The 56055-nt window shown below is 62.2% G+C and carries 53 protein-coding genes and 2 pseudogenes; 23 read left to right on the plus strand and 32 right to left on the minus strand.

Annotated features, from left to right (window positions below):
• Nucleotides 1–180: pseudogene (locus ABRA89_RS13970) on the plus strand (IS30 family transposase); the annotation flags it as partial.
• Nucleotides 181–227: 47 nt separating this feature from the next.
• On the opposite strand, the gene ABRA89_RS13975 reads toward ABRA89_RS13970, so the two are convergent.
• The 3 genes from ABRA89_RS13975 to ABRA89_RS13985 all read right to left on the minus strand — a co-directional run bounded on the left by ABRA89_RS13975 (nucleotide 228) and on the right by ABRA89_RS13985 (nucleotide 3103).
• On the minus strand, nucleotides 228–1529 hold the full coding sequence (locus ABRA89_RS13975) for a TRAP transporter large permease (RefSeq protein ID WP_349942114.1): 1302 nt from the start codon (nucleotides 1527–1529) through the stop codon (nucleotides 228–230).
• A 3-nt stretch (nucleotides 1530–1532) separates the two neighbouring features.
• Nucleotides 1533–2063 (minus strand): TRAP transporter small permease, encoded by a 531-nt coding sequence (locus ABRA89_RS13980; protein ID WP_349942115.1) that lies wholly within the window; start codon nucleotides 2061–2063, stop codon nucleotides 1533–1535.
• Nucleotides 2064–2128: 65 nt separating this feature from the next.
• A complete protein-coding gene (locus ABRA89_RS13985; protein WP_349942116.1) occupies nucleotides 2129–3103 on the minus strand; it encodes a TRAP transporter substrate-binding protein in 975 nt (324 codons plus the stop codon).
• Between the two features lie 137 nt (nucleotides 3104–3240).
• On the opposite strand from ABRA89_RS13985, the gene ABRA89_RS13990 reads away from it, so the two are divergent.
• Nucleotides 3241–3693: a hypothetical protein gene (locus ABRA89_RS13990; protein ID WP_349942117.1), complete on the plus strand. Its 453-nt coding sequence runs from the start codon at nucleotides 3241–3243 to the stop codon at nucleotides 3691–3693.
• A gap of 16 nt (nucleotides 3694–3709) precedes the next feature.
• Here the strand turns inward: ABRA89_RS13990 and ABRA89_RS13995 are convergent, their stop codons facing one another.
• Nucleotides 3710–4561, minus strand: coding sequence for a DUF1206 domain-containing protein (locus tag ABRA89_RS13995; RefSeq protein WP_349942118.1), 852 nt, complete (start codon nucleotides 4559–4561; stop codon nucleotides 3710–3712).
• Nucleotides 4562–4843: 282 nt separating this feature from the next.
• Here ABRA89_RS13995 and mnmE point away from each other — a divergent pair, with 282 nt between their 5' ends.
• Both mnmE and ABRA89_RS14005 read left to right on the plus strand, forming a co-directional pair.
• Entirely contained in the window at nucleotides 4844–6271 is a 1428-nt protein-coding gene (gene mnmE, locus ABRA89_RS14000) for a tRNA uridine-5-carboxymethylaminomethyl(34) synthesis GTPase MnmE (RefSeq protein WP_463671300.1), read from the plus strand.
• 88 nt (nucleotides 6272–6359) lie between these two features.
• Nucleotides 6360–7772: an MFS transporter gene (locus ABRA89_RS14005; protein ID WP_349942119.1), complete on the plus strand. Its 1413-nt coding sequence runs from the start codon at nucleotides 6360–6362 to the stop codon at nucleotides 7770–7772.
• Between the two features lie 9 nt (nucleotides 7773–7781).
• Here ABRA89_RS14005 and smpB read toward each other — a convergent pair whose 3' ends face one another.
• From smpB to ABRA89_RS14030, 5 genes are all read right to left on the minus strand, one after another.
• Nucleotides 7782–8255, minus strand: a complete 474-nt coding sequence (gene smpB / locus ABRA89_RS14010; protein WP_349942120.1) for an SsrA-binding protein SmpB — start codon at nucleotides 8253–8255, stop codon at nucleotides 7782–7784.
• A gap of 82 nt (nucleotides 8256–8337) precedes the next feature.
• Nucleotides 8338–9219 (minus strand): 4-hydroxy-tetrahydrodipicolinate synthase, encoded by an 882-nt coding sequence (gene dapA, locus ABRA89_RS14015; RefSeq protein WP_349942121.1) that lies wholly within the window; start codon nucleotides 9217–9219, stop codon nucleotides 8338–8340.
• 177 nt (nucleotides 9220–9396) lie between these two features.
• Nucleotides 9397–10785 carry an ethanolamine permease gene (gene eat / locus ABRA89_RS14020; protein ID WP_349942122.1) on the minus strand — a complete coding sequence of 463 codons (1389 nt, stop codon included), beginning with the start codon at nucleotides 10783–10785 and terminating at the stop codon, nucleotides 9397–9399.
• 67 nt (nucleotides 10786–10852) lie between these two features.
• A complete protein-coding gene (gene eutC / locus ABRA89_RS14025; RefSeq protein ID WP_349942123.1) occupies nucleotides 10853–11623 on the minus strand; it encodes an ethanolamine ammonia-lyase subunit EutC in 771 nt (256 codons plus the stop codon).
• The gene (locus tag ABRA89_RS14030; protein ID WP_349942124.1) at nucleotides 11620–13011 is read right to left on the minus strand and encodes an ethanolamine ammonia-lyase subunit EutB; all 1392 of its coding nucleotides are present in this window, start codon (nucleotides 13009–13011) and stop codon (nucleotides 11620–11622) included. The genes eutC and ABRA89_RS14030 overlap by 4 nt, the downstream gene beginning before the upstream one ends.
• A gap of 239 nt (nucleotides 13012–13250) precedes the next feature.
• On the opposite strand from ABRA89_RS14030, the gene ABRA89_RS14035 reads away from it, so the two are divergent.
• Nucleotides 13251–15521 carry a lytic transglycosylase domain-containing protein gene (locus ABRA89_RS14035; RefSeq protein WP_349942125.1) on the plus strand — a complete coding sequence of 757 codons (2271 nt, stop codon included), beginning with the start codon at nucleotides 13251–13253 and terminating at the stop codon, nucleotides 15519–15521.
• 17 nt (nucleotides 15522–15538) lie between these two features.
• Here the strand turns inward: ABRA89_RS14035 and ABRA89_RS14040 are convergent, their stop codons facing one another.
• On the minus strand, nucleotides 15539–16582 hold the full coding sequence (locus tag ABRA89_RS14040) for a histone deacetylase family protein (protein WP_349942126.1): 1044 nt from the start codon (nucleotides 16580–16582) through the stop codon (nucleotides 15539–15541).
• 214 nt (nucleotides 16583–16796) lie between these two features.
• On the opposite strand from ABRA89_RS14040, the gene ABRA89_RS14045 reads away from it, so the two are divergent.
• Together ABRA89_RS14045 and ABRA89_RS14050 are read left to right on the plus strand one after the other, a co-directional pair.
• Complete coding sequence (locus ABRA89_RS14045) at nucleotides 16797–17822, plus strand: TAXI family TRAP transporter solute-binding subunit (protein ID WP_349942127.1); 1026 nt, start codon at nucleotides 16797–16799, stop codon at nucleotides 17820–17822.
• Between the two features lie 20 nt (nucleotides 17823–17842).
• The gene (locus tag ABRA89_RS14050) at nucleotides 17843–18370 is read left to right on the plus strand and encodes a DUF1850 domain-containing protein (RefSeq protein ID WP_349942128.1); all 528 of its coding nucleotides are present in this window, start codon (nucleotides 17843–17845) and stop codon (nucleotides 18368–18370) included.
• On the opposite strand, the gene ABRA89_RS14055 is transcribed toward ABRA89_RS14050, so the two are convergent.
• Together ABRA89_RS14055 and ABRA89_RS14060 are read right to left on the minus strand one after the other, a co-directional pair.
• Nucleotides 18329–18655: a helix-turn-helix domain-containing protein gene (locus ABRA89_RS14055; protein ID WP_349942129.1), complete on the minus strand. Its 327-nt coding sequence runs from the start codon at nucleotides 18653–18655 to the stop codon at nucleotides 18329–18331. The two genes, ABRA89_RS14050 and ABRA89_RS14055, sit on opposite strands and share 42 nt — an antisense overlap.
• A complete protein-coding gene (locus ABRA89_RS14060) occupies nucleotides 18624–19016 on the minus strand; it encodes a type II toxin-antitoxin system RelE/ParE family toxin (RefSeq protein WP_349942130.1) in 393 nt (130 codons plus the stop codon). The genes ABRA89_RS14055 and ABRA89_RS14060 overlap by 32 nt, the downstream gene beginning before the upstream one ends.
• Before the next feature lie 181 nt (nucleotides 19017–19197).
• Between ABRA89_RS14060 and ABRA89_RS14065 the strand changes: the two genes are divergently transcribed.
• Nucleotides 19198–21414, plus strand: a complete 2217-nt coding sequence (locus ABRA89_RS14065) for a TRAP transporter permease (protein ID WP_349942131.1) — start codon at nucleotides 19198–19200, stop codon at nucleotides 21412–21414.
• A 20-nt stretch (nucleotides 21415–21434) separates the two neighbouring features.
• On the opposite strand, the gene ABRA89_RS14070 is transcribed toward ABRA89_RS14065, so the two are convergent.
• On the minus strand, nucleotides 21435–22049 hold the full coding sequence (locus ABRA89_RS14070; protein WP_349942132.1) for a glutathione S-transferase family protein: 615 nt from the start codon (nucleotides 22047–22049) through the stop codon (nucleotides 21435–21437).
• 281 nt (nucleotides 22050–22330) lie between these two features.
• Here ABRA89_RS14070 and ABRA89_RS14075 point away from each other — a divergent pair, with 281 nt between their 5' ends.
• Nucleotides 22331–23557 (plus strand): SMP-30/gluconolactonase/LRE family protein, encoded by a 1227-nt coding sequence (locus ABRA89_RS14075; RefSeq protein ID WP_349942133.1) that lies wholly within the window; start codon nucleotides 22331–22333, stop codon nucleotides 23555–23557.
• A 148-nt stretch (nucleotides 23558–23705) separates the two neighbouring features.
• Here ABRA89_RS14075 and ABRA89_RS14080 read toward each other — a convergent pair whose 3' ends face one another.
• Nucleotides 23706–24230, minus strand: coding sequence for a disulfide bond formation protein B (locus tag ABRA89_RS14080; RefSeq protein ID WP_349942134.1), 525 nt, complete (start codon nucleotides 24228–24230; stop codon nucleotides 23706–23708).
• Nucleotides 24231–24710: 480 nt separating this feature from the next.
• On the opposite strand from ABRA89_RS14080, the gene ABRA89_RS14085 reads away from it, so the two are divergent.
• On the plus strand, nucleotides 24711–26186 hold the full coding sequence (locus tag ABRA89_RS14085) for an alanine/glycine:cation symporter family protein (protein ID WP_349942135.1): 1476 nt from the start codon (nucleotides 24711–24713) through the stop codon (nucleotides 26184–26186).
• Between the two features lie 6 nt (nucleotides 26187–26192).
• Here the strand turns inward: ABRA89_RS14085 and ABRA89_RS14090 are convergent, their stop codons facing one another.
• Nucleotides 26193–27068, minus strand: a complete 876-nt coding sequence (locus ABRA89_RS14090; RefSeq protein WP_349942136.1) for a polysaccharide deacetylase family protein — start codon at nucleotides 27066–27068, stop codon at nucleotides 26193–26195.
• 269 nt (nucleotides 27069–27337) lie between these two features.
• Here ABRA89_RS14090 and ABRA89_RS14095 point away from each other — a divergent pair, with 269 nt between their 5' ends.
• The gene (locus ABRA89_RS14095; protein ID WP_349942137.1) at nucleotides 27338–27781 is read left to right on the plus strand and encodes a DUF805 domain-containing protein; all 444 of its coding nucleotides are present in this window, start codon (nucleotides 27338–27340) and stop codon (nucleotides 27779–27781) included.
• 96 nt (nucleotides 27782–27877) lie between these two features.
• A complete protein-coding gene (locus ABRA89_RS14100) occupies nucleotides 27878–28297 on the plus strand; it encodes a DUF805 domain-containing protein (RefSeq protein ID WP_349942138.1) in 420 nt (139 codons plus the stop codon).
• A gap of 9 nt (nucleotides 28298–28306) precedes the next feature.
• Here the strand turns inward: ABRA89_RS14100 and ABRA89_RS14105 are convergent, their stop codons facing one another.
• A complete protein-coding gene (locus ABRA89_RS14105; protein ID WP_349942139.1) occupies nucleotides 28307–28618 on the minus strand; it encodes a BolA family protein in 312 nt (103 codons plus the stop codon).
• A gap of 196 nt (nucleotides 28619–28814) precedes the next feature.
• On the opposite strand from ABRA89_RS14105, the gene ABRA89_RS14110 reads away from it, so the two are divergent.
• Nucleotides 28815–29420 carry a J domain-containing protein gene (locus tag ABRA89_RS14110; protein ID WP_349942140.1) on the plus strand — a complete coding sequence of 202 codons (606 nt, stop codon included), beginning with the start codon at nucleotides 28815–28817 and terminating at the stop codon, nucleotides 29418–29420.
• A gap of 251 nt (nucleotides 29421–29671) precedes the next feature.
• Complete coding sequence (cobS, locus tag ABRA89_RS14115; RefSeq protein WP_349942141.1) at nucleotides 29672–30676, plus strand: cobaltochelatase subunit CobS; 1005 nt, start codon at nucleotides 29672–29674, stop codon at nucleotides 30674–30676.
• 24 nt (nucleotides 30677–30700) lie between these two features.
• On the opposite strand, the gene ade is transcribed toward cobS, so the two are convergent.
• Nucleotides 30701–32395, minus strand: a complete 1695-nt coding sequence (ade, locus tag ABRA89_RS14120) for an adenine deaminase (protein WP_349942249.1) — start codon at nucleotides 32393–32395, stop codon at nucleotides 30701–30703.
• Nucleotides 32396–32510: 115 nt separating this feature from the next.
• Nucleotides 32511–33581, minus strand: coding sequence for a GGDEF domain-containing protein (locus ABRA89_RS14125; protein WP_349942142.1), 1071 nt, complete (start codon nucleotides 33579–33581; stop codon nucleotides 32511–32513).
• Between the two features lie 247 nt (nucleotides 33582–33828).
• Here ABRA89_RS14125 and cobT point away from each other — a divergent pair, with 247 nt between their 5' ends.
• Both cobT and ABRA89_RS14135 read left to right on the plus strand, forming a co-directional pair.
• Nucleotides 33829–35742, plus strand: a complete 1914-nt coding sequence (gene cobT, locus ABRA89_RS14130; RefSeq protein WP_349942143.1) for a cobaltochelatase subunit CobT — start codon at nucleotides 33829–33831, stop codon at nucleotides 35740–35742.
• A gap of 25 nt (nucleotides 35743–35767) precedes the next feature.
• The gene (locus ABRA89_RS14135) at nucleotides 35768–36793 is read left to right on the plus strand and encodes an esterase-like activity of phytase family protein (RefSeq protein ID WP_349942144.1); all 1026 of its coding nucleotides are present in this window, start codon (nucleotides 35768–35770) and stop codon (nucleotides 36791–36793) included.
• Between the two features lie 37 nt (nucleotides 36794–36830).
• Here ABRA89_RS14135 and ABRA89_RS14140 read toward each other — a convergent pair whose 3' ends face one another.
• Nucleotides 36831–37514 (minus strand): queuosine precursor transporter, encoded by a 684-nt coding sequence (locus tag ABRA89_RS14140; protein ID WP_349942146.1) that lies wholly within the window; start codon nucleotides 37512–37514, stop codon nucleotides 36831–36833.
• 125 nt (nucleotides 37515–37639) lie between these two features.
• Nucleotides 37640–37942, minus strand: a complete 303-nt coding sequence (gene rpmB / locus ABRA89_RS14145; RefSeq protein WP_349942147.1) for a 50S ribosomal protein L28 — start codon at nucleotides 37940–37942, stop codon at nucleotides 37640–37642.
• 242 nt (nucleotides 37943–38184) lie between these two features.
• On the opposite strand from rpmB, the gene ABRA89_RS14150 reads away from it, so the two are divergent.
• The 7 genes from ABRA89_RS14150 to ABRA89_RS14180 all read left to right on the plus strand — a co-directional run bounded on the left by ABRA89_RS14150 (nucleotide 38185) and on the right by ABRA89_RS14180 (nucleotide 45570).
• On the plus strand, nucleotides 38185–39057 hold the full coding sequence (locus tag ABRA89_RS14150; RefSeq protein WP_349942148.1) for a DUF4129 domain-containing protein: 873 nt from the start codon (nucleotides 38185–38187) through the stop codon (nucleotides 39055–39057).
• Nucleotides 39054–40454 carry a hypothetical protein gene (locus tag ABRA89_RS14155; RefSeq protein ID WP_349942149.1) on the plus strand — a complete coding sequence of 467 codons (1401 nt, stop codon included), beginning with the start codon at nucleotides 39054–39056 and terminating at the stop codon, nucleotides 40452–40454. Before ABRA89_RS14150 ends, ABRA89_RS14155 begins: the two co-directional genes overlap by 4 nt.
• Nucleotides 40408–41364, plus strand: a complete 957-nt coding sequence (locus tag ABRA89_RS14160; RefSeq protein WP_349942150.1) for an AAA family ATPase — start codon at nucleotides 40408–40410, stop codon at nucleotides 41362–41364. The genes ABRA89_RS14155 and ABRA89_RS14160 overlap by 47 nt, the downstream gene beginning before the upstream one ends.
• Nucleotides 41364–42683: a DUF58 domain-containing protein gene (locus ABRA89_RS14165; protein ID WP_349942151.1), complete on the plus strand. Its 1320-nt coding sequence runs from the start codon at nucleotides 41364–41366 to the stop codon at nucleotides 42681–42683. Before ABRA89_RS14160 ends, ABRA89_RS14165 begins: the two co-directional genes overlap by 1 nt.
• Entirely contained in the window at nucleotides 42680–43720 is a 1041-nt protein-coding gene (locus tag ABRA89_RS14170; protein ID WP_349942152.1) for a stage II sporulation protein M, read from the plus strand. Before ABRA89_RS14165 ends, ABRA89_RS14170 begins: the two co-directional genes overlap by 4 nt.
• Before the next feature lie 83 nt (nucleotides 43721–43803).
• The gene (locus ABRA89_RS14175; RefSeq protein ID WP_349942153.1) at nucleotides 43804–44706 is read left to right on the plus strand and encodes an RDD family protein; all 903 of its coding nucleotides are present in this window, start codon (nucleotides 43804–43806) and stop codon (nucleotides 44704–44706) included.
• 75 nt (nucleotides 44707–44781) lie between these two features.
• Complete coding sequence (locus ABRA89_RS14180; RefSeq protein WP_349942154.1) at nucleotides 44782–45570, plus strand: hypothetical protein; 789 nt, start codon at nucleotides 44782–44784, stop codon at nucleotides 45568–45570.
• Here ABRA89_RS14180 and ABRA89_RS14185 read toward each other — a convergent pair.
• From ABRA89_RS14185 to lepB, 12 genes and pseudogenes are all read right to left on the minus strand, one after another.
• Nucleotides 45567–46430: an alpha/beta hydrolase gene (locus ABRA89_RS14185; protein WP_349942155.1), complete on the minus strand. Its 864-nt coding sequence runs from the start codon at nucleotides 46428–46430 to the stop codon at nucleotides 45567–45569. The genes ABRA89_RS14180 and ABRA89_RS14185 overlap by 4 nt on opposite strands.
• 13 nt (nucleotides 46431–46443) lie before the next feature.
• Nucleotides 46444–47145, minus strand: coding sequence for an ABC transporter ATP-binding protein (locus ABRA89_RS14190; RefSeq protein WP_349942156.1), 702 nt, complete (start codon nucleotides 47143–47145; stop codon nucleotides 46444–46446).
• A complete protein-coding gene (locus tag ABRA89_RS14195) occupies nucleotides 47145–47903 on the minus strand; it encodes an ABC transporter ATP-binding protein (protein WP_349942157.1) in 759 nt (252 codons plus the stop codon). The genes ABRA89_RS14190 and ABRA89_RS14195 overlap by 1 nt, the downstream gene beginning before the upstream one ends.
• Nucleotides 47900–48925, minus strand: a complete 1026-nt coding sequence (locus ABRA89_RS14200) for a branched-chain amino acid ABC transporter permease (RefSeq protein ID WP_349942158.1) — start codon at nucleotides 48923–48925, stop codon at nucleotides 47900–47902. The genes ABRA89_RS14195 and ABRA89_RS14200 overlap by 4 nt, the downstream gene beginning before the upstream one ends.
• The gene (locus ABRA89_RS14205; RefSeq protein ID WP_349942159.1) at nucleotides 48922–49848 is read right to left on the minus strand and encodes a branched-chain amino acid ABC transporter permease; all 927 of its coding nucleotides are present in this window, start codon (nucleotides 49846–49848) and stop codon (nucleotides 48922–48924) included. The genes ABRA89_RS14200 and ABRA89_RS14205 overlap by 4 nt, the downstream gene beginning before the upstream one ends.
• 318 nt (nucleotides 49849–50166) lie before the next feature.
• Entirely contained in the window at nucleotides 50167–51348 is a 1182-nt protein-coding gene (locus tag ABRA89_RS14210; RefSeq protein WP_349942160.1) for an ABC transporter substrate-binding protein, read from the minus strand.
• A gap of 151 nt (nucleotides 51349–51499) precedes the next feature.
• Nucleotides 51500–51640: pseudogene (locus ABRA89_RS14215) on the minus strand (GTPase Era); the annotation flags it as partial.
• 172 nt (nucleotides 51641–51812) lie between these two features.
• Complete coding sequence (locus ABRA89_RS14220) at nucleotides 51813–52055, minus strand: hypothetical protein (RefSeq protein ID WP_349942161.1); 243 nt, start codon at nucleotides 52053–52055, stop codon at nucleotides 51813–51815.
• A 140-nt stretch (nucleotides 52056–52195) separates the two neighbouring features.
• Nucleotides 52196–53461 carry a S8 family serine peptidase gene (locus ABRA89_RS14225; protein WP_349942162.1) on the minus strand — a complete coding sequence of 422 codons (1266 nt, stop codon included), beginning with the start codon at nucleotides 53459–53461 and terminating at the stop codon, nucleotides 52196–52198.
• A gap of 72 nt (nucleotides 53462–53533) precedes the next feature.
• Nucleotides 53534–54472 carry a GTPase Era gene (gene era / locus ABRA89_RS14230; RefSeq protein WP_349942163.1) on the minus strand — a complete coding sequence of 313 codons (939 nt, stop codon included), beginning with the start codon at nucleotides 54470–54472 and terminating at the stop codon, nucleotides 53534–53536.
• The gene (rnc, locus tag ABRA89_RS14235; protein ID WP_349942164.1) at nucleotides 54469–55173 is read right to left on the minus strand and encodes a ribonuclease III; all 705 of its coding nucleotides are present in this window, start codon (nucleotides 55171–55173) and stop codon (nucleotides 54469–54471) included. Before rnc ends, era begins: the two co-directional genes overlap by 4 nt.
• 7 nt (nucleotides 55174–55180) lie before the next feature.
• The gene (gene lepB / locus ABRA89_RS14240; RefSeq protein WP_349942165.1) at nucleotides 55181–56047 is read right to left on the minus strand and encodes a signal peptidase I; all 867 of its coding nucleotides are present in this window, start codon (nucleotides 56045–56047) and stop codon (nucleotides 55181–55183) included.
• Nucleotides 56048–56055 lie beyond the last annotated feature (8 nt).

The raw sequence follows: 56055 nt of genomic DNA on the forward strand, positions 1-56055 counted from the left end.
AACGGCCGATTGCGACGATGGCTGCCGCGGTCACTCGATCTCGACACCCTCACCGAAGCCGACATTCAGGACGTCCTCGTCTCGATCAATACGACACCGAGAAAATGCCTCGGCTTCGTCACGACTCTCCAAGCCATGCTCAAAGAACTTGGCAAAGACGTCCAAATCCGCTTCTCATGATCACGTTGCACTTCATGCTGGAATCCACCGTCCCCCGATCGGGGCGGTTAGCTGTTCATCAGGCTCGGCAGATAGGTTGCGATCGAGGGAAACGCGACAATCAGGAGAACCGCGAATAGCAGGATCAGGAAGAACGGAAGCGCGGCGATCGCGATCTTCAGGATATCGATCCCGGTCAGTCCCTGGATGACGAAGAGGTTGAAACCCACCGGCGGCGTGATCTGGGACATCTCGACGACAATGACGAGGTAGATGCCGAACCACAGGGGATCGATACCGACACTTTCGACCATCGGCATGATGATCGCGGTTGTCAGAACGACCACCGAAATGCCGTCCAGAAAGCAGCCGAGTACGATGAAGAAAACCGTCAGGGCCGCGAGCAGGGCATAAGACGAGAGTTCGAACGACCCGATCCAGCCGGCGAGGTTGCGCGGAATGCCGGTGAAGCCCATCGCAACGGAGAGGAAGCCCGCGCCGGCAAGAATGAATGCAATCATGCAGGAGGTAATCGTCGCGCCCATCAGCGCTTCCTTCAGCATGGCGAGCGAAAGCGAACCACTCCACCAGGCAAGGCCGACCGACAGCACGACGCCAACGGCCGCAGCATCAGTCGGCGAAGCGACGCCCGTGTAGATGGAGCCGATTACTCCGAGAATGAGCCCGAGAACGGGCAAGAGCCGTTTCGCGGCAGACAATTTCTGCCGAAGCGAAAACGACTCTTCGGTGGCAGGAAAGGCATGAGGCCTGATGAGCGCGACCGTCATGACATAGACCGCGAAGAGACCGATCAGCATCAAGCCCGGCAGGATGCCGGCAATGAAAAGCCGAGCGATCGATTGCTCCGTGGCAACGCCGTAGACGATCAGGATGATGGAGGGCGGAATGAGGAGACCGAGTGTCGCCGAACCAGCGAGGGTGCCGAGCACCATCGTCTCGGAATAGCCCCGCCCCTTCAATTCCGGGATAGACATCTTGCCGATCGTGGCCGCCGTCGCAGCCGACGAACCGGAGACGGCGGCAAAGATCGCGCAGCCGAAGATATTGACGTGGATCAGCCGACCTGGCAGCCGTCCGAGCCAGGGTGCGAGGCCGGAAAACATATCCTCGGACAGGCGCGAGCGAAGCAGGATTTCTCCCATCAGAATGAACATCGGGAGCGCCGCCAAAGCCCAGGAATGGCTGTGCCCCCAGAGCGTCGTCGCAAGGATCGGGCCGATCGGCGCCGAGGCCAGCAACAGCATCGACAGCATGCCCGTGATCATCAGGGCGAACGCCACCCAGACACCGGCCGCGAGCATCGCGATGAGAGCGATGAGAAGACCGGCGACGACGGGTATTTCGGCCATGGGCTACTCGATGTGTTGCTGCGGTTCGATTGCCGGTCGTCCGGTCCGCAGGGTTTGTACGAGAGAGTCGAGAAGCGCGATCGAAAGGATGGCGAGACCAAGAAGGACGACGCTTTGAGGAATCCAGAGCGGGATCGCGACGATACCTGTCGACTTGTCGCCGAAGCGGTAGGACTGCGCAGTCAACAGGGCAATGTAATAGGTGGCGAAAAGCGTCGCCGCGCCGCATGCGAGAAGGGCGAACAATTCGGCCGCGAGACGAGCCGCGCGGCCGGGAAGCCGATCAAGAACGAGCATCACGCGGATATGGCCGTCCCGCGTGAACGTGTAGGCGAGCGCGAGAAACGAGGACGCCGCCAGACAGTAGCCCGCGAAGTCTGCATAGGATGGGATCGTGTAGCTGACAGCGGTCCCGCCGAGGCGTGTGACGATGTTTAAAACGACCTGCGCACTCACGATCAGGCAGATGAACGCGATGAGGCCGGCGGCCAAGCCGCCGGCGAGCCGATAGAGGCCATCGAGCAGGTCTCTCATCCACTCACCTCTTCTAACGGTGCGCTCGGCCGAAGTGCCGTCATGGCCGAGCGCATAGTATTACGTCAGTTCTGATAGGCTTCGACGATAGCCTTGGCTTCCTCGGAAGCCGAGGCCTGCCATTCCTCCTGCATCGTCGCCCCGATCTCCTTCAAACCGGCGAGCAGCTCATCGCTCGGCTCGACGATCGTCATACCGTTGGATTGGAGCTCGTCTGTCTTCTCCTCCGTTTCGGCCTTGCTCATCTCCCAGCCACGTTCCTCGGCAGCTGAGGCGGCATTCATGACGGCTTCCTGCGTTTTGGCGTCGAGCCCGTCGAACGCAGCCTTGTTCACGACGACGATATTCTTCGGCACCCAGGCGTTGATCGGCGTGTAATGAGAAACGTAATCCCAAGCGGCCGAATTGGCGCCCGTCGAGGGCGACGTGATCATCGCCTCGACCTGTCCCGTCGAAAAGGCCTGCGGGATATCGGGAGCCTCAACCTGGGTCGGCGCCGCGCCAGCCAGCGTCGCGAACTTTTCGAGCGCGGCATTGTAGGCGCGGAATTTCAGGCCATTGAGATCGGAGACGCGTCCGATCTCGTTCTCGGTGTAAAGGCCCTGTGGAGGCCATGGCACCGAAAACAGGGGAACGAGGTTTTGCTCGGCGAGAAGCTCTGTGATCACAGGCTTCTGAGCCTCCCAAAGCCGGGCGGCATCGTCATAGCTCGTCGCAAGGAAGGGCTCGGAGTCGACGCCATAAGCTGCATTCTCGTTGGAGAGTGTCGACATAAAGAACTCCCCGATCGGCACCTGCTGCCCGCGAACCGCGTTCTTGATCTCCGGATGCTTGATCAGTGATCCCGCCGAATGAACGGTGATACTCAATTCGCCGTCGGTCGCTTCCTCGACCTCTTTTGCGAACTCGGAGATGTTGACCGTGTGGAAGGTTTTGTCCGGATAGGGTGTCGGCATATCCCAGTCGGCAGCGAGTGCCGCACCAGACGAGATCGAACAGGCGAGAACGCTTGCGAAGAATGCGCTGGCGGTGGCTTTCATGTCGAAGGTCTCCAGGATGGGCTTGAGATAATCGCGGAAGGGCTTTTCGCTGCTATGGTCGCGAGAAGCTATCGGTCAGCAGCAAAGGTCATCGATCCTTCCTTGCTTCAGGTTCATTTCGATCCTGCCATAGGGTCATGGATGATTCCAGCTCGTGGGCGATCGTGCGCTTTACCCGTTCCAAGGAGCGCCTGAGATTCCTCCATCATTCATGGTCGGGGCGCGGCAAGCGGCCACTGGCGTGCTCGACCGTGCCGCATATCTCCGCTGATATGGGACGCAAACGCCGGATCGAGGGGCCACCGCCACCGCGTGGCGACGAGGTGAAAGCCTGTTGGCTATGTGGTCGGCCGCTCGGCCGGCGTATCGAATGGCATCATCCGAGACCGAAAAGCCGTGGCGGGCGAGAAACCGTCTCGGTTCATCCGATCTGTCACCGGACGATCCACGCGACTTTCGCCAATCATGAACTCGCCCGGATGATCGATGACGACGTCTCGCTCGCAGAGCAGCCGGAAATAGCGAAATTCCTCAGGTTCATCGCGAACAAGCCGCCGGACTTCCACGCACCGACACGGCGGCGAAAGTGATCCGGCGACGCTGCATTCACGCTCGTCCTTCGGCCTTGGCCTTCAGCTTGGCCGCCATCGTCTCGACGTCGTCGCCAGCAACCCGCGGCACGATCCGGTAGCGTGCATTGACGAAGCAGAACAGCGCGAAGCCAAGCAGCCCGATGCAGATCGCGCCGACGATGACACGCCCGTAAGCCTGCCCGGTGAGCCAGGAAAAGGCCTTGCCGGTTCCGCCTGCCTCTTCGGGATTGAACGTCCAGCCAGCATTGATGAACAATATGCCGACAATGCAGATAACGATCCCCTGCGCGATCAGTCCGGCCTTGAGCACCGAATTGAAGTTCAGCGTGACCGGATTGGCCCGCAGATGCTTGCGGTATTTCCCGGCCCAGCCCTTGTACATGTAGTAGACGCCTGCACCGAAGACGCCCGCGCCGACCGCCATGACAATCCATCGCCCGCCAGGGAGCTCTAGCACCCACCGCACGACCTTACCCGTGGTCGAACCTCCACCGGACCCGGAGGAGCCCATAAACAGCAGGGAAAAGGCAAAGAAGCCGAGACCGAGGTGGAGGATGCCGGTGATGATCATGCCGGCCCTTGCACCAAGACCCTTGGTGTCGTCTCCACGGCATTCGAGATCGTAGAAGGCGGCGATGATGCGCCAGGCCGCATAAGACAGCATGCCGATGAAGATCAGGAAGAGAACCACCGATCCCCAGGTCGAATCCTCCAGCTGGCCAAGCGCCGACTTCGTCCCTTGTGCCTGCCCGCCGTGCCAGATGGCGAACAGCGAGAAGCCCGCAACCGCGAGATAGGTGATGCCGCGGCCCGCGTAGCCCGCCCGCATGACCGGGACGGTCCAGGATAGATCTGTCTGCGCCATGAAATGCTCCTGTCGGGGCGCTGGTTGGCCCAGCCTTTTGGATTGTCCCTCACGGGAAGAACCTGCCAAGCTTCGACGCTTTGTCGAGGGGTGCACGCGAATAAGATTTCGTGTGCTGGCAAGCGGTTACCGACCGTTTCGGCTGATCCGATTCATTGAGGAACGGCTCGGCTGAGCGCTTCCGCTGCTGCGATCGGTGCTTGCACCCGCTTCCGCAAGCTGGTTCTGTCGCAAGGAACGACGACACTTCACGCCGACCTGCCAAGCCGCGAGCTGCCCATCATGCATTCCGACACAATCGCTGCCCTCTCTTCCGGCGCGCTGCCTTCCGGCGTCGCGGTGGTTCGTGTGAGCGGGGCGAAGGCAAGCGTGGTGATGACGTCGCTCGCCGGTGCGCTGCCGAAGGATCGCCGTGCGAGCCTCCGAACCTTCCGCTCGGCGGACGGCGTGCCGATCGACACCGGCATCGCGCTCTTCTTCGAAGGCCCGAAGACGGCCACCGGCGAGGACATCGCGGAATTTCATCTGCATGGCGGGCGTGCCGTCGTCTCGGCCTTTCTTCAGGCGGCAACAGCGATCGACGATGTGCGGCTCGCCGAAGCCGGTGAATTCACGCGCCGGGCCTTCGAGAACGGACGGATGGACCTGACCGAAGCCGAGGGACTGGCAGACCTTCTCGCCGCCGAAACCGAAGGCCAGCGACGGGCCGCCTTCGATCAGGCAGGCGGCGCTTTGAGCGCGGTCTATGAAGGCTGGATGAAGCGGCTCACACAGGCGCGTGCCATGGTGGAAGCCGGTTTCGACTTCGCAGACGAAGGGGATGTCGGCGATGATGCCGGTGCCGGCGTCCGCGAGGCCGTAAGCGCCATCCGCGACGATCTTTACAACCATCTGCAAAAAGCCGGGCGCGGCGAAATCCTGCGCTCCGGCTATAAGGTCGCGATCGTCGGCGCGCCGAATGCAGGCAAGTCGAGCCTGTTGAATGCCCTCGCCGAACGGGACGCCGCGATTGTCACTGACGTTCCCGGCACGACGCGGGACGTGATTTCCGTCACCCTCGATCTCTCGGGCGTTCCCGTTGTCCTGTCAGATACCGCCGGCATTCGCGAAACGAAGGACGAGGTGGAAGCCATCGGCGTCGGCCGCGCCCGTGCGGCGATGAACGAAGCCGATCTCGTTCTGGCTTTGGAAGACCCGCGCGATGCGCAGGGTCCGCTCTCGCGTCTGAAAGGCCTTCTTTCCTACGTTAAACCCTCGCTCGGTCCGGTCGGCCAGGCGCTGGACGACGAGGGCGAAGGGGAAGAGGATGTGTCCCAACGCGATATCCTCACCGTCCGCACCAAGGTGGACCTCGCAAGCGACAAGGATGAGCCCGGGCACGGCCAGCACCTGGAAGAAGGCGGTTACGACTTCGCGATCTCGGCGAAGACCGGTACGGGTCTATCCGCCCTCATAGAAGCCATCGCGGAGCGTGCGCGCGAAGCCGCCGGAGATCCGGCCTCGGCCGTTCCGCTGCGCGTCAGGCAGCGCGAGCTCCTCGACGACACGGTTCGCATCCTCGACGAATTCCTCAAGGATCGCGATGCCCCCGACGAAATCGCTGCCGAGACCTTGCGGCGGGCCTCGACGCGCCTTGGCGCCCTTACCGGCGCGGTCGGCGTCGAGGACCTTCTCGACGTGATCTTTTCCGAATTCTGCATCGGCAAATGAGCGAGCTTCGTCGGATAACAAAAGAGCCGCTGCTTTCGGCAACCGGATCGGCTAGACAGGCCTGAAACCCGCCATCCGGAGTTCTCACTTGGCCCTCGTCGAAGACGCCCCGCCCTATGGCGCACCGCTGAAGAAGCCCGCGGTCTGGGGCTGGATGTCCTTCGATTTCGCGGCCCAGCCCTTCTTCACCGTTGTCATCACATTCGTCTTCGGGCCGTATTTCGTCTCGCAACTCGCCACCGACCCCGCGACCGGGCAGACCGCCTGGAGCCTCGCCGCAACGATCGCCGGCATCACCGTCGCGCTTCTCTCGCCGCTTCTCGGCTCCATTGCCGATCGGTCCGGCCCGCGAAAACCCTGGATTGCAGGCTTTTCCAGCCTCAAGATCGCAGCGCTGATCGGGATCTGGTTCGTCGCCTCGCCCGGCTCTTCGCTGTTTCTCGCCGCAGCGCTCATCGTCATCGCGCAGATATCCGCCGAGTTCTCGATCGTCTTCAACGACGCGATGCTGCCGCGCCTCGTGAAAAAGGAAAAGATCGGCCGGGTTTCAAACGCCGCCTGGGGGCTCGGTTACGCCGGCGGCATCGTCTTTCTCGTCTTCGCGCTCGGCTTTCTCGCAGGCGCCCAGGAAACGGGCCTCACCCTCTTCGGTCTCGAACCGCTCTTCGGCCTCGATCCGATGGAAGGCGAAGGCGCGCGGGCGACGGGGCCACTGGCTGCGCTCTGGTATCTCGTCTTCCTGACGCCGCTCTTCCTGCTGACGCCCGATCGCCCGCGCAAGGAATCGATTTCCAAGGCGGTCCGGGAAGGTCTCGGCGACCTGATGGCGACGGCGCGGGAAATCCGGGAGCGGATCGAACTCCTCAAATTCCTCATCGCGCGCATGCTCTACCAGGACGGCGTCAACGCGCTTCTCGTGCTGGGCGGCGCCTTCGCGGCCGGCATGTTCGGCTGGTCGATCATCGAAATCGGCGTCTTCGGCGTGATCCTCAACCTGACGGCGATCCCCGGCTGTATCTTCGCGGGCACGCTTGCGACAAGGCTCGGCTCGAAGAGGCTCGTCGTGCTCTCGGTCGCGGCGCTCGCCATCGCCAGCATCGGCCTCGTCTCGACCAGTCCGACGACGACAGCGTTCGGCCTCTTCACCTTTGCCGATACCGAGGCGACGGGTCTTTTCGCGAACGGCGCCGAGAAGGCCTACATCGTCTGGGGTCTGCTGGTGGGACTCGCCTTCGGCCCCGTTCAGGCCTCCTCGCGAGCCTGGCTCGCCGAAAGCGTGACTGCGGACGAGGCCGGCCGCTATTTCGGCTTTTATGCTCTGATCGGCCGCGCGACGAGCTTCCTCGCACCGGCCTCGGTCGCCGGGCTGACCGCGCTCGCGGCGGGCCTCACCGATCCTGTGACAGCCTCGCGCATCGGCATGAGCGCCATCGTCTTTTTCTTCCTGGCGGGTCTCGCGATTCTGGCGGTCACACGTGGGCCGGAGCGGCACCCGGTCTGAGGCTCTGCCTTAGACGTCCTTCATCAGCCGCTGCTTCTGGCGGTTCCACTCGCGTTCCTTGATCGTCTGGCGCTTGTCGGGCGCGTTCTTGCCCTTGGCGAGTGCCAGTTCGAGCTTGGCCGTACCGCGCTCGTTGAAATAGATCTTGAGCGGGACGAGGGTCATACCATCGCGCTGGACGGCTCCCGCCAGCCTATTCAACTGGGCGCGATGAACCAGCAGCTTCCGCCGGCGCTTGGGATTGTGATTGAAGCGGTTGGCCTGAAGATATTCCGGCAGGTTGGAATTGATCAGCCAGAGCTCGCCCTCTTCCTCCGTAGCATAGGCTTCCGCGATCGAGGCCTTGCCGCCGCGCAGCGACTTCACTTCGGTTCCGGTCAGCTGAAGACCGGCCTCGAGCGTGTCGATGATCGCATAGTTGAAGCGCGCCTTGCGGTTCTCCGCGGCGACATTGCTGCCTGAGGATTTCTTCTTCTTTGCCATGCCTCGCCCGGAGAAAGCGAAAGGGGCGATCGGCCCCTTTCAATGCGTCATATAATCAAGATTGGTCGCAAGCGGCGCGGTTTCAATCGAGAAGGCCGGCATGGCGGAGCGCCGCGTCGAGGATTTCCGCCGTCTCGTCAGATACCGGCACCATGGGCGAGCGCATCACGTTCCGGCACTTGCCGATCTTCGAAAGCGCATACTTCACGCCCGCCGGGCTCGGCTCGATGAAGAGCGCCTTGTGCAGCGGGGCGAGCTTGTCCTGATAGGAAAGCGCCTTGGCGAAGTCGCCGGCCGCGCAGGCCGCCTGGAACTCCGCGCACAATTTCGGCGCGACATTGGCCGTAACCGAGATGCACCCAACCCCGCCATGGGCGTTGAAGCCGAGCGCGGTCACGTCTTCGCCGGAAAGCTGGACGAAGTCGTTGCCGCAGAGCTGACGCTGCTCGGAAACCCGGTCCATCTTCGCCGTCGCATCCTTCACGCCGACGATGTTGGAGAAGTCGTTCGAGAGCCGCGCCATCGTCTCCGGCGTCATGTCTATGATCGATCGGCCGGGGATGTTGTAGATGATGATCGGGATCGAGACCGCTTTCGCAACCGCCGAGAAATGGGCATAGAGCCCGCGCTGGTTCGGCTTGTTGTAGTAAGGAGTGACGACGAGAACCCCGTCCGCGCCCGCCTGTTCTGCAAAGGTCGCAAGCTCGATCGCCTCGGCCGTGTTGTTCGATCCAGCGCCCGCAATCACCGGCACCCTGCCCTTGGTAGTGCGGATGCAGAGCTCGACGACCTCCTTGTGCTCGTCATGGCTGAGCGTCGGCGTCTCGCCGGTCGTGCCCACCGGCACGAGGCCAGACGAGCCCTCCGCGATCTGCCATTCGACGAATTCGGCGAACCCCGCCGCATCGAACGCGCCCTCTTCGGTGAACGGCGTAATCGTCGCCGGCATCGAACCCTTGAACATGGTGGCCTCTCAAATCTCCCCGCGAGGCCGCATTTCATTCGAAACCAACAGCCCCGTGCGGCTTTTTCCTAGCCGCTTTCTATGTCGCACGCGGATACACCGACATGAGGCCAAATGCCAACGGGGAGCGCCTTGTTTCTGGAGTCGACGTAAATCCGTTGCCCGAAAGAAGCCTCGTCAACTCTCCCCCGGAGCACCCTCCACCAGCTGGTGTCGGCTGTAGAAGGCGAAATAGGCGATGAAGAGGGCGTAGACGATCGCAGCTCCCAGCACCGCGCGCGGATCGACCAGGAGGCCGGCGATCGTCGCGATGAGCGCGAGAACCAGCGCGATGCCCGAGGTCACGATGCCACCCGGAGTGCGATAGGGGCGCTTCAGCTCCGGCTCCGACATCCTCAGCTTGATGTGCGAGGCCATCATCATGACGTAGGAGATCGTCGCGCCAAAGACGGCGACGAGTATGAGCAGGTCGCCCTGACCCGTGAGCGAGAGCACGAAGCCGACGATGCCGGGGATGATGAGAGCGAGATAGGGCGACTGGCGCTTGTTCGTCAGCGAGAGCACCTTCGGCAGATAGCCTGCGCGCGACATGGCGAACACCAGCCGCGAATAGCCGTAGATGATCGAGAAGAAGCTTGCGATCAGCCCTGCGAGGCCGACGAAGTTGACGAAGCGCGAAACGAGTGTCGGCTCGCCATACGCATTGGGCGCTTCGAGGGCGGCCACCAGAGGGTTGCCGCTATCCTGCAGCACCGACGAGCCGGCACCGCCTGCGCCGAAGACCAGGATAAGCCCCGCCGTGAGAAGAAGGACCGAGATGCCGCCAATCAGTCCGCGCGGCAGATCGCGCTCCGGATCGGCTGTCTCCTCGGCAGCCAGCGGCACGCCCTCGATCGCAAGGAAAAACCAGATGCCATAAGGGATTGCCGCCCATATCCCGACATAGCCGAACGGCAGGAATACGCTCGCGCCGACGGCGTCGGTCGCTGCTATGTCGAAGAGATTGTCGACGTCGAAATAGGGAATCATCGCGACGACGAAGACGATGAGCGCCAGAACCGCAAGCGCCGTGATCACGAAGATCAGCCGCAGCGCTTCGCCCGCCCCATAGATGTGGATGCCCAGGAAGATCGCGTAGAAGGCGAGATAAACCGGCCAGCCATCGATGCCGAAGAGCGAGCCGCAATAGGAGCCGATAAACACGGCGATGGCTGCAGGCGCGATTGCATATTCAATGAGGATTGCGACGCCGCACAAAAACCCGCCCCACGGCCCGAAGGCCCGTCGCGCAAAGCCATAGCCTCCGCCGGCTGTCGGCGCGATGGTCGCCAGCTCGGCAAGCGAAAAGCACATGCAGACATACATCGTCGCCATCAAAAGCGTCGCGATGAGAAGTCCGCCCCAACCGCCATATTGAAGGCCGAAGTTCCAGCCGGCGAAATCGCCGGAGACGACATAGGCAACGCCCAGACCGACGAGAAGCAACCAGCCGGCCGCCCCGCGCTTCAGCTGGCGTTCTGAAAAATAGTCCTTGCCGGACCCGGATGTGTCGGTCTCGTTCGCCATGCTGGTCGCTCCTTGCATCTGGGCCGGCTCGTCCGGCCATGCCGGGCGGCGATGGCGTTGGTTGCTGTCAGTCCTCGATCTGCTTCGTCCCGTCCCTCTTCGTCACTCCGGAATAGCCACGGTCCCGGGCCTTCTGGATCAGATCGGCGATCTTGCGGGCTGCATCCTGGGGTTTGAGGCCGCCGTCGCGGATGTTGGAGACGCAGAAGCGTTCAGCGTCTTCGGTGTCCTCACGTGGCTTGTGGGTGAAATAGGCTCCGAGAGAATCCGCTGCCGAGAGGCCCGGGCGTTCGCCGATGAGGACGAGGACGTTCTCGCAGTTCAGCGCCAGCGCGATCTTGTCGCCGAGCGCCACCCGCGCACCGGTGGCGATGACGAGGCGCATTTCGAGATCGCAGACCGTCTGGAGTGCCTCGACCGTCTTGCCCGCGTTGAGATTGACGGCGGTTGCGGAGAGACCATCGGCAACGACGATTGCGAGATCGCCGCCGGCCTCGGTTTCGAGTTCGTGCCTATCGTCCACGTCCAGCTGTTTGCCGAGATCGGGCCGGGCGAGATAATTCGTCCGGTCGCCGGTCTGGCTCGATACCGTCATAGGCTCGAAGCCAAGCTCTTCGAAGGACGCCTTCAGGCTTTCGAGATCGAGTTCGGAGTGGACCGCATCCCGCGCCATGGCGTGGTCAAGCGCGAACTTCAGCTGCGGCCGCGTCGGCAGGCCGGAGCGCGCGCGACCAAGCGCAATGCGCGCATCCGTGCGGCCCTTGAGCTTCGACAGCTTGTCCGGCGAGGCGACGATCGCCGGTGGCGGAGCATCGCTCCTGTCGATCTCGTCGCTCATGAGGCCTCCAACAGCTTTTCGACGCCGTCGATCGCCTCTTCAAGGGCTTGCGGGGCGGGCATCAAAATACCGGTCTCGTCCATCATGCCCTGGCGCACCATCCAGTCGAGGAATTCCGGCGCGGCCTTCAGCCCCATGGTCTCGCGGGCGTAGGCGAGATCGTGGTGCGACAGGCTCTGATAGTTGAGCATGATGTCGTCGGCCCCGGGCACGGTGATGACGAAGTTCACCCCCGCGGCAGCAAGCAGCGTCAACAGAACGTCCATGTCGTTCTGGTCGGCCTCCGCATGGTTGGTGTAGCAGACGTCGACGCCCATCGGCAGGCCAAGGAGCTTGCCGCAGAAATGGTCCTCCAGCCCGGCCCGGATGATCTGCCGTCCGTCGAAGAGATATTCCGGACCGATGAAGCCAACGACCGTGTTGACGAGCAGGCAGTCGAAAGCCCTTGCGATGGCGTAGGTCCGCACCTCCATGGTCTGCTGGTCGACGCCGTGATGGCCGCTCGCCGACAACGCCGATCCCTGCCCTGTCTCGAAGTAGAAGCAATCCTCGCCGATCGTGCCGCGCTTCAGGCTCTTTGCGGCGTCCTGGGCCTCCCGCAACACTTCCAGCGACACGCCGAAGGAGGAATTGGTCTTGGCCGAACCGCCGATCGACTGGAAGACGAGATCGACGGGCGCACCCGCCTCGATCGCCTCGATCGCGGTCGTCACATGGCCCAGGCAGCAGGTTTGGGTGGGGATTTCGTAGCGTGAGCGCACATCGTCGAGGATGCGGCAGACGCGGGTATAGTCCTCCACGCTGTCGGTCGCCGGATTGACGCCGAGCACCGCATCGCCCGAGCCCATCACGAGTCCGTCGACCAGGCTCGCGGCGATGCCGAAGCTATCGTCCGTCGGATCGTTCGGTTGGTTGCGGGCCGAGAGCCGGCCGGGCAGCCCGACAGTCGACCGGAATTTCTTCACCACCTTGCGCCGCGCGGCGATGGCAATGAGATCCTGATTTCGCATGAGCTTGGAGACCGCCGACACCATTTCCGGCGTCAGCGCATAGGTGAGCCGTTCCAGCTCCACCGGCTCGGCGGCGAGAAGATGCTCGCGCAATTCGCCGACGGTCAGCGAGGAGACGCGGCGAAAGGCGAGCTCGTCTTGCTGGCTGGCGATGAGGTCGGATACCCAGTCGTCCACCTCGGGCATCAGTTCGAGCCCGGCGAAGACCTTGAGCGGCATGTCGGCGAGGCAGTGCTGGGCCGCCACGCGCTCCAGCGCGCTTTCCGCCGCGATCTCGGCCAGATGATCGCCGGATCGCTCCGGCGAGGCCTTGGCAAGCAAGGTCCTCAGATCGGCAAAGCTCCAGGTCTGCCCCGCCACGGACGTCTTGAGCGCCATCGCCCTGCTCCGTTCGTCGTGTCTTAAGCGCGTCTCATCGGCAAGTGGAAACGCTTCGGGCTCAAAATACAAGCGCGAAAATGGGCAGCCCTGCCTCATCGGCAGGCACGAGCAGCCCTCGCGAACAGTTGAACGGCATCGGGTCGCAGGTCTCCAAAGGACCGTAACCGAGTCTTAAGTCCGTTCGTGAGAAGTTTTGCAACCATAACAAGGCCGTGCTGCGCTCAATGGATTCCTCGATGAAGCCGAAAAACGAGGAGCACGGCCAAATACGCGAAACCCATCAGGATCGCTCGACCCGCATGACCTTCACCATCCGGTCCCCACGCCTTCTCCTCGTCGCTTCGCTGCTCGCCGTGAGCACGACCTCGGCCTCCTCGCAGTCAATCCCGATTCCGCTGGATCGGCCGGGCAAGACCGATCGTATCACAACGGGTTCGACGCAGGCGGCGGCCAGCTCGCTGCGTGGCTCGAACGAAGCAGTCGATCCCTGGCGTTTCGGGCGCGAGGTGACCGCGCCTGCGAACCCGCTGATGAACCGGACAGCCGCGCCCTCGCTGCCCTCCTCCGCTGGAGCCTTTGCCGCGTCACTTGCAGCGACTGGTGCACGACAAGGCCAGCTCGCGCCGATGCGCGGCGAGTTGAAGGAAGGCCTGCAGGCGCTTTCAGACCGCGATGAGACCAAGGCCCGCCGCATCCGCGAAGGGCTGCGCCAAGGCTCGCTCGACCGCAAGATCCTTACCTGGGCGATCGCGCTGTCGGGCCGCAATGACGTGCCCTCCTACGAGATCGCGGCGGCGGCGAGCGAACTTGCCAACTGGCCTGGCATGACGACCCTTCGCGAAAACAGCGAAAAGGCGCTGTGGCGGGAGAAGCAGCCGGCCTCGCAGGTGCTGCGCGCCTTTGCCGGCAGCAAGCCCGAAACGCCGGAAGGCGCGATGGCCCTTGCCCGCGCCTATCAGCAGAGCAATCAGGCTGGCCAGGCGAGAGCCGTCATCCAAAACCTCTGGCATAACGAGGTTCTGGACCAGGGCACCGAGCGCGAAGTCCTCTCCAATTTTGCCTCCCTGCTGACGCGTGACGATCACCGCCACCGGATGGCGATGCTGCTCTATCGCGACCGTATCTCCGACGCTGACCGCGTGCGCAATCTTGCCGAGGCAACAAGCCTCTTCCGCGCCTGGGCTGCAGCTCTTCGCGGCGAACGCAATGCGGGCACGCTGCTTGCTCAGGTGCCGGCCGACCAGCGCGCGACGAGCTATCAGCTCGCCCTTGTCGAGCACTATCGCAAGCACGACCGGCTTCAGGACGCGGCACAAATTCTCCTCAATGCGCCGCGCGATCCGCGAGTCCTCATCAATGGGGATGCATGGTGGAACGAGCGCCGCATCGTCGCGCGCGATCTCCTCGATGTCGGCAATCCGAGGCTTGCCTACCAGATCGTAGCCGGGCACTCGGCGCAAGACGATGTCGAACGCGCCGAAGCCGAATTTCATGCCGGCTGGATCGCGCTCCGCTTCCTCAGGGACCCGCGCACCGCTCACCAGCACTTCGAGAAGATCCTGAAGGTCTCCTCCAAGCCGATCTCGCTTGGGCGCGGCTATTATTGGCTGGGCCGCGCAGCGGAAGCCGGCGGGGGCGGCAATGCTTCTAACTATTATTCCCAGGCCGCACGCCACTCGACCACCTATTACGGCCAGCTGGCGCTTGCGAAACTAGGTCGTTCTCCCGGCCAGATCGCCTATCCGAACCCCACCAATTCCGAGCGCCAGCGCTTCGCTTCCCGCGAAGCCGTTCAGGCGATCAACCGGCTGGAGCAGATCGGTTCGGATTGGCGCGCCGACATCCTCTATCGCGACCTCGCACGCGAGCTCGATAGCCCCGGCGAACTCGCACTCCTCGCGGTCATGGCCGAACGGCGCGGCAACCACAATCTGTCGCTCACCGTCGGCAAGCTGGCCAGCTATCGCGGCGTCGACGCCCCGGCGCTCGCCTATCCGATCGGGGTCATCCCGGCGAACGCCAACATCTCGGCGGCCGGCAAGGCTCTCGCCTATTCGATCGCGCGGCAGGAAAGCGCCTTCAACCCGAAGGCCCGTTCGGGCGCCGGTGCGCTGGGGCTTCTCCAGCTGATGCCCCGCACGGCGCGCAGCGTCGCCGGCCGGCTGGGCCTGCCTTATTCCGAGGGCCGGCTTCTCTCCGATCCGGGCTATAACGCCACCCTCGGCGCGCGCTTCCTTGGCGAGCAGATCGCCGATTTTGGCGGCTCCTACGTTCTCACCTTCGCGGCCTACAACGCCGGCCCACGCAGGGCCAAGGAATGGATCGAACGCTTCGGCGACCCCCGCGGCAAGTCGCTCGACGAAGTGGTGGACTGGGTTGAACGCATTCCGTTCGGCGAGACCCGCTCCTACGTCCAGCGCATCATGGAGAACTACCAGATCTACAAGGTCCGCCTCGGCGCCCCGTTCTCGATCGAGAAGGATCTTCGGTTCGGCCGGAATGGGTGAGGTCGCGGGTTAAAACCCTACCGACCGAATGCCTCCATAAACCGTGGCGCGCACTCCGCCACGGCCGCCAGCGAATAGCCACCCTCCTGCACGATGACCGTCGGCAGGTTCGTGCCGCCGATCAGCTCCCCGATCTTTGAATAAGCCACTTCAGTCACCGAAAGCCGGGAAAGCGGGTCGTCTTTGTGCGCGTCCCAGCCTGCGGAGATAACAAGCGCTTCCACGCCGAACTTCGCCGCTGCTTCAATCAGGCGCTCGACGCCTGCGATGATCGCATCGTCGCCGGCCTGGAAGGCGAGCGGGATGTTGAGATTACAGCCCTCACCTTCCCCGCGCCCCATCTCGTCGGCATAGCCGAAGAAGAACGGATAATATTCGGTCGTATCGGTGTGGACCGAGCCGACGAAGACGTCGCTGCGATCGTAAAAGATCGCCTGCGTTCCATCGCCATGATGGGTGTCGAAATCGATGATCGCGACCTTCTCGTATTTCGATCGAAGCCACTGGGCCGCGATCGCAGCGTTGTTGAAGAAGCAGAAGCCGTTGGCCCGATCCGGATAGGCATGGTGACCCGGTGGGCGGCAGAGGGCATAGGCGGCGGGCGCACCGCCAAGCACGCCATCCGCCGCCGTCGCGGCGGTCATGGCCGAAGCATAAATCGCCTCGAAGGTGCGCTCGCCCATCGCGCAGGAGAGATCACCGATATACCATCCCGTCTGGCCGAGAATGCCGGTCGTCCGCGGCGCCGGTCGTGGCCCGAGGGCCGAAGCGCCTGCATGGTAGGGATGAACATTGGGCAGCACCTCGGGTCCCGCATTCTTCAGGGACTGAAAACGGCTCCAGGCGCCGCGCAGATACTCGACATAATGCCCGGCATGCACTTCTGTGATCGCCTCGATACCGACGTCCTCGGGCGGGCGATGAGCTAGGCCCATACCAGTCAGCCGTTCCAACAACGTCTCGGCCCGGTTCGGGTTTTCAAGCGGCGTCACCAGTCGGCCGTGAACGCCGTATTGCTGCGGCCGGTGAACGAGCTGCGTTTCCGAAAAGACGATATCCATGGCTTGGTCCTTGCGTCAGTCCTTCGACCACCTGTGGGCCTCGGCGCTAAATTCCAGACGACGCGCTCGCCGACCGTTCGAGAACAGCTACCCGCTCGGAGCGAGCCAAGCGCAACCGGCGAAAACGGCGCCCGGCATTGCTTCCCGGCAGCCCTGCGGTATCCTGCTTCTCGGTATCGAAAACGAAAACGGTTTCAGGGAGGAAACCTCTATCATGACGAAACGGACCACTCCGATCGCGCTAGCCGCGGCACTCGCATTCGGCGGCTTCGCCGGGCTTTCGACACAGGCGAGCGCGCAGGAACAGAACCTCATCTTCGGCACCGGCGGCACGTCGGGCAGCTACTATCCGATCGGCGGCGCGTTGAAGGGCGTCTTCGAGGAATCCGATCAGGTCGGCGACGTGCAGGTGGTCTCCACCGGAGCGTCCGTCGCCAACATTCAAAATATTCAGGACGGCCTCAACCAGATTGCGATCGTCATGAGCGACGTCGCCTATGACGCGGTCGAGGGCAAGGGCCAGTTCGAGGGCAATCCAGTCGACCTCAAGGCGATCGCCGGGCTTTATCCGAACGTCGTCCAGATCGTTGCGACGGGCGATAGCGGAATCACGTCGGTCGCTGATCTCGAAGGCAAGCGCATCGGCGTCGGCAAGGTCGGCTCGGGCGTCGAACAGAGCGCCCAGAAAGTGCTGGAGGCCGCCGGCCTCACCTATGACGACATGGCGCGTGTGACCCACACCGGCTATGCCGACAGCGTGACCGAGATGAACAACGGCACCCTCGACGCCGCGTTCTTCACCTCCGGCGTGCCGAACTCCTCGATAACCGGGCTGATGCAGTCCTCGGATGTCACCTTCGTGCCGGTGGAAGGCGACATCGCCTCCAAGCTGCTCGAAAGCTACCCGTTCTACATCAACTACGAGATCCCGGCGAACGACGACGCGGCCTATGGCCTCGACAACGCCATCCAGACGGTCGCGATCCGCAACATGCTTGTGGTCCCGGGCTCCATGGACGAGGCTCTCGCCGGCGAACTCGCCAAGCGCTTCAGCGACTATATCCAGTCCGGATCGGTCTCGGTGAGCGCCCTCACCCAGTTCGATCCGGCGACGATGGACGAAGGTCTGGTCGCCCCTGTCCATCCGGGCGCGCAGAGCTTCTACGATTCCGGCTCTGGCGGTTCGGGCGAAGAAGCTGCCCCGCAGGAAGCCGAGAGCGGCGAGGCTGCCACGCAGTAACGCCGACAGAATCGCGCTCCATGGCGCGGCTGGACACTATCAGCAAGACCATCGCGGCGGCTCTCACTGCCGCGATGGTCTTGTTCGTCTCCGCGCTTGCCGTTGCCGAAGACGCGCTCCCATTCTCGCTGGTGGTCGCGGAAAACGAGAGCGAACTCCACCGTTTCCCCGCCAAGCCGGGCGACCGCTTCACACTCTCATGGGAGCATTCGGTAGAGCGCGAAGCCTGGGAAGAGACCTTCCGCATCACCGAGACGGGCGCGATCGAAATCCACTCGACCCGCTTCAAGACCTATGGCGCGGGCGTGCCCTCCGAGGGTGCCGAAACCACACGTATCGAGGATGGCTGGGTGGTGATGGACGGCATCGACCGCACCGTCGATCCGCTTGCAGTGCTGGCGACTCCGAAGCAGAACTACCGGATGCGCTGGAAAGATGAGAGCTTCGACCTGACGCCGGACGGCAAGCCACATGTGCTGACCTTCGAGGTGGATGGTCGAGACCGCTCACAAAACGGCATCGACGCCCTTGGCATGGATGAGCGATAGAAGCTTCAGGGATGGTCCACTCGGCTTCTTCTCCCCCTGCTCCCATTGCGACAGGGCCGACGTGCTGACGTTCAAAACCTTAGCGAACACGGCCTGGCTCATCTCGGACGCTTCCCGAAGCTGCCGGATTTCGGCGGCATCGAACGGGCGAACCGTCGTCAGACAAGCAGCATCGAAGCGCCGCATCGTCTGCTTGTCGACGGCACCCACCGCGTGGAGATCGGACATGGCGAGATGCGCCGAACGCAGGGCATCACTTCGGTAGGTCTTGTTCGGCTTGGTCATCCGTCACCTCGATCCATGCATTTCTGTCCACGAGCCTTGTCACATGGCTCTCGTCGAGCTTGGCGATCTCTCCTGCAAGTTCGCGATAAAGATCGAGCTCGCTTTCTGAGAGATTTGCCTGCCTGTTCTTCGCGAAGAGATGAAGAAACAGGACGTGACTTCCCACCACGAATACGACAATCGCCCGATGCGCATTCTTGCGACCGCTTTGCGCCGAGACCCGTTGCTTGACGAGATGGGCTCCAAGATCGGCATCGATCGTCCCCTCGCGGAGCGCGACCGCGGCCCGGATCAGCTCCCGATCATCGACCTTCGCCTTTTTCGCAAGCCGAGCGAATTCCGCGGTCTTGAAGACCCTCAACCCAAAGACCCTCGCTCGAAGCCTGCTCGAACCAATCCGACTGCAGGGCGACAAAGTGAGCGTCCCAAGCCGCCTCGCAATCTATGACACCTAGTACCACATTTCCACATAAATCGCCCATGCTTTGCACGATGGCACACCGAGGGCTAAGCTCGTCCACGGGCAGGAGGAGAATTCAACGATGGTGCGGAGTACGGCCGAACGGCAGGGTGCGGAAGGCAATCCGAGCGAAGAGTCAGCCGTCGATCGCGAAACGCTTGAGAAGTACGACCGCGAGAGTGCGTTCCGGCACTCGCTGCCGAAGCCGATCGCGCTCGTCGTCACGGTGCTCTGCGTTCTCCTCGCAGCCTTTCACCTTTACACCTCGGTGTCGGGCCCGCTGGTCGATGTCGCTCAGCGATCGATCCATCTCTACACGCTGCTCGGCCTCACCTTCATTCTCTACCCGCTGACCACTGCCGGCGCGCGGGACAGGCTGCCTGTCTACGACTGGATTACCGCCGCCGCAGCCTTTGCGATCCTCGTCTACATGTTGGTGGTGGCGGATCGGATCATCGCCTCTGGCGGGCGCATTACCATGACGGACGCGGTCATCGGTATGGTCGCCATCCTCCTCGTGATCGACGCCTCGCGCCGTGTCACCGGCTGGGGGCTGACGATCCTCTGCGTAATTTTTCTCGCCTATGGATTTTACGCCAAGCTCTCCTTCTACAACCAGCTGAACGAGGCGATCATCCTTGCCACCTTCAAGCAGGTCATCGCCCATCTCGTCTACATCACCGAGGGCTTGCTCGGCACGGCGATCGGGGTTTCGGCAAGCTATATCATCCTCTTCATCCTGTTCGGCGCGTTCCTCGGCAAGTCCGGCCTCGGCCAGCTCTTCAACGATCTGGCGCTCGCCGTCGCGGGCCATTCCAAGGGTGGGCCGGCCAAGGTCGCTGTGATCGCGTCGGGCTTTCTCGGTTCGATCAACGGCTCGGCGATCGCCAATGTCGTCACCACGGGTGCGTTCACGATCCCGCTCATGAAAAAGACCGGCTACAAGCCGAACTTCGCCGGCGCTGTGGAGGCTTCTGCCAGCGTCGGCGGGCAGATCCTGCCGCCCATCATGGGCGCGGCCGCCTTCATCATGGCCGAGGTCCTGTCGGTCCCCTATACCCAGATCATCCTAGCAGGCATCATCCCGGCGCTTCTCTACTATCTCGGCGTTCTCGCGCAGGTGCATCTCCGGGCCCTGCGCAACGAACTCGAAGGCATTCCGCGCTCGCAGCTGACGCCGGTGAAACAGGTGATGGCCGAGCGCGGTCATCTGCTGGTGCCCATGGTCGTCCTGCTCTGGCTGCTCTTCGAAGGCTACGCCCCGTTCTACGCCGCCTTCTGGTCGATCGCGGCGACGGTGCTCGTCTGCGGCACCCTGCCGGTCGTCATTTTCACCGCCGTGCTTTCGGGACTTCTCATCCTCGAACCCCAGATCATGGCGATCATCTCGGGCTATCAGATGCCCAACTTCCGGGCGAGCCGCTGGCTTCTCGTAGCGATGATGGTGGTCCCAATCCTCGTCAACATCGCGCGCCGGCGGATCGGCCCCATTCTCGAAACCATGGATTTCGAAAGCCTTCGCGATGCGATGGAAGACGGCGTGCGCTCCTCGATTCCCGTCGCGGTCGCCTGCGGCGCGGTCGGCATCATCGTCGGCGTCGCGACCCTCACCGGCATCGCGCTGGAAGCGGCAGATGCCGTGGTCGAGCTCGGCAGCGCCATCCCCTACGATACGCTCCAGCTTCTAGCGACGCTGTTCTTGACGATGATCGCCTCCATCGTCCTCGGCATGGGGTTGCCCTCGATCCCCACCTACATCATCACGTCCACGATGGCCGCGCCGATCCTTCTCAACCTGCCGCTCTTTCAGGAGCTGGCGGGATCGACTGATACCGCGATCTTCGTCGCTCACATGTTCGTCTTCTATTTCGGCATCTTCGCAAATCTGACACCGCCGGTGGCGCTTGCCGCGTATGCAGGGGCCGGCATCTCCGGAGGCGACCCGAACGCAACCGGCGCGCAGGCCATGAAGCTCGCACTCGCGGGCTTCATCGTGCCCTATATGTTCGTCTTCTCCCACGCCATGCTGATGATCGACGCGACGGTCGCGAACATCCTCTGGGTGCTGGTGACGAGCATCTGCGGCGTCCTTCTGCTGGCTGTCGCGGCCGAAGGCTATTTCCGCCGCCCGCTCCCGATCTGGCTGCGCCTGATGGCGCTCGCGGGCGCGCTCGCACTCATCTATCCGGGCCTGATCACCGACCTCATCGGCGCCGCCGCGATCGCCGGTCTCCTATTGATAGAAGGCGTGAAGCCTGCGGGCAAAGCGGAGAAGGCGAAGAGCGCCGCAGCAGAGTAAAAAGCCGGCGCTTCAAATCTTCAGCCTGCCGGCATGATCTGCCCGGTCTTCTGCACCGTACGCTTCAGCCCCGGCATCGCCTGAAGCCGTTTCCAGTAGGCCACCACCTTCGGATGGGCCTGAAGCACTCCGGCATATTCGGACATCGCAAGGAGATAGGATATCTGGATGTCGGCGAGCATCAGCTTCTCGCCCATCAGAAAGCTCCGGCCTTCCAGAGTGTCGCCGAGATAGGCCATGATCGCCGCGAACTCGTCCTTCATTTTCTGTTCGATCTCGCCGCCGTTCCGCTTCGCCCAAAACGCCGCGATTACCGAGCGCGCCATCGAGCCTTCAACGAAGTCCAGCCACTCATCGTGATGGGCGTGGGCATTCGTGCCGGGCTCGGGCGAGTGGCGGTTTTCTCCGTAGCGCCCGTCGATATAGCGCAGGATCGCCGCCGATTCGGCGAGCACGAGATCGCCGTCTTCGATCACCGGCGACTTGCCGAGCGGATGTTTGGCCTTAAGCTCCGGCGGCGCACGATAGGCTTCGGTCCGATCGTAGTTCTTCAGCTCGTAAGCCTCGCCGAGTTCCTCCAGAAGCCAGACGACACGGGACCCACGGGAATATTGCAGACAATGGACCGTGATCATGGACGTTGCTCCATCCCTTTACCCATCCGCTCGACGGCGGGTTTTCGTCGAAGTACGTCGACTTTCTGCCGATAGAGAGCGTCTACACGTCCCCACCATGCGGTCTCAAGTTCAAACTTCGCTGACGACATGACGTCAGAACGCGCCGGTCTTCAATCTGGATCCCCGATTGATCACGTCACTACTGCTCTAGATTGCACTTAATAACGAAGGAGGAGATCGGGCATCGGACGGTTAATCGCGACCTGACGAGTGACCGGCGAACCAAGGGAGGAAATTCCATGTCACAGGACAAACAACGCAGCGGGCTGTCGCGGCGCAGTGCCATCGGCCTTATGGGTATCGGCGCGCTCACGCTCGCCGGAGGCCGGCGCGCCATGGCACAGTCAGATCAGCCGCAGGCCGACATTGCCGAACCTTCGAGCACCGTCACCACGCCGCCCCGCGAATTCGGGCCGGGGGCCGCGCCGAACGTCTATTTCTGGGACCCCGACGTCATCACCGTCGATCCTGCCTTCCAAGGTTTGGCCCAGCCCAATGCGGCGGTCGAGCGGCTGTGGACGGGCGGGCGGTGGGTCGAGGGGCCGGCCTGGAACGGGGTCGGCAAATTTCTCGTCTGGTCCGACATTCCGAACAATCGCCAGCTACGGCTATTGAGCGAGGACGATCACGTCAGCGAGTTTCGCGTCCCGTCGAATAATTCGAACGGCAACAGCTTCGACTATGAAGGCCGGCAGCTGAGCTGCGAACATCTGACCCGGCGCGTCGTACGCTACGAGCTCGATGGGTCGGTCACGATCATCGCCGACAGCTTCGAGGGCAAGCGGCTAAACTCGCCCAACGACGTGGTCGCCCACACCGATGGCAGCATCTGGTTCACCGATCCGCCCTATGGCGGCCAGCTTTACGAGGGTGCGCCGGACGCGCCGGGCGGCCCATCGAACCGGGAAGGTCTCATCGACAACACGCTGGGCCAGCCGCCCGAGGTCGGAGAAGCGGAGCGCGAACTGTTGACGGCCGTCTATCGGGTCACGCCCGACGGCAACATCACCCAGGTCATTTCAGAAGATCAGGTTCCGGATCCCAACGGGCTTTGCTTCTCGCCGGACGAAAGACGGCTCTACGTTGCGAGCACCGGCAAGGGTCCGGGCGACACGGGTGAAGGTGGCAAGGGCGATATCCACGTCTTCGATGTCGAAACAGACGGCTCGCTCTCGAACGGGCGGCTCTTCACCGACTGCATGGTCGACGGCGTCAAATGCGGGCCGGACGGGCTGCGCTGCGACGTCTACGGCAATCTCTGGGCGTCGAGCAATGCGGGCCGGAACGTCGGCTATAGCGGCGTCACCTGCTGGTCGCCCGACGGCCAGCTTCTCGGTCGCATCCGCCTGCCGGAGGTCTGCGCCAATCTCACCTTTGGCGGGCCGAAGCGCAATCGTCTGTTCATGACGGCGAGCCAGTCAATCTACTCCGTCTACACTGCCACGCAGGGCGCCGCGCCCTCCTGACGCGGATCAGGGAAGGCGCGATCGGGATCGTTCCCGATTGAAACTGGCTGAAAGACTTGCGGAAGCGCTTCTTCCGCTCTTAAGCCAAACCCGAAGGATACCGCTGATCAATCGCCGTATCCTTCGGCTCATAGTCAGACATTCCGTATTAGACAGTACGATCGGACCGGGCAATCGCAGCACCAAGCGCGATGCTGGCAAGAACGGCGGATGCGATCGCATTCCACCCGGCAAAGGAGAGACCGAGAAACCGGCCCGCCGCCTCGTCGCAGGATGGCGCGCGCACGGCATCGATCGTCGCCAGAAGATCGCCGCCCATCAGGTTACCTCCGCCGCCACCGGAGCATTCGGCCGGACCAGGCCAGTAGCCCCATTCGACGCCGGCATGGAAAACGCCGAGATAAAGCGACCAGAGCATCAGCAGGCCAAGAACGATCAGAAGCCCTCGGACGAGGATCGCCTTGGCGCGCCCTCCAGCCGCGATCATCGCAAGAAGCGCGACCGGGATTGCGATGTAATAGGGTATCCGCTGCTCAAGGCAGAGCGCGCAGGGGATATATCCGCCGACATATTGGAAGAGCAGCGCCGTGCCGACCGTGATCGAGGTTCCGATCAGGAGCATGATCGCGGCAGCGCTTTGGCGAAAGCCGGTGGCACGGGTGAGAAATGACATGGCTATCGGCGTCCTTGCAGTCTGACATCGCTAACTCCCCGCCGAAGGGCGAAAAGAGCGCGAGACCGTTAGCAGAGGTTTTGCCCCCTTGCGAGATGATTGGCGTTAACGGAGTTTTAAGAGTTTCGGTCGATATTGAATAAACAAGGGGCAAGGACGCACCGGAGCAGTTGGGGAACCGCAACGGCGCGTCATGGAAGCCATCGGCTTCCATCTTGGGGACATGCATGGACGGACGTGTCGCGAGGGGCGACGCGTCCGTTCTGCGTTTCAGGGAACCGTTTGAAGCCGCTCCGAAAATCGTAACAATCGCAACCTTCGGCGCGCGCCTATCCACCGGCATGCCGCGGTTCGCGTCCATCTTCGTCTGTGGGTAAAAGGCTAGCCCGCCATGGACAGACGCTCGCGAGCCTGTTCAATTGAGGCGAACGATGGCCGCCTAATGCGGCCTCGATGCGTTTGATCTTGAGGACTTCCCCGATGGAGAACTACACGCCCGAAGCATTGTTGAACGGCTTCGTTTCGATCGTCGATTTTCTGAACAATGTGCTTTGGGGCTATGTTCTCGTCTACGGGCTTCTCGCCGTCGGCCTGTTCTTCACTCTGCGCCTCGCCTTCATCCAGATCCGGCACTTCCCGGAATTCTTCAAGGTCGTCAAAGGCTCGCGCACGGGGGACAAAGCGGGCATCTCGCCGCTTCAGGCGCTCACCGTCTCGCTCGCATCGCGCGTCGGCACCGGTAACCTCGCAGGCGTCGCGGTCGCGCTGACGCTGGGTGGTCCCGGAGCGATCTTCTGGATGTGGATGGTCGCCCTCCTCGGCATGGCGACGGCCTATTCCGAATCGACCCTCGCCCAGCTCTACAAGATTCGAAACGAGGACGGGCAGTATCGCGGCGGCCCCGCCTTCTACATGGCGCGCGGCCTCGGCCTGCCATGGATGGGCGCGCTCTTCTCGATCGCGCTCATCCTCTCCTTCGGGCTGATCTTCAACGCGGTTCAGGCGAATTCCATTGCCGGGGCGACCGAAGAGGTCTTCGGCTTCGGGCGTCTGTGGATCGGCATCGCGCTTGCCGCGCTTGCAGGCGTCATTGTCTTCGGCGGCATTCGCTCCATCGCCCGCGTGGCGGAGGTCGTCGTTCCCTTCATGGCGATCGCCTATCTCCTCGTCGCCCTTTATGTCTGCATCATTCACTACACGGAGGTTCCGGGCGCGCTCTGGACGATTATCGCCAGTGCGTTCGGGCTTCAGGAAGCGGCGGGTGGTGTCACCGGAGGCGTCATGGCGGCCCTCCTCAACGGCGTGAAGCGCGGCCTCTTCTCGAACGAGGCCGGCATGGGCTCCGCCCCGAACATCGCTGCCGTCGCCACACCGCAGCCGCACCATCCCTCGAGCCAGGGGCTCGTCCAGGGTCTCGGCGTTTTCATCGACACGCTGATGATTTGCACGGCAACGGCGCTGATGATCATCCTGTCGGGCGTCTATACGCCGGGTCAGGAAGTCGACGGCATTACCCTCACCCAGAACGCACTCGCCGCCCATCTTGGAGACTGGGGCGCGACGTTCATCGCGATCGCGATCTTTTTCTTCGCGTTTACGTCAATCATCGGCAATCTGTCATATGCCGAGAACGCGATGACCTTCCTGGGCGCGGGCGGCAAGACCGGCATGTCGATCATCCGCATCGGCGCGCTCGCCATGGTCATCTGGGGCTCGGTCGAATCGGTCGGTACGGTGTTCAACGCGGCGGACGCCTCGATGGGCCTCATGGCAACGCTGAACCTCATCGCGATCCTGCTTCTGTCCGGAACCGTGGTGAAGCTCACTAAGGACTATTTCAACCAGAAGAAGACCGGCCTCGAGCCGACCTTCGACAACGACATGTATCCCGAACTGCGCGGCAAGGTGGACCCGACCATCTGGACGATGGACGGCGATATCGGTCCGCGCCGGTAACGGAGGTCAAGGCGCTGCGAACGCCTCCGCGATTTCGCCGGGACGGGTGAGCCAGATCTCGTCCCGGTGGTCCGCTATGTGCTGGAGCGCACGCTTGAGCGCGCGAAGGCGGAAGGGCTGCCCGGAAATATAGGGGTGGAGCGCGATGCTCATGACGGCCGGCGCCTGACTTGAAGCCTCCAGCATTTCGTCGAACTGCGCAACGATCATGTCCGCGAATTCCTCAGCGCCCGTATAGCGCGCGGTGATTGCAGGGATGTCGTTGATCTCATGGCTGTAGGGCACGGAAAGAATGCGCCCGCCGTCTCGCGTCGACATCCAGGTTGGCTGATCGTCGTGGCACCAGTCGAGAAGATAGGTATAGCCCTCTTCCTTCAGGAGATCGATCGAGACCTCGCTCTGGGATATCCAGGGCGCCAGCCAACCCGCTGGCAATTCACCCTCCCGCTCGCGAAAGATCCCACTCGCCTCTCTGATCAGAGCCCCTTCCTCGACCTCGCCCATGATGCCTTGCCGCTCGGCGTTGGTCCGTCCGTGAGCGACAATCTCGTCGCCCCGCTTGCGAAAGGCGTCGATCAGGCCCGGACAGTCTTCATAGACGCAGGCGTTCGGAAGCAGGGCGAGCGGCATGTCGAGTGCATCGAAGGCATGCTTCATCCGCCAGACACCCACCCTGTTTCCCCATTCGCGCCAGGCGTAATTGAGGACATCGGGTTCGGCCTGCTTTGGCGCAAGCGCTGCCCCGTCACCTTCGCCGAACGAAAACGTCTCGATATTCAGCGCGATGTAGACGGCAAGGCGTCTGCCGTTCGGCCAGTCGAAGACCGATCGATCCGTCAGAGCCGAATACGGATAGCGGTTGTGATTACGGGTGGTCGTCATAGGGCCTCTGGATTTCGCGCTCTTAACCGGCGCAAGATAGGCCAAAAATCCCGGCGCGAGAGAGGCGCTGCGTCGCGGTGAACAGCCGAGAAAGCTCCGTTCACACCGACCAGTAGAAAAAAATCCCCTAAAACCCTCGATAGAAGGATAGCGCATTATCGACCCGAGGCGGTGCGCCGACTATACGGATGCCCGTGACGCTCCCGCCCCGGCTCGACAGGCGATCGAAGGACGGGAGAACACGTGGTACGAGCAGTATGGATCCGCCAATGTCTTACATGTTTCTTCCCTTGAAGCGCTACTTTCAGTTCTCCGGTCGGTCCCGCCGGCAAGAGTACTGGCTTTTCATGCTCTTGATCGTCATTGGCTCATTCTTTTTCGGCTTCCTCGACGTCGTGCTGGGCCTCGGTGGAGATGTGACAACGTCGACCGGGTCGGAGGACGCGCTTTTCTCCGCCAGTGCGGAAGCAGATGGCGGCATTCTCACCACCCTCTGGTCCTTGGCTACGATCATACCAAGCCTTTCTGTCGGGATTCGGCGCTTGCACGACACCGATCGCAGCGGCTGGTGGCTGCTGATCGGCCTTATACCGCTGGCCGGTGCGATCACTCTGATCGTTTTCTTCTGCTTCGACGGCACGCGCGGGGCGAACCGGTTTGGCCCTGATCCAAAAGGCTTCAGTGAGGAAGAAGCTCAGGAAGTCTTTTCCTGAGCAATACGGGCGGCGTGGAGCACACCTGATCGACGAGAAATACGCGTCGTTCGCGCGCCTGCCGCAACTATCAGAAACCGAGTAAAGCAGACCGTCATGACCGATTTACTTCGCCCCTATAAACGCTATTTTCAATTTTCCGGCCGAGCCCGCCGCAAGGAGTATTGGCTCTTCACCCTTTGGTCTTATGGTATTTTCATTGCCGCAATGATCGCTCTTGGTGCCGTTGCCGAAAATTTTGGCGATACTCCAACCGGGGCCGCAGTGGAGTCGATCGCAGGTATTGCAATTTCTCTCTGGTTTCTTCTGCACATTATACCGTATCTTGCCGTAACGGTTCGTCGTCTCCATGACATCGATTATAGCGGGTTTGCTTACTTTATCAGCTTTATACCAGGTGTTGGGCCAGTGATCCTGGTCGTGCTCTGTTGCCTGCGCGGGACACCGGGACGGAACCGTTTCGGCCCCAATCCAAAAGGCTTCAGCGACGAAGAAGCTCAGGAGGTGTTTTCCTGAGCCGAACGCTCACCGCCCGCCGCGACGCCCCGGCTCGCTGGGGGCTCTCGCCTCGATCGCCAGCGCATGGACGCCGGAATTCAGCTCGTCGGCGAGCAGCTTGTTGATCGCCCGCTGGCGGTTGATCCGGCTCTCGCCCTCGAACTGAGATGAGACGATCTGCACGCGAAAATGCGTCTCACCGGACCCGTCGAAGGCCTCGTGATGCTCGCTGCCCGCATGGTGATGGCCGGCATGCAAGTGGCTTTCGTCGATCACGTTGAGGCTCTCCGGTGAGAACCGTTCGCGCAGTTTCGTCTCGATCGCGGATTTGACTGTCATGACCTCGCCTTCCTTGTCTGCCGTTTGGGTTCCGAAACCGAGCCAGCCCGAATGCTTGTCCCGCCTCGCTCCATGTCGGAGCGGTAACGGTCGCGGGTCGTGGTCGGCAGCTCCGATCCAACCGTTCTCTCTTCCGGGCATTTTCCGGTCTGTCAATTCTTGTTCGTCAGCATTCAAAGCCCCATAATCCCCCGCGATGAAACTCGACTCCAAATATTTCGACGGTATCCGCGTGAAACGGCGCGGAGCAGGTGGTGCGAAGCCCAAGCCCCAGACGCCGGAATGCGCCTGGGAAGGTTGCGACAAGCCGGGCACCCATAAGGCTCCCATGGGGCGCGACGCGGAGGGCCAGTACCTCAATTTCTGCGTCGATCACGTCCGGCAGTACAACAAGAGCTATAACTATTTCTCCGGGCTCGGCGACGACGATATCCGCAAATATCTCAAGGACTCGCTGACCGGCCATCGCCCGACCTGGTCGATGGGGCACAACTCGTCCTCGCCGAATTCCGCTCGCAATCGCCGTCGCAAACGCGGCGAGCCGTTTGACTGGGCGGGCGCGGATGTAGATGCGGCGCAGGGACGCACGGCGGCGAAACGGCGCGTACGTCCGCTGGAACAAAAGGCGCTGGAAACGCTGAATCTTCAGTCGGACGCGACCGGCGAAGACGTGCGGGTTCGATACAAGGAACTGGTGAAGCAGCTGCATCCGGATGCCAATGGCGGCGATCGCGGCCATGAGGATCGGCTGCGCGACGTGATCCAGGCCTACAAGCTTCTCAAGCAGGCCGGTTTCTGCTGAGGCCGCCATTCGCATGCGGCTACCGACAATTCCGGACGCGAAGGCTGCAAAATCCGCGCCCCTCGCCAGCGGGTGAGGTTCCATCCGGGCGCATCACGCGGTAATTGCGTTCAGGAAAAGGGCGCAGCGTGCTCGGACCTCTGTTCCATTGCGAGCGGACACCCGAACCGAAACGCGTGTGGCGAACGACCAAGACACGACACAGAACCGGGTGCGAAAGCGAGAAAATCGCGCCGGTTTCAGGAGGCAAGATGAGTGCAGTGGAAAAGATGAGCGCGCCGCACGAGGACGCAGCCCCTCTCCCGAACACCACGATCTCCGTGCGCGAAACCTTCGGGTTCGACAGCGACCTCACCGTGCCGGCTTTCACGGAAGCCGATCCGCATGTCCCGGAAATCGATCACGACTACATCTTCGACAAGCCGACGACGCTGGCGATCCTTGCCGGCTTCGCCCGCAACCGCCGCGTCATGGTGTCGGGCTATCACGGTACGGGCAAGTCGACCCATATCGAGCAGGTCGCCGCGCGGTTGAACTGGCCCTGCGTGCGCGTCAATCTCGACAGCCATGTCAGCCGCATCGATCTCGTCGGCAAGGACGCGATCACCGTGCGCGACGGCATGCAGGTGACCGAATTTCGCGACGGCATCCTGCCCTGGGCCTATCAGAACAATGTCGCGCTGGTCTTCGACGAATACGACGCCGGCCGCCCGGATGTGATGTTCGTGATCCAGCGCGTACTGGAATCCTCCGGCCGCCTCACCCTGCTCGACCAGAGCCGGGTCATCCGTCCCCATCCGGCCTTTCGCCTCTTTGCGACGGCGAACACCGTCGGCCTCGGCGATACCACCGGCCTCTATCATGGCACCCAGCAGATCAACCAGGCGCAGATGGACCGCTGGTCGATCGTCACGACGCTCAACTATCTGCCGCACGACAACGAGGTCGAGATCGTTCTGTCCAAGGTGAAGGACTGGCGCACGGACGAGGGCCGCCAGACCGTCTCGCGCATGGTGCGCGTCGCCGATCTCACCCGCTCGGCCTTCATCAATGGCGATCTCTCCACCGTCATGAGCCCGCGCACGGTGATCACATGGGCCGAGAACGCCGAAATCTTCGGCGATGTCGGCATGGCTTTCCGCCTGACCTTCCTCAACAAGTGCGACGATCTCGAACGCTCGCTGGTCGCCGAATTCTACCAGCGCGCCTTCGGCGAGGAACTGCCGGACAGCGCGGCGAATCTGGTGCTGGAGTAGGCATTAGAACGGCTCCATTGAGCCTCAGATGATCTCGAAGCGCTCGACATCGACGAGACCGCAATCCGTGATCTTGAGCGCCGGGATCACAGGAAGCGCCAGAAAGGCAAGCTGGAGGAACGGTTCTTCGAGCGTGACGCCGAGGCTCTTGGCCGCGGCCCGCAGGGCGACCAAGCTCTCATGCACGGCCTCGAAAGGTTCGAGCGACATGAGGCCCGCAACGGGAAGCGCCAGTTCGGCGAGGATTTTGCCCTCGTTCGCGACGACGAAGCCGCCTTCGATCTCCGACAATCGCTTCGCCGCGACAGCCATGTCCTCGTAGTCCACTCCAACAACCGCGATGTTGTGGTGGTCGTGGCAGACGGTTGAGGCGATCGCGCCCTTTTTCAGGCCGAAGCCACGCACGAAACCGGTCGCGATATTCCCGTTCACGCCGTGCCGCTCGACGATCGCGATGCGAACGAGATCGCGCGCCGGGTCAGGACGCTTGTCGCCATCGACAGGTGCGATCTCCTCGTTGAGATGCTCGGTGATGATCTTGCCATCGAGGATGCCGATAACGTGGGTTTCCGCGGCATTACCCGGCGCGCGGAAGTCGGCGGCGGAGACATCCCGCGCCTTCACCGACTCGCGCCCCACCGGCCCAATCGTGCCACGCTGGTCGAAGATTGCATCGTTGACGATCCGGCCGCCGCTTAGCACGAGCTTCGCATGGCAGCCTTCGAGGCTGTCGAGCGCGACGATGTCCGCCCTGAGGCCCGGCGCGATCAGGCCACGATCCTTGAGGCCAAATGCTTCCGCCGCCGACAACGACGCCGCGCGGTAGACCGCCAGCGGCGGCGTGCCGAGCGCGATCAAGCGGCGGATCATGTAGTCGAGATGGCCGTGCTCGCCGATGTCCAGCGGGTTCCGATCATCGGTACAGAGGCACATATACGGCGCCGTCCGTTCGTTCAGCACCGGCTGCAGCGAATCGAGGTCCTTGCTCACGGACCCTTCACGGATCAGAACGCGCATACCCTTGCGCAGCTTTTCGAGCGCCTCCTCGGCGGTCGTCGCTTCATGTTCGGTGCGGATGCCGGCGGCGATATAGGCATTGAGATCGCGCCCCGACAGCTGTGGGCAGTGGCCGTCGATATGGGCGTTTTCGAAGAGGCGCAGCTTGGCCATCGCGCGCGGATCGCGGTGAATCACGCCGGGATAATTCATGAACTCGGCCAGCCCGATCGCCGACTCGTGTCCCATGACTTCCGCCAGCCCATCCGCCTCGATCCGCGCACCGGATGTCTCCATATCGGTCGACGGCACGCAGCTCGACAGCTGAACCTTGAGGTCCATCACCAGATGCCGGCTGGCCTCCTGGAAATAGCGGATGCCATCGAGCCCGATCACATTGGCGATCTCGTGCGGATCGCAGATCGCGGTGGTAATACCGCGCGGCGTCACCAGCCGATCGAACTCGAAGGGCGTGACGAGACTGCTCTCGATGTGCAGGTGCGTGTCGATGAAACCCGGCACGAGCGTGAGGCCGGTGACATCGATGACCTCTTTCGCCTCGTAATCTCCGATCCCGACGATGCGCGAGCCGCAGATCGCGAGGTCGCCCTCAATGAACGAGCCGGTCACAAGATCGAAAACCCGCCCTCCGCTGAGCTTTAGATCAGCCGGCTCGTCACCGCGTGCCTGTGCGATTCGCCGTTCGAGTTCGTCTCGTGCCATTGCAATACCCTGTCTGACGGCCATCCTGGTTCCGACCCGAAGCGGGAATCGGCTTACAACCGCGACGGTACGCTGCCTTCAGCGTGAATTGAAGCGGCCGTCGGGCGCCGCTCTGCTAGGCCGAGACGACCTGATTGCGTCCCCGTGACTTCGCATCATAGAGGCGCATATCGGCGACATTCATGAGTTCCTGCAGATCCTCTCCATCATCCGGGATCGACGCGACACCGATGCTGGTGGTGAAGTTGATCGTGCTGCCGTTGCTCTTCAACTCGGCTGCCTCGACGATCCGCCGCAGTTTCTCCGCGGCGCACGCCGCATCATCGTGCGCTGTGTCATGCAACAAAACGCAGAACTCTTCCCCGCCGTGGCGAAACGCATCGTCGTTCGTGCGGATGTTCTCCGTAAGGATCGCCGACATCAGCTGGAGCGCGTTGTCACCGACCTCGTGACCATAGGTATCGTTGATTCTCTTGAAGAAATCGATGTCGAGGAGAAGGATACCGCACGGGGTCCCGTAGCGCCGATTACGCTCGATTTCCTCGCCGAACCGGCAGTACAGGTAGGATCGATTGCCGAGACCGGTCAAAGCATCGGTGAAGGCTCTTTTTTTCAACGCGTTTTCAGCGCGGGATCTCGATGTTTCATAGGCATAGGAGAACCCGAAGATGCACAGGGCGACGCCGGCAACGTTGAGAAGCGCCCGGCTGTTTCCGTTGACGAGGTCGTCCCCGAAGCGCGTGTAATACAAACTGAAAGCGATGAGCATGAAGGTCAGCGTCATCGCACCGCCCAATGCGCGTCCGATCAGCATGTGCGAGAGGATCGGTATCAGGAGAACCCAGGCGAAAACCGACGGCGATGATTGCGGCGTCGAGATGATGAACATCATCACCGAATTGAAGGGAATGAGATAGACGATCGACCAGGTGACCAGATGATCCGTCTTCCTGACAATCGGAATCAGACCGATAGCCAGAGAGCCCATGGCGAGTTCCGCGGCCATCGCGCTGAAATTCTCGTTGAGGTAGTTGAGCACAGAAAAAGCCGCGCCGAAACCGGCTGTAAAAAGCAACAAACCCAGCAACACGGTTCGACGAAAGGCATCGATAGAGTCGAATATACTCTCATTCTCTGACACGCTTCCACGCAACCCTGATCTGTAATCGATTTCGACGTCGCTCATAGCGCTCAGTGCGCTCCTCTGTCGATGTGCCGTAGGGGAACTGCTGGCAGGTTTCCTGATTTCGTCTTTTTCCGGACAAACGCGCGTTCAATCGGTCGTGGTCTCCCGAAACTCGCAACTTTCGGCAAGGCGCCGGCCCAGTATGGCTCTCGGCATCCCGGTTCGTACGCGACTTCCCGCCACGGCGATCAGAACCACCGTTCGCTAGCCCTTGCCCGCCGGCGCAGAAACCCCTTATCTCGACCTCATGAGCAAGATCGGCGACAACAAGCGGCCAGCGCCCACCAAGGCGGCCAATCGGGAACCCTTCCGGCGTTCGCTGGCGAACACGCTTCGGGCGATTGCGGGCGACGGTGAACTGGAGGTGACGTTCTCGGCCGATCGGCCGGGCCTTGCCGGCAATTCAGCGCGGCTGCCCGAGCTGCCGAAGCGGGCGACCTCGAACGATGTCGCCGTCACGCGCGGCGTTGCCGATGCCATGGCGCTGCGCCGGGCGCGACATGATCCGAAACTCCACGCCAAGCTCTCGCCGGAAGGTCAAAGCGCCCGCGCGATCTACGACTCGGTCGAGCAGGCACGCTGCGAGGCGATCGGCGCGAACGCCATGCCCGGCGTCGCCGACAATCTGGCCTCCATGTTGGAGGACAAATACGCTCGCTCCAATCTCACCGAGGTTACCGATCGCAACGAAGCGCCGATGGAAGACGCCGTCGCGCTGATGGTGCGCGAGGCCCTGACCGGCCGCCCCGTGCCACCGAGCGCAGAAGCCCTTGTCGGCGTATGGCGAGACATGATCGAGGAAAAGGTCGGCACACGCTTTTCCAATCTCGCGGGCCATGCCGAGAATCAGGAGGCCTTCGCCCGCGCGATCCGCGACGTCCTCGTGTCCCTCGAAATGGCCGAAGAACTGGCCGAGCCCGAACAGTCCGATGAGGATGACGAGGAGAACGAGGACGAAAAAGGCGACAATCAGGTCCGCGATCAGGAGGAAGGCGGAGCCGAGAAGGAGGACGGCTCCGAGGACAGCCAGACCGAAGAGACCGAGAACGAGGGCGAAAACGACGAGACCTCAGAGGCTGAGGATTCCGAAGTCACCGCCGATGATGTCGTCGACGAGGGCGAGGAAACCTCCGAGACACCCGGCGAGGCGCGACGGCCTGAGCCGAAGGATCTCGATCCCCTCCAGAAGATCGAATACGAAGTCTATACCCGCTCCTTCGACGAGGAGATCGGCGCGGAAGAGCTCTGCGACGAGGCCGAACTCGATCGCCTGAGGGGCTTTCTCGACAAGCAGCTCACCTCGCTTCAGGGCGTCGTCGGACGGCTTGCCAACCGGCTGCAGCGGCGCTTGATGGCGCAGCAGAACCGCTCCTGGGACTTCGATCTCGAAGAGGGTTATCTCGATACGGCCCGCCTCACCCGCATCGTCATCGATCCCATGCAGTCACTCTCCTACAAGATGGAGCGCGACACCGAATTCCGCGACACCATTGTCTCCCTGGTGATCGACAATTCCGGCTCAATGCGCGGTCGGCCGATCACTGTCGCCGCCACCTGTGCCGATATTCTCGCCCGCACGCTGGAGCGCTGCGGCGTAAAGGTGGAGGTGCTCGGCTTCACGACGCGGGCGTGGAAGGGCGGGCAGTCGCGCGAGGCCTGGCTGAAGGCCGGCAAACCCCCGCGCCCCGGCCGCCTCAATGATCTGCGCCACATTATCTACAAGAGCGCCGACGCTCCTTGGCGGCGGGCACGGCGCAATCTCGGCCTGATGATGCGCGAGGGACTGCTGAAGGAAAACATCGACGGCGAGGCCCTGATCTGGGCCCATTCGCGGCTCACCAAGCGCCCTGAGCAGAGGCGCATCCTGATGGTGATCTCCGACGGTGCGCCGGTCGACGATTCGACGCTGTCGGTCAACTCCGGCAACTTCCTCGAACGGCACCTCCGCGCTGTCATCGACGAGATCGAACAGCGCTCACCGGTCGAACTTCTCGCCATCGGTATCGGCCATGACGTGACGCGCTATTATCGCCGTGCCGTGACTATCGTCGACGCCGAGGAACTCGCAGGTGCGATGACCGAACAGCTCGCCGCGCTCTTTGAGGACGAGGGGACGGGCGTTCAGTCCACCTATCGCCGCCGCGCCGCCGGAATGCGATGATGACACGGGCAGTGCCGGCGCGGTGATGGCGGATCGGCTCTTTCTGTGCCGTATCATGGCGGTTATCGCCGTATCGTCGGCCTGTCTCACCATCGCACCGATCGATGCATTCGGCGCGTATGTCACCATCTCGGCCAAGCCGATCGAGACCTTCCAGAAAGACGGTGACGAGACCCGTTTCGGAGCCCTATCCTATGTCGGCGGCTTCTCATTTTCAGCGTTCGGCAGTGGCGTCGCGGGCATCTCTGGCCTCGTCGTCGATACCGATGGGGAGGGCTTCACCGCGATCACCGATATTGGCGACTGGGTGACCGGCCGCATCGCGCGCGATGCCTCGGGCGCACCGACGGGTCTGAAAGATGTCGAGGTCGAACCCCTCACCGGAACGGATGGTTCGGCCCTTGAAGGCAAGATCGAGAGCGATGCCGAAGGACTGGCGCGCCGGGGCGATAATCTTCTCGTATCGTTCGAGCGCCGCCCCCGCATCCTCAGCTACCCGGTCGTGAACAAGCGGATCGTCACGCCGGCAGAAGTCCCGCAACCCATTCCGCTATACGAACTCCGTGCGAACGAAGGGCTCGAAGCGCTCGCGGTCGCTCCGCCCGGCTCGTCTCTCTCAGGTGCGCTGATCACCTTCGCTGAGGGCTCGATCGACACGAACGGCAATCTCTTCGCGGCGATCGTGGACGGGCCACAATCAGGCATCTTCAAAATCAGGAAAGATGAACGCTGGGACGTCACCGACGCCGACTTCCTGCCGGACGGTGACCTTCTCGTTCTGGAGCGTCGCTATGACGGCTTCACCAGCGGCCTCGGCGCGCGAATTCGGCGAGTCGCGGGGAACCGGATATCGCCCGGCGCTCTGGTCGACGGCGACATCATCTTCGAGGCCGATCTCTCCGAGGAAATCGACAACATGGAAGGGCTTGCGATCTGGCAGGACGATGCCGGCCGAACACGCCTCATCCTGATATCCGACAACAACAACTCGTTCCTCCAGCGAAATCTCCTGCTGGAGTTCGTTCTGGAAAACAAAGAAGCCGGGCTTTGAACCTGGCTTCCGCTGTCTTTTCACATGCAGAAACGCGCTACGCCCCGACCTGCCGGGCCGGCAACACCTGTCCGATGATGATGCGGTATGGCACCAGCGCGAAGGCGGCGATCAGGAGCTTCAGCCCCATGTCGCCCAGCGCCCAGGAAATCCAGCGCGGTGCCTCGGTCGCCATCACTCCGAACAGCGGGCCGCCCTGAAGCGCGAAATCGTCGTTCGGGGCGAGGAAAACGAAGATCGGCGCGAACGCGATGCCAAAGAAGACAAGCGTATCGACCACCGAGCCCGATACCGAAGACGCAGCCGGAGCGCGCCACCAGCGGTCCTGCCGCAACTTGTTGAAGACGAAGATGTCCAGAAGCTGCGCGACGAGGAAGGCCGTGCCCGAGGCGAGCGCGATCCGCGAGATGCGGGCGGCACCCGTCGAATAGGGAATGAGACCCATTTCGAAGAGGGCAGTCGGCACAATGATCGAGCAGACGACGGCCGTCGCGAAGCCGGTATAGACGACGCGGCGCGCGATCTTCGGCCCGTAGAGCCGGTTGGTCAGGTCCGTCACCAGGAAGGCGAAGGGATAGACGAACGCGCCGTAGGTGAGGAGATCGGCGAGATTGAGCGGGCCGATCTGAATGAACATCGGATACTGCACCGCGACATTTGCGGCGAGCACGATAAGGGTCATCGCCAGAACGGCGAGCCAATGGGTCTTGAGGAAGTGCATTTTTTTAACCTGGGTGATGGAACCAGAGGATGAGCGCCCGGCCGGATGAAACCACCGGGCGAAATGAAACGCCGCGACGGATCAATCCGGCACGGCGCAGGCATTCTTACGAGAAGCGATTAGCCTTAAGCGGCCGCTTCAGACGTCTCGGAGAGCTTCTTGGCGATCTGGCGCTTCAGAAGCTTGGCGCGCTGGGAAAGCTCGTTCTCGCGGGACTTCAGGAGGAAGGCGTCGAGACCGCCGCGGTGCTCGACCGAGCGCAGGGCATGGGCCGAAACCTTGAGGCGGTAGCGCTGTCCGAGAGCGTCGGAAATCAGCGTGACGCTGCACAGGTTCGGCAGAAAGCGGCGACGCGTCTTGTTGTTCGCGTGGGACACGTTGTTCCCGGACATGACGCCCTTGCCGGTGAGTTCGCAGACGCGAGACATGGGTTCACCTTCTCTATCAGGTCAGAACACCCGTCGCCCCCGCGCCATCGAAATCGACGCGAACCATGCTGACGGGCATGATCGGAAAATTGGGCTTGGCTATAGTCGCCAAGGCTTGATGCGTCAAGCCGAGCGAACCGCCGAGCGAACAGACACGTCGAATCGTGGCCGGTCTATCAGAATGAACGTCTGGATTTTCACCCTTTGGCGATTATCATACCCGCAAAACGAATCTCCGATACATGCGCAACATCTTCGCAATCGGTCGAGTACCAAAGCCGGCGGGCTTTGGTCCCCAAAGGACGGGAGCCGTTTCAATCACCGTGACCCAGTGCATGCATCGAGCCGGGCGAGCGAGGAGCTGGAGCGTCCGAGGGAATGGTATTTCGTCTGCTACCCTCGCCCTGGCGATCCTGACAGGTTTCGTAAGTCCCGCTTTCGCACAATCGGACTCAAACGGCGGACAGGCTTCGCTCGCACCCTATGCACCGCCAAGCACCGAAGCCTCCACCAACTATCAGGATGCCGTTCGGGGCCGAGGGCTGCAAGTTGGCATCGATTATCTTCATCCCGATAGCGAACTCGACGCAGACCTCTCCAACTACCAACCCGAAGATGCCTCTATTCCGCAAACGCCGCGCGACTTTTCCGACCCGGTTCGGCTGATAGCGATCGCCATTCTGATCGGGTTCATTCTGTTTCTCGGGATCTATGCCTGGAGCCGGCGCGGTGGGCTCCTGGATCGCGCCGGTCCCAAGCCGCATGATCGCAACAGGCCGGATCGGGGTCGTGAAAGCTTTGAGGACAATCGGGATATCGACACCGACTTCATCGCCCGGCTGCGATCGGAAACCGACCCGAGGGTTGGCCTGCGGCAGGTTCTGCAACGCTTCCTCGCGCTTGCGGCTCGGGATAACGAAATCGTCCTGAAGCGCAGCCTGACGACACGCGAGCTTCTCGAGCGACTGCCGGGAAGCTGGCACCATCGCAGCGCCCTCCAGACGGTTGCCCGGCGGGTCGAGCTGGTCGTTTTCGGCGGCCGTACGATCAGCCGCGAAGACTACGAGGAATGCCTCGACCTCGCTGCACCGTTCCTGAAAAGGACCGGGCAATGAGTACAGTGCACACGAGAGGCGGTGCCGGCGTCAATCGCGACGGGTCGGCGTCGGGGGCTGAAGATTCAAAGCGGCCGCTGCTGATCCTCGGCGCCGTCGTTCTTGCCGTCGCTCTCTTGATCTTTTTCGGCAATAGCCACCCTCTCGAGCGTACGGCAATCGGGCTCGGCGGCCTTGAAATCTGGTTGAAAAGCAACGGTTTCGAAACGGACGAATTGCTGCAGCATAAAGAGGATGGCTCGCCGGCCTCCTTCCGCGTTCTACCGATCTACGATCCGCATCCGGACGAAGAAGCGATCGAAATGACCGATGGCCGCGAAGATGTGGCCGGCGAACTCGCACCGCGACCGATCTTCGAGACCGATCTCATCAACAAGCTCGAGACCGGCCCCGTCCTCGCCACGATGCCGAAATGGCGCGGCGGCATGGTCAGTCGCGGACGCGCGCATCCGGACCTTCTCGTTCCGGCCGACCTCGTCGACATCTTCGAACTCGGCGTGAAGAGGTCGTCCGATCTCGGTCTCGCCGAATACGACGTGAAGAGCGAGGAAACCGGGCTGAAGATCGACTTACCGGTCAGTCTCTACGCAGCCCAGGTCTTCACAGCTGACGAAGAATTTCGAAACCAGTGCGAATCGCTGCTGACGCTCGGAACAGCCGGGACGCTCCTCGCCCGGTGCTGGGGCGGAGACGACACCTATTACGCTCATCCGATCTATCTCTTGTCCGATCCCGATCTTCTGGACAATCACGGCCTCAGGCTCGGCGAGAATGCGTCTGTCGCGCTCACTCTGATCCGACAACTCGCGGGCGACCAGCCGATTTTCATCGACAAGGATGCCGAAGAAACATGGTCGGGTGATTCCAATGGCACAGACCCGCATGTCAGGTCCCTCGCCGACCTCCAGCGCTTCTTCGTCTATCCGTTCTCGTTCGTCTGGATCGGTGTCGTAGCTCTGACCGGCCTTGCCCTGTGGCGTGGCAGCCGCGGTTTCGGTCGTCCCGTCGATGACGATCCGGCTGAGGCGAGCGATGCCTCCAAAACGCGCACGATAGAAGCCTCACGACGCATTCTCCTGCTCGCAGGTGAGAACACAGCGCTGGTGAGCACCCATGTCGAGGACCGGCTGGAATCGCTCGCCGGAGCCCTCCTCGGGCCGCATGCCCGCCGCGATGGGAGGGGCGACGTCATGCCGGCTCTAGAGCGTTTCCTGTCCCGCCGGGCACCGGCGCTCGGCGAACGCCTGGAAAGCACCTATCAGGCCCTTCGCTACACCCACGAAAACAACGCCACGACGGACCAGATGAAGCAACTGGCCGATTTCGAAGCCGTCATCGAGGAGATCTGGAATGAATTTGGACGAGCTGCGAGCCCTTCGCGACCGCATAGCCGGTGAAATCCGCAAAGCGGTTCAGGGGCAGGATGCGATCGTCGAACTGCTTCTCGTGTCGCTTTTCGCGCGGGGTCACTGCCTCCTCGAAGGCCCTCCGGGTACGGCGAAGACCCTGCTCGCCCAGAGCCTGTCCTCGGCCGTGTCGCTCGACTTCAAGCGCATCCAGTTCACGCCGGACCTGATGCCGGGCGATGTCATCGGCTCGAATGTCTACGATTTCGAGGCGCGACGCTTCGAGCTGGTGCGCGGACCGATCTTCACGGACATTCTTCTGACCGACGAGCTCAACCGCGCTCCGCCGAAGACTCAGGCCGCGCTCCTGCAGGTCATGACCGAGCACAAGGCGACGATCGACGGCACGGATCACGGCGTCGGCGACATCTTCTTCGTGGTCGCCACCCAGAACCCCTTGGAGCAGCAGGGAACCTACCCGCTGCCTGAAGCCCAGCTCGACCGCTTCCTGTTCAAGCTGCCGCTCGATTTCCCGAACGAGGAAGACGAGTTCTCGATCCTCCGGCTCCATGCCGGACAACCGCTCGACCACGATGCGAGAAAGGCGGCGATCGAACCGGTTGCCGGTCTCGACGAGATCAAGGCCGGGCAAACCCTGATCGACGGCATCCGGCTGGATGACGAGATCCTGCGCTATGTCCTGTCGTTATCGCGGGCGACCCGCTCCGATGTCGATATAGCCTTTGGTGTGTCCACCCGTGCGGCCGACGCGCTTTGCGGTGCGGTTCGTGCAAAGGCGGCTCTCGATGGCCGCGACTATGCGATCCCCGACGATGTGAAGGAGCTGTTCCTGCCCGTCATGCGCCATCGCATCGTCCTCAGCCCTACCGCCGAGATCGAGGGCCGCAGCCCCGATGCGGTGCTTGAAGCCATTCTCGATCAGGTCGCGGCACCGCGCTGATGCGTCCCTCGCGCCGCCTTCTTCTGTTCGCGAGCCTGATCGCGCTGTTCTCGCTCGGCGTGATCGCGGTGCCGGCATTCCCGGCAGAACTGATTCTTGCCGCCTGGGTCATCCTTGTGGCTGTCGTTCTGGCCGATGTCAGCATGACACCGTCATCGAAACGCTTTCGGCTGGAAGCACCGGACAGCCGCGAGCTCTTCGTCGGTGAGACGACGACACTCGACTTCGGCCTCGTACCGCTTGGTTCGTCAGCACAGCCGGCGACGGGATCCGCGCTCATGCGGATTGCCTGGCCGTCCGGCCTGACAGGCCCGCAGGAATTTCGCCTGACGCGTTCCGAAGCTGGCGCGCTTTCGGCAAGCGTCGTCGTCAAAGCAGTAATGCGGGGGCAACTCGATCTCGTCGAGGTCTGCGCCCTGCGCGTCAGCCGGCTGGGGCTTATCGAACTCGTCGCCTTCTATCCCTGCGCCACGCGAATTTCCGTTGTGCCGAACGTCCGCTCGATCACATCCGGTGCGATCGATGCCGAAATCGCCGCATTGAGCTTCGGCGAGCGCACGGCTTTGACCCGTGGCGAGGGATCGGAATTCCACCAGCTCCGCGATTTCGTCGCCGGAATGGACACGCGCACCATCGACTACAAACGCTCCGCCCGGCACGGCTCGCTGGTCGCACGGGAAATGCGGGCCGAGCGCAACAACAACATCGTCCTGTCGCTCGATAACGGTCATCTGATGCGCGAGGAAATCGATGGCCTCGCCAAGATCGATCACATGATCCGCTCGGCGCTCGCTCTTGGATGGGCGGGCATTCAGGGTGGCGATCTGGTGGGGCTCTTCGCCTTCGATGCCCGGCCTCGTCTCTTTCTGCCACCCGGCGGCGGGCGGCGGGCCTTCGCGCAACTTCGCTCTCGGACAGCCGATCTCGAATATCGCAGCGTCGAGACGAACCACACGCTCGCCATGACGCATCTCGGCCAGCGCCTCAACCGGCGCAGCCTCGTCGTCGTCTTCTCCGATTTCGTCGACACGACCACCGCCGAACTCCTCGTCGAGAACGTTCAGGTTCTCGTCAAGCACCATGTCGTCATCTTCGTCTCGATCCGCGATCCCCTGCTCAACGCTTATGCAAGACAGTCTGCACATGGCATCGAGGATGTTGCCTCGGCGGTCGCTGCTGCCGGCATTCAGCGCGACCGGCGGATGGTTCTGGAACGCCTCGGCAAGATCGGGGTCTTTGTGATCGACGCCGATCCGGGCCAGATCACGGCGCAGCTGATCTCGACCTATCTGACGATCAAGGCGAGGGAACTCGTATGAACGCGCGCGCCGACGTCATCCGATCGAGCCGCTTCCGTGAGGAGCGTGAACACGACTGGCAGCGCCTCGCGACGATCGTCGAGCACGGCGAGAAACGGGGACTATCGCAGCTGGGCTACGACGATGCGCGCGATCTCGTCCTGCTCTATCGGCAGGCAGCGAACTCGCTTTCGGTCGCACGGGAAATCTCGCTCGACAGGGGCGTCGTCGATTATCTCGAAAGCCTGTGCGGGCGCGCCTATCTCCTCATCTATGCGCCGGGGGAAAGTCTTCGCGGTCTCGTCACCCGGTTCTTCGCCCGCTCCGCCCCACAGGCGATCCGCCGGTCCTGGCCGATGATCGCAGTGGCCTATGCATTGATGCTCGGCGGCGCACTGATTGCCTTTCTACTCACTGCGCAGGACCCGAACTGGTATTACGCGCTCGTTCCACAAGAACTTGCCGGCGGACGCGGGCCGCGCGCCAGTGCGGAAACCCTGAAATCGATGCTCTACAGCGAGCCGGGCGGCCTCAGCGATCTCGGGGCGTTCGCCACCTCCCTTTTCTCACACAACACGCAGGTCGCCCTCTTCGCCTTTGCGCTGGGTCTGCTCGCCTGCCTGCCGAGCGTGCTTCTCGTTCTCTACAACGGCGCGATCCTCGGAGCCTTCTTTCAGGTGCATGCGGACAAAGGCCTGGCGCTCGATGCTTTCGGCTGGCTGTCCATCCATGGCGTCACCGAGATTTCCGCAATCACGATCGCGGCGGCGGGCGGACTGTTGCTGGGTTACGCGGTCCTCTTTCCCGGCGGCCGCAGCCGCTCCGCCGCTTTGCGCCATGCGAGCCGCGATGCCGTGAAGCTCGCGATCGTCGCTGCCATCATGCTCATCGCCGCCGGCCTTCTCGAAGGCTTCGGCCGGCAGATCGTAACCGATCTTTGGGCGCGAGTGGTAATCGGTTGGGGGATCGGCCTTGGATGGCTATGCTGGTTCTTATTCGCGGGTCGGGCCGCAGACCACACCCCGCAATCCGACAGAGATCGCGAGGCGAACCAATGATCGAAAGCGCCCGGCCCGTCCGCTCGTACCCGACCCCATCCAACAAGGCCCCTAAAGCCCCGAAGGCCGCACGGCGGCGCGGAATGTCGAGCGCGTCCAAACACAAGATACTGTCCTTCACGCCGCCGGAAGGCGTACGTCTCAATTTCGATATCGCGAGTATCGGTTCACGCGCCGGCGCCCAGTTCATCGATCTACTGATCACCATCACCGCGACGATCATCATGGTCATCGCGATCAGCTATGCATTCGAAGGCAGCGACAACGCGATCGAGGCTATCCTCGCCCTGCTCTTCTTCTTCATCGGCACGCCCTATTACATCGTCTCGGAGCTGATGATGAACGGGCGCACCCTTGGCAAGAAAATGATGGGCCTGCGCGTGATCTCCCGCGATGGCTTCGGCCTTTCCACCCATCAGATCGTCGTGCGCAACCTGACGAAGGAGGTCGAGGTCTTCCTTCCGATCGGCTATCTGATCGGCGGCGCTGGAGACAGCGGATGGACGCTACTCTTGATGTTCGTCTGGGTCGCCATCGTGTTCGTGGTGCCCGCTCGAAACCGCTTCAATCAGCGGATTGGAGATATCGCTGCCGGAACGGCGGTGATCGTCGATCCGCGTCCGATGCTCCTGCCGGATATCGCACGCGAGGTCGGCGCCACGGCGCGCGAACGCTTCGTCTTCACCTCCGCCCAGCTTGATCTCTACGGTGCCTACGAGCTCCAGGTTCTGGAACGCCTGCTGCGCGGCGATGGCGTTGTGAAGGGTCGCAAGGAAAACGATGCAATGACCAAGGTCGGCGCGCGGATAAGAGCGAAAATCGGCTATGACGAGACCGTTCCTCCGGAAGAGGAAAGGGAATTTCTCGAGAGCTTTTACGTTGCGCAACGCAGCTATCTTGAGCAGAAGAAGCTCATGGGCGATGCCCGCACCGATAAATTTTATAACGCCACCAAGAGCGATAACGGTACCGGCACGAGCTCCTGACAAATTGCCAACCGCATTCGAGCCCAGCATTGCGTCTGGCTTTTGCAAAAGACGACAGCAGGAAAGGGACCTTTCATGACAATCGACACGGCCGGGGCCGCAAAGCCATCTTTCGGCGTCGGGGGCCGCATCGGCGAGACGTTTTCGATCTTCGGAAGCCGGTTCGGGATCTTTGCTGGCATCGGCATCGTATGGGGCCTCATCACCCAGATTCCAACATATCTTGCCCTCGGCACGATTCCGACCGTCACGGACTCGTTCGATCCGGGAACGAGCTCGCCAATGCAGACCATGATGATCGAGTCGCCGTTGTCCTACGTCGTGGTTTTCTTCCTGCTTCCGACCATTCTTTACGCTCTGATGACCGGCATGCTGACACTCGCGGCCTATGACGCGAGAACCGGTCGCGCGCCCAGCATGGCACGCTACATTGCAGCTGCCATCAAACAGTCACTCTGGCTGATCGTCCTGACAATCCTTGTCTCGATCATAATGGGTATCGGATTTGCCCTGTTCCTTATCCCGGGCCTTTGGCTTCTTGGCGTCTTCGGGCCCTTCGTACCGGTACTGATGATCGAAAAGCTTGGTTTCGGAACGCTCGGACGCACGAAACAACTCACGAAAGAATATCGCTGGCCCATCGTCGGCTTTCTCGTCTTGGTCTACATCGTCGTCATCGTCGGCAGTCTCGTCGTCGGCTTTCTCGGAGCGCTCCTTCCGGGGGTCATCTTCTTTCTTCTCCAGGGTGCCGTCGCCGGTTTCACGACGGCGATCTTCTCGATCGCGACGGCCGTCTGCTACGCGCGGCTACGCGAGATCAAGGAAGGCGTCGGCTTCGACGATCTGGCGGACGTGTTCGCTTAGGGCTGACCAGCCAGCAATTCGACCAGATCGCTCCGCGCGTCACGCAGAGCGTCGATTACGTCGAGATGGTGCCGGCCGCGTATTTCGAAGCCTCGCGTCTTCAATCCAAACCCGGACCACACATTGGGAAGCAAGGCGTTCTGCCGGCGGAGTTCCGGCAGCTCGTCCGCCCCGACGACACAGATGAGTTCGGCGCCTTGTCTCGGCTCCAGAAGCGCCGGGCTCTCGGCTCGCGCTGTCTGGACATCGAGCCGTAAAACCTCGTTCATGGCCGTCCGCATGATCGGGCGGAGATCGTGCAGACCGCTTATCGAGACGACGCGGTCGACCCGCTCTGCCGTCGATGCCGCGATCGGCGCATCCGCGCAGATCATCCGCGTCGCAAGATGCCCGCCCGCCGAATGCCCGGACAACCGGATCGGCCCGGCAACAAGCTCCGTCACGTGGTCGAGACAGCCACCGATCTCTTGGGTGATATGCGGGATCGTCGCGTCCGGGCAGAGCGTATATTCCGGCAGCGCAACAGCGTAACCGCGTGCAAGCGGGCCGCCGGCAAAGTGCGAGAAATTTCCGACATCCTGGGACTTCCAGTAGCCACCATGGATGAAGACGACGAGACCCCGCGCTTCGCCTTCCGGGCGGAACAGGTCATAGCGCTGCCGCGGTGCGGAGCCGTAGAGGATACCGATCTCAGCCCTACCCGCTGCGAGAAGCCGTTCTCGAAACGCCGCCGCATCGTTCGGCCAGCGCGAAACGGTTGCTGCCGCGTCGGTGACAGCGGCGCGGTTATCATAGGCGGCGTCGAAATCCGCGACGACCTCGCCTTTCGCGGTCCAGGTTTCCGCGCTCAGTTCGGCCATTTCGTACTACCCCTCAAACGTGCAGGAACCGGTCCTTGATCGCCGGCGTCGCCTTCAATTCAGCCGTCGTGCCGGTCCAGGCGATCCGTCCCTTCTCGATGACGGCATGCCGGTCGGCAAAGCGTGTCAGCACATCGACGTTCTTGTCTATGACGAGGATCGCATCGCCCGCATCCTTGATCGCTTCGAGGCATTGCCAGATTTCGGCGCGCACTAGCGGGGCGAGCCCTTCGGTCGCCTCGTCGAGGACGACGAGCCGCGGATTGGTCATCAGCGCCCGGCCGATCGCAAGCATCTGCTGCTCTCCGCCGGAAAGCTGACTGCCGAGATTGCGGCGCCGCGCCTTCAGTGAGGGAAACAGGCCGTAGACCGAAGGCAGCGTCCATTTCGCGGCCCCTGCGCGTTCCGTCCGATGGGTCGCGACGAGGTTCTCCTCTACCGTCAGCGTCGGAAAGATACGCCGCCCCTCCGGTACGAGCCCAAGCCCTTTCTGTGCGATGAGATGCGGCGGCTTTCCCGTAAAATCCAAGCCGTCGATCGCCACCCGGCCGCCGCGCGGCTTCAAGAGCCCGAAGATCGACTTGATCGTCGTTGTCTTGCCCATGCCGTTGCGGCCGAGCAGCGTGACGACCTCCCCTGCCCCGACGGCGAGATCGACGCCGAACAGGATGCGGCTGTCTCCGTACGCAGCTTCCAGCCCTTCGACGGTGAGCATCAGGCGGCCTCCTCATCGCCGAGATAGGCAGAACGCACGGCTGGATCATCGCGCACCTCCCCTGGCGAGCCGCTGGCGATGATCTTGCCGTAGACGAGGACGCTCACCCGATCCGCCAGCGCGAACACCGCCTCCATGTCGTGTTCGACCAGGATGATGGTGTGAGTCGCCTTCAGCTCCTGCATCAGCGCCACCAGCGCCGCCGACTCCTCGTGGCTCGTGCCGGCGAGTGGTTCGTCAAGCAGCAACAGCCGGGCACCGGTCGCGAGCGCAATCGCGATCTCCAACTGGCGCTTCTCGCCATGGGAAAGATTCGCCGCGATGCGGTGCGCGCGATCGGCAAGGTTCACCCGGGCCAGAGCCTCCATGCCCTTGGCATTGAGCGCGGACTCCGACGCTGCCCGGGCAAAGAAACGAAAACTCGATCCTGAGCGGGCCTGCACCGCAAGCGCGACATTTTCCAGAACCGAAAACCCCTCCAGAATGGACGTGATCTGGAAGGAGCGCGCGAGCCCGAGCCGTACCCGGTCCGGCATCGATCGCCCGGTGATATCGCCACCTGCGAGGTAGATCCGGCCGGAGTCGCTCCCGAGCTGGCCAGAGAGCTGATGGATCAGTGTCGTCTTGCCCGCTCCATTAGGGCCGATGATGGCGTGAAGCTCGCCCCTCGGAACTTCGATCGATACATCGTCCGTCACGCAAAGAGCGCCGAAGGACTTGCGCAGGGCATCAATGCGCAGAAGCGGCTCGTCCGTCATTTGGGCGTCCCGCCGAACAGCCGCTTCGCCGCCCCCGCGATGCCGCCGCGGGTGAACAGAGCAAGGCAGACAATGAGCACTCCGAGCACGAGCTTGTAGTGCTCCCAGAGGTCGGCAAGCCATTCCTCCGCCAGAAGCAGTGCGATGGCGCCAGCGATCGGCCCGACAAGTGTCCCCATACCGCCGATTACCACCATGACGATGAGCTCGCCGGAGCGCTGCCAGTTCATGTAGGCGGGGGATACGAACTCGGTCTGGTTGGCGAGGAAGACGCCTGCCAGCGCGGCGATGGCGCCGGAAATGACATAGGCGGTCAATTGGTAGGGATAGGGCGAAAAGCCGATCGCCCGCATGCGCGTGGCATTGTCGCGCGTCCCCCTTAGCACGCGTCCGAAACGCGATGCGACCAGGGCCCGAAGCGCGAAGAAAGCGAAAACCAGCACGGCAAGCACGACGTAGAAAAGCACAAGATCGCTCTCCAGCACGTCGCTGCCGAGCAGCGTCGAGCGGTTCCAGAGCGTCATGCCGTCATCGCCGCCATAGGCCGAAAGCGAGACCATGAAGAAATAAGCCATCTGCCCGAAGGCGAGCGTGATCATGATGAAATAGACCCCGCTCGTACGCAGCGAGATGGCGCCGGTCACGAGCGCGAATAGCGAGGCGGCGGCGAGGGCCACGACAGTCTGAATGAGGATGTCCTCGACGCCATGGCTCGACAGGATCGCGACCGAATAGGCCCCGATACCGAGAAAGGCCGCATGACCGAACGAGACCATCGCGCCGAAACCAAGCACCAGATCGAGCGCGAGCGCGGCAAGCGCGAAGACCATCACCCGCGTCGCCGTTACGAGCAGGAACGGATCGTCGAGAGCGCTTGCAAGGAGCGGCAGAAACGCCAGCAGCGCGAAGATGATCGTGCCCGCGACCGCAGCCCCTTCCCGCGAGACGATGCCGAAACGGCGGCGCGTTTCCACCACCGGATCGGCACTCTCCTCATCCGTTCGAGACGCAGCCAAAGTCATGCCGCGGCTGCTCTTGCCGGAAAGAGGCCCGAGGGACGCACGAAGAGCACCACTGCCATCAGGATGTAGATAAGCATCGGCGCCAGCGTTCGGCCGGTCTGCCCGGCGGCCGAGGCGTCCATGACGGAGCGAAGAAGGATCGGCCCAAAAGTGCGCCCCAGCGTATCGACCAGCCCCACGAGTATGGCGGCGACGAATGCACCGCGCACGGACCCGACACCGCCAATCACGATGACGACGAAGGTCAAGATCAGGATGGAGTCACCCATACCTGGCTCGACGGAAAGAATTGGAGCGACCATGGCGCCGGCGAACCCGGCCAGCATCGCACCAAGCCCGAAGACCAGCATGAAGAGCCGCTTGATATCGACCCCGAGCGCCGACACCATCGGCCCATCAGTCGCACCCGCCCTCAGCAGCATCCCCGTTCGCGTGTGATTGACGAGCAGATAGAGGCCGAGAGCGGTCGCAAGCCCGGCCGCGATGATGGCGATCCGGAAAATCGGGTACTGCACGAAGCCGATCAACGGCACCGAGCTCGAAAGGATATCGGGGATCGGCACGCTCATCGGCGCCGCACCCCAGATCATCTTCACCCCCTCGTTGAGGATCAGGATCAGGCCGAAGGTCGCGAGCACCTGATCGAGATGATCACGCTCATACAGCCTTCGAAAGACGAGGAATTCAAGCAGAATACCGAAGGCGAGTGCCGCCGGAAGCGCGACCGCGAGCCCCAGAAAGAAGTCGCCGGTCATGGCCGTAAACATCGCGACGAAATAGGCGCCCACCATGTAGAGGACGCCGTGAGCGAGGTTGATGAGGTCCATGATCCCAAAGATCAGAGTCAGCCCCGCCGCGACGAGGAAGAGCAGAATACCGAACTGGATGCCGTTGAGAGCCTGCAGGAGGAAGAGATTGAACATGTCTTCGTCTTGTTATGTCTCTTCGTTCTGCAATCGTCGCGCGATCAATTCGGGATTTTGCGGGGGCGTACCCGACTCTCGCATCGATGTCACCGATGCCAGCCGGGACGTTGGCTCATAGGTGTTTTCGCGCGCCCTCTCCTCCGTCATTCTCGGCATCCGCGCCGAGAATCCAGAAGAGTCGAAGTCAGAATTCCGAACTCTCCGCAAGCCCGATCTGGATCCTCGGGACGGAGCCCGAGAATGACGAATGAGGCGGTTTTCGCCGCATCGCCGTAAGCCTAGACATGAGTCACACTTCCCACCCCTGCGCGGACGTCACCCCATCTTGCACTGGTCTACATAGGCGTCGGAATAGTCCTCGAAGATCGTCTCCTCAATCTCCGTCTGGTACTTGCCGTCGTCGCGCTTGGCGACCTTCACGAGGTAGAAGTCCTGAACCGGATAGTGGTTCGGGCCGATCTTGAAGTCGCCGCGCAGGGAGTCGAAGTCGGCGGCTTCGAGACCGGCGCGGATCGCGTCCGTGTCGCTCAAATCACCGCCGGCCGCCTTCACCGCGCTGTCGATCATCTGCGCGGCGTCATAGCCCTGCATGGCGTAGACTCCGGGAACGCTGCCGTATTTCTCCTCATAGGCCGCAACGAAGGCCTTGGACTTTTCGTTGTCAATGTTCGGCGCCCAGGTCGCCCCACCGAAGAAACCTACTGCAGCGTCCTGCTGGGCCGGCAGCGTCGTCTCGTCCACGGTGAAGGCGGAGAGGAACGGGATCGTCTCAAGGCCCGCCTGCCGATACTGCTTGACGAGATTGACACCCATGCCGCCCGGCATGAAGGTGAACACCGCATCCGGCTGCATCGCCGCGATCTGCGCGAGTTCTGCGGAGAAGTCGAGCTGGCCGAGCTGTGTGTAGATCTCGTTCGTGACCTCACCCTTGAAAGAACGCTTGAATCCCGCGAGCGAATCCTTGCCGGCCTGATAGTTCGGCGCCATCAGAAAGACGCGTTCAAAGCCCTGGTCCTGCGCGTATTTGCCCAGCACCTCGTGCACCTGATCGTTCTGGTAGGAGACGACGAAGAGGTTTTCGTTGCATCCCTCGCCCGCGAAAACCGAAGGTCCGGCATTCGGGCTGATCAGGAAGGCTCCGGCATCAGTCACGGGCTTGGCGATCGCCGCCATAATGTTGGAGAAGATCGGCCCGACCACGAAGTCCGCGCTGTCACGCTCCACCAGTTCACGCGCCCGGTTCGCCGCCACATCGGGCTTCAGCTCGTCGTCGACTGTGGTCACGTTCGTTTCGACACCGCCGAGCTTTCCGCCCATCTCCTCCACCGCCAGCATGAAGCCGTCGCGACCCTGCTCGCCGAGAACGGCGCCGGGACCGGAAAGCGTCAGCATCAGGCCAATGTCGAGGGTCTCGTCGGAGGCGTCCTGCGCAAGCGTGTGGCCGGTGAGCGCCGTCGCGGCCATGAGGCCGAGCGCTGCGATCTTCAAGGATTTCATGATCTCTCCCCCAAGCGGTTTTCCGTCGGCCGTCGCCTCAAGCACGACCGCCTATCCGCTCCTGTTGTGATTGCTTTTCAGCCGGAATCGGCCGCTCGGACGGAGTTTATACAGAAAACACCTCGCCGCAACACATTGGGGTCGCTGAGACTCAAGCCCCGAAATCGAGGCCCATCTCGCGATAGCGTTCCGGGTCGTAGCCCCAGTTCTCTCGCACTTTCACGAAGAGAAACAAGTGCACCTTGCAGTCTGCGGCTTCCGTGATATCGCGCCGCGCGGCCTGCCCGATCGCATTTGGCAGTCGTGTTCGAAGAGAGGTCCGTCGACATTCGAAAACATCGACCCCAAGGGGCCCAGCGGCTGCCCGAGCAGAACATGACCTCTTCGCCGGTGTGGACGACCTTGGAAGTCAGTTCTGGCGTGTGGCGGCTTCGCGGTGTTTTGTTCGAAAGCGCGGAGGCAGCCTATTGCGGGATCGCCGGATCAAACTGGGGTAAACGGTACTCATAGGCAGAGCGCACGTCTTGCACTCCCTCCATCGAGCGGATTGCGTCGAGGGCCGTGTTTTCGGCCGATCCAAAAATCGCTCCAGCGCGCCGGGATACGCGCTCAACCATCAGTCCACGTTCCGACAATTCGCTCGCGATCGACTGCGTCGACGCGAGATGCTCGTCATCGACGGTGATCGTCAGTTTGACCATGCTCATGCAAAGCCTCCTTTAGACCGAGTGCCGTGTTCTAGCACCCGATCCGGCTCAAGAGAATATGTTGATCCGCATCTAGGGCTTTTGCCCCCTATCAACAATTGCGACAGAATGTTTTTTCAAACGTTAAAGTTGCGTAAGCATCACGCAATCGGCATTCCGGGTGCCTGAACCAGCCCCGCCCCGAAATCCCGCCTTGTGCCGCCACTCAGTGGCTTCGCGCTTGCAACCAGAGCGTCCCAGAGAGCCTGCCCGCGAAGCGATGGGTCGGACTCGGCGTAGAGCGCCGCGATACCTGCGACATGAGGCGTCGCCATGCTGGTACCATCGAGATGGATATAAGGCCGCTCGCTCAGGCCGGCAGACAGCACCCGAACGCCCGGCGCCGCGATATCGACACCCGACGCGGCCGGGTTGAGACCGCCGTTCGAGAAGGACGCGATCGTAAGATCGGCGTTCAGCGCTGCGACAGCCATGATACTTTTCGCATTTGCGGGGATCGAGACCGGCGCAACGAAGTCACTCAGGCGCGCACTGTCGTTGCCTGCGGCCGCGACGATCAAGCTGCCGGACGCAAGTGCGCTTTCGCCAAGGCGTTCGTAAATCTGGTCGGGCGGAGTGCCCGGCTGCACTGGCCGTCCGAGCGACATCGAAATGATATGGCACCCCTCATCGAGCGCCCATTCGATACCGGCGAAAATATCCAGTTCCGCGCCGATGCCCCGATCGTTCAGGACTTTTCCGACATAGAGTTCTGCATCGGGTGCGACGCCATAATTCGGACCGGACCCACTACGCCCGCGCGGTCCGACGACCGTGCCCGCGCAATGGGTACCATGACCCTGACGATCGGCGGCGTCCCCGTTCTCGTCTACAAAATCCTGAAACGCGATGACGCGATCCGAAAAATCGAAATGCTCGAAGTTGAATCCGGTATCGAGGACCGCAACCTTGACGCCTTTGCCGGTGAACTCGGATTCGGCGGCCCCCGTTGCCTTCAGTCCCCATGTCGCATCGCTGGAGTCTCGCCAGACACCCGCCGTATAGACCCAATATTCGGGCCGAACCATCGCAACACCACTGGCCGAACGCAGTCTGGCGGCGACCTCCGCTACCTGCGCACCACCGCCTTGGGCGGGATCTATGACGGCCAGTCCCAGTCGATCGAAAAGGGCTGCCCTCCGCTGGCCGGAATGACGGGCATCGCGACGCTCTTGCGCCGTGGTCGCGATCTGAAGCGAGGGTCCTCCAAGGGTGGACGCCGCTTCACTCGCAAGAATCTGCCGCTTCGCCTCGGAGTCTGCATCCTGATCGAACATCATGACGACCCGCCCCGTCGGAACCGGTCTCATCACATCCAACACCGCTTCCGGCTCTTCCGGCAGATCTCGTTCCGGGGCTGCTACCATCGAATTTCTCCTTGATGAAACGCACCAAAGAGTAGTATAGACAAAAACTTTTTACAATCTATAATTGATGCACTATTGCCCGAAATCGAGGCCCATCTCACGATAGCGCTCCGGGTCGTCTCCCCAGTTCTCACGCACTTTCACGAAGAGAAAGAGATGCACCTTGCAGTCGGCCGCTTCTGTGATATCCCGCCGCGCGGCCTGCCCGATAGCCTTGATCGTCTCGCCCTTGTGGCCGAGGACGATCGCCTTCTGGCTGTCGCGCTCGACATAGATCGTCTGCTCGATCCGCACCGAGCCGTCCTTCCGCGTCTCCCAAAGTTCGGTCTCGACGGTCGAGGCGTAAGGCAGTTCCTGATGAAGCCGCAGGAAGACCTTTTCGCGGGTGATCTCGGCGGCCAACTGACGAAGCGGCAGATCGGAAATCTGGTCTTCCGGGTAGTACCATGGCCCTTCGGGCAGCGCGCCCGCGAGCCACGTCATTAGATCCTCGCAGCCCGACCCGTCGAGGGCCGAGATCATGAAGACCTGATCGAAGGCGACCTTGTCGACGATCTGCTGGGTGAGGCCCAACAGCTTGTCGCGCTTGATCCGGTCGATCTTGTTGAGAAGCAGAACCTTGGTCTGTTTGACGTCCTTCAGACGCTCCAGAATCGACTCGACCTCCGGGCTCACGCCGCGCTCGGCATCGACGATCGCAAGCAGGATATCGGCATCCTTCGCGCCCGACCAAGCAGTCTTCACCATCGCGCGGTCGAGCCGGCGACGCGGGGAAAAGACGCCGGGCGTATCGACGAAGACGATCTGAGTCTTGTCCTTGATCGCGATACCGCGCACCAGCGCCCGCGTCGTCTGCACCTTGTGGGTGACGATCGAGACCTTGGTGCCGACCAGCTGATTGACGAGCGTCGACTTGCCGGCATTCGGCGCACCGATCAGGGCGACGAAGCCCGAATGCGTCGCCTCTCCAGGAACGGCTTCCTCGCCGCCGATCTCGTCGTTTTCGCTCACGCTTTGTCCTTCCAGACATTCTCACGGATCAGCATGGCAATCGCTGCCGACTGCTCGGCAAGACGCTTTGACGCCCCTTCGCCCTCCGAAGGTTCGACACCCGCGATGCTGACTTTTATCCTGAATTTCGGATTGTGGTCGGGACCGGATCGATCGACCACCTCGTATTTCGGCGGCACGGGGCCCCGCTGATGCGCCCATTCCTGCAAGGCGGTCTTCGGATCGCGACGGGCTGCAACGCTCTTGTTGAGCCGCTCGCCCCAATGGGACTCGATGAAAGCCCGCGCGTCGTCCAGGCCGGAATTCAGATAGATCGCCGCGATCAGCGACTCCATCAGATCGGCACGGATCGATTTCGTGCGCGACGCCGCGAGTTTCTTCAGATCGCCGCCCTGGCGGACAAACTCATAGAGCCCGATCTCGTCGGCGACAGCCGCGCAGGTTTCGGCGTTGACGAGGGAATTCAGCCGCAAGCTGAGCTCGCCCTCGTCGGCATTGGGAAACATCTCGAACAGCTTGTCGGCAACGACGAGGCCGAGCACCCGATCGCCGAGGAATTCCAGCCGTTCGTAGGAGCGGCCGTCGCCCTTGGAGGACCGAAAACTCGAATGCGTCAGCGCCCGCTGCAGGCGATCGTGGTCGGAAAAGCGGACACCGATCCGCTTTTCGAGTTCGGCCAGCGGCTTGGTGCGTGCGCTCATGCCCGCATCAGCCAAGCCAGTCGAAAATGCGCGAGACGCGTATTTCGCTCGGCCATTCCCAGAGCTCCAGAGGCGAAGCACCGCCGCCGATCGAGAAGAAGATGATCTGCGCCTTGCCGACCAAATTCTCGAACGGCACGTATCCGACGTCGAAGCGGCTATCGAGGGAATTGTCCCGATTGTCGCCCATCATGAAGTAGTGGCCATCCGGCACGACGAATTCGCGCGTGTTGTCACCGGCAAGATTAGGGCCGAGGTCGAGCGTCATATAGCTTTTGCCGTTCGGCAGGGTCTCGCGGAACTGTTCGATTTCCTCGCCGTCCTCGCCGACAAATGTGCCGGCCGGTTCCTTCGGAACTTCTTTGCCATTGATGAAGAGGACACCTTCGCGCATGCGGATCCGGTCGCCGGGCAGGCCGATCAGCCGCTTGATGTAGTCTGTGTCTTCCTCGCCGGGCTTACGGAATACCACGACATCGCCGCGTGTCGGCTCACCGGGCAGGATGCGCCCTTCGAAGAGCGGCAGCGAGAGTGGCGCCGAATAGCGCGAATAGCCGTAGCTCCACTTAGAAACGAAGAGATAGTCGCCGATCAGCAGCGTCGGCATCATCGAGCCGGACGGAATCGAGAACGGCTGGAAGAACAGGGTCCGGATGACAAGAGCCAGGACCAGCGCCTGCAGGACGACCTTGATCGTTTCTCCGATGCCGCCCTTTTCGGCATTTTTCGATGGTTTCGGTTGTTTGCGCACTGTCTTTCCGGAATTGCCGTTGGCTTCGGCGACGAGGTCGGCTTCGCGGTTCTTCACCGCGCCGCGCTCGCCCATGGTCTGACCAAGTCCATCGTCACTTGGCTTTTGGGTCGGGTCGACCATCCTCATTC

The sequence above is a fragment of the Fulvimarina thalattae genome (assembly GCF_040239565.1).
In the GTDB taxonomy this organism is placed as follows: Bacteria; Pseudomonadota; Alphaproteobacteria; order Rhizobiales; family Rhizobiaceae; genus Fulvimarina.

Coding starts and splice junctions, on each gene's coding strand:
- ABRA89_RS13975 (WP_349942114.1), bottom strand. CDS start 1,529: ATGGCCGAAATACCCGTCGTCGCCGGTCTTCTCATCGCTCTCATCGCG.
- ABRA89_RS13980 (WP_349942115.1), bottom strand. CDS start 2,063: ATGAGAGACCTGCTCGATGGCCTCTATCGGCTCGCCGGCGGCTTGGCC.
- ABRA89_RS13985 (WP_349942116.1), bottom strand. CDS start 3,103: ATGAAAGCCACCGCCAGCGCATTCTTCGCAAGCGTTCTCGCCTGTTCG.
- ABRA89_RS13990 (WP_349942117.1), top strand. CDS start 3,241: ATGGATGATTCCAGCTCGTGGGCGATCGTGCGCTTTACCCGTTCCAAG.
- ABRA89_RS13995 (WP_349942118.1), bottom strand. CDS start 4,561: ATGGCGCAGACAGATCTATCCTGGACCGTCCCGGTCATGCGGGCGGGC.
- mnmE (WP_463671300.1), top strand. CDS start 4,844: ATGCATTCCGACACAATCGCTGCCCTCTCTTCCGGCGCGCTGCCTTCC.
- smpB (WP_349942120.1), bottom strand. CDS start 8,255: ATGGCAAAGAAGAAGAAATCCTCAGGCAGCAATGTCGCCGCGGAGAAC.
- dapA (WP_349942121.1), bottom strand. CDS start 9,219: ATGTTCAAGGGTTCGATGCCGGCGACGATTACGCCGTTCACCGAAGAG.
- eat (WP_349942122.1), bottom strand. CDS start 10,785: ATGGCGAACGAGACCGACACATCCGGGTCCGGCAAGGACTATTTTTCA.
- eutC (WP_349942123.1), bottom strand. CDS start 11,623: ATGAGCGACGAGATCGACAGGAGCGATGCTCCGCCACCGGCGATCGTC.
- ABRA89_RS14030 (WP_349942124.1), bottom strand. CDS start 13,011: ATGGCGCTCAAGACGTCCGTGGCGGGGCAGACCTGGAGCTTTGCCGAT.
- ABRA89_RS14035 (WP_349942125.1), top strand. CDS start 13,251: ATGAAGCCGAAAAACGAGGAGCACGGCCAAATACGCGAAACCCATCAG.
- ABRA89_RS14040 (WP_349942126.1), bottom strand. CDS start 16,582: ATGGATATCGTCTTTTCGGAAACGCAGCTCGTTCACCGGCCGCAGCAA.
- ABRA89_RS14045 (WP_349942127.1), top strand. CDS start 16,797: ATGACGAAACGGACCACTCCGATCGCGCTAGCCGCGGCACTCGCATTC.
- ABRA89_RS14050 (WP_349942128.1), top strand. CDS start 17,843: ATGGCGCGGCTGGACACTATCAGCAAGACCATCGCGGCGGCTCTCACT.
- ABRA89_RS14055 (WP_349942129.1), bottom strand. CDS start 18,655: ATGACCAAGCCGAACAAGACCTACCGAAGTGATGCCCTGCGTTCGGCG.
- ABRA89_RS14065 (WP_349942131.1), top strand. CDS start 19,198: ATGGTGCGGAGTACGGCCGAACGGCAGGGTGCGGAAGGCAATCCGAGC.
- ABRA89_RS14070 (WP_349942132.1), bottom strand. CDS start 22,049: ATGATCACGGTCCATTGTCTGCAATATTCCCGTGGGTCCCGTGTCGTC.
- ABRA89_RS14075 (WP_349942133.1), top strand. CDS start 22,331: ATGTCACAGGACAAACAACGCAGCGGGCTGTCGCGGCGCAGTGCCATC.
- ABRA89_RS14080 (WP_349942134.1), bottom strand. CDS start 24,230: ATGTCATTTCTCACCCGTGCCACCGGCTTTCGCCAAAGCGCTGCCGCG.
- ABRA89_RS14085 (WP_349942135.1), top strand. CDS start 24,711: ATGGAGAACTACACGCCCGAAGCATTGTTGAACGGCTTCGTTTCGATC.
- ABRA89_RS14090 (WP_349942136.1), bottom strand. CDS start 27,068: ATGACGACCACCCGTAATCACAACCGCTATCCGTATTCGGCTCTGACG.
- ABRA89_RS14095 (WP_349942137.1), top strand. CDS start 27,338: ATGTCTTACATGTTTCTTCCCTTGAAGCGCTACTTTCAGTTCTCCGGT.
- ABRA89_RS14100 (WP_349942138.1), top strand. CDS start 27,878: ATGACCGATTTACTTCGCCCCTATAAACGCTATTTTCAATTTTCCGGC.
- ABRA89_RS14105 (WP_349942139.1), bottom strand. CDS start 28,618: ATGACAGTCAAATCCGCGATCGAGACGAAACTGCGCGAACGGTTCTCA.
- ABRA89_RS14110 (WP_349942140.1), top strand. CDS start 28,815: ATGAAACTCGACTCCAAATATTTCGACGGTATCCGCGTGAAACGGCGC.
- cobS (WP_349942141.1), top strand. CDS start 29,672: ATGAGTGCAGTGGAAAAGATGAGCGCGCCGCACGAGGACGCAGCCCCT.
- ade (WP_349942249.1), bottom strand. CDS start 32,395: ATGGCACGAGACGAACTCGAACGGCGAATCGCACAGGCACGCGGTGAC.
- ABRA89_RS14125 (WP_349942142.1), bottom strand. CDS start 33,581: ATGAGCGACGTCGAAATCGATTACAGATCAGGGTTGCGTGGAAGCGTG.
- cobT (WP_349942143.1), top strand. CDS start 33,829: ATGAGCAAGATCGGCGACAACAAGCGGCCAGCGCCCACCAAGGCGGCC.
- ABRA89_RS14135 (WP_349942144.1), top strand. CDS start 35,768: ATGGCGGATCGGCTCTTTCTGTGCCGTATCATGGCGGTTATCGCCGTA.
- ABRA89_RS14140 (WP_349942146.1), bottom strand. CDS start 37,514: ATGCACTTCCTCAAGACCCATTGGCTCGCCGTTCTGGCGATGACCCTT.
- rpmB (WP_349942147.1), bottom strand. CDS start 37,942: ATGTCTCGCGTCTGCGAACTCACCGGCAAGGGCGTCATGTCCGGGAAC.
- ABRA89_RS14150 (WP_349942148.1), top strand. CDS start 38,185: ATGCGCAACATCTTCGCAATCGGTCGAGTACCAAAGCCGGCGGGCTTT.
- ABRA89_RS14155 (WP_349942149.1), top strand. CDS start 39,054: ATGAGTACAGTGCACACGAGAGGCGGTGCCGGCGTCAATCGCGACGGG.
- ABRA89_RS14160 (WP_349942150.1), top strand. CDS start 40,408: ATGAATTTGGACGAGCTGCGAGCCCTTCGCGACCGCATAGCCGGTGAA.
- ABRA89_RS14165 (WP_349942151.1), top strand. CDS start 41,364: ATGCGTCCCTCGCGCCGCCTTCTTCTGTTCGCGAGCCTGATCGCGCTG.
- ABRA89_RS14170 (WP_349942152.1), top strand. CDS start 42,680: ATGAACGCGCGCGCCGACGTCATCCGATCGAGCCGCTTCCGTGAGGAG.
- ABRA89_RS14175 (WP_349942153.1), top strand. CDS start 43,804: ATGTCGAGCGCGTCCAAACACAAGATACTGTCCTTCACGCCGCCGGAA.
- ABRA89_RS14180 (WP_349942154.1), top strand. CDS start 44,782: ATGACAATCGACACGGCCGGGGCCGCAAAGCCATCTTTCGGCGTCGGG.
- ABRA89_RS14185 (WP_349942155.1), bottom strand. CDS start 46,430: ATGGCCGAACTGAGCGCGGAAACCTGGACCGCGAAAGGCGAGGTCGTC.
- ABRA89_RS14190 (WP_349942156.1), bottom strand. CDS start 47,145: ATGCTCACCGTCGAAGGGCTGGAAGCTGCGTACGGAGACAGCCGCATC.
- ABRA89_RS14195 (WP_349942157.1), bottom strand. CDS start 47,903: ATGACGGACGAGCCGCTTCTGCGCATTGATGCCCTGCGCAAGTCCTTC.
- ABRA89_RS14200 (WP_349942158.1), bottom strand. CDS start 48,925: ATGACTTTGGCTGCGTCTCGAACGGATGAGGAGAGTGCCGATCCGGTG.
- ABRA89_RS14205 (WP_349942159.1), bottom strand. CDS start 49,848: ATGTTCAATCTCTTCCTCCTGCAGGCTCTCAACGGCATCCAGTTCGGT.
- ABRA89_RS14210 (WP_349942160.1), bottom strand. CDS start 51,348: ATGAAATCCTTGAAGATCGCAGCGCTCGGCCTCATGGCCGCGACGGCG.
- ABRA89_RS14220 (WP_349942161.1), bottom strand. CDS start 52,055: ATGAGCATGGTCAAACTGACGATCACCGTCGATGACGAGCATCTCGCG.
- ABRA89_RS14225 (WP_349942162.1), bottom strand. CDS start 53,461: ATGGTAGCAGCCCCGGAACGAGATCTGCCGGAAGAGCCGGAAGCGGTG.
- rnc (WP_349942164.1), bottom strand. CDS start 55,173: ATGAGCGCACGCACCAAGCCGCTGGCCGAACTCGAAAAGCGGATCGGT.
- lepB (WP_349942165.1), bottom strand. CDS start 56,047: ATGGTCGACCCGACCCAAAAGCCAAGTGACGATGGACTTGGTCAGACC.